The organism is Lactobacillus sp. RTP31084st1_F9_RTP31084_210423, assembly GCF_040919545.1.
GTDB classification, from domain to species: Bacteria; Bacillota; Bacilli; order Lactobacillales; family Lactobacillaceae; genus Lactobacillus; species Lactobacillus paragasseri.
In genome coordinates this window covers 1-57,671 of the sequence record NZ_JBCOVH010000001.1, presented here as the reverse complement: position 1 = coordinate 57,671, position 57,671 = coordinate 1, and the positions used below count along the sequence as shown (strand labels likewise).

Below are 57,671 nucleotides of genomic sequence, written 5' to 3'. Positions count from 1 at the left end.
CACGTAATTAAGATGATTAAGCACCCTGCTAAAGGTACTCTCAAAGAACACAAGAAGCAAATTGATAACCAAATTTATCAATCAATGTCTGAAGACCAAAGCGTTATGAGAAGTGTAATTGCTACTGTTCTTAAACGTGCTGATGTTTCTATCAAAGACAAAGACTTAAAGAACGTTCTTTCCCAATACGTTTCATCAGATAGCCTTTCGAAATAAAACTTTTATCCACTAAAAAATACCGAGATCAATTTTTACGATCTCGGTATTTTTTTATTCTAGTTTTGGTGCTTGATCTAAAGCCTCATCATTTTTAGGACGGTAAAATCTACGATTATCTTGTGACTTAATTGTTTCAGTGAATTCCCCTGGTTTAGTTTGCTGCAAAGCATTAGTAATTGCATAAACTGTAGCATCTAAATCATCGATCTTATGCAAAACTTCAGCTTCTAAAACTACTGGTCTGTGAGCGGCTCCATATTCTGGCAATCCATGATGTGATAAAACTAAATGTCTCAAAAGCATTAAGTCCTCACTATGTTCATCAATTTTTAGTTCATGTGCTGCTAGCATAATTTGTTCATCAATTAAAACTAGGTGACCAATCAAATTTCCTTCAGTAGTGTATTTAGTAGCAACAGGACCAGATAATTCAATCACCTTTCCCATATCATGCAAAATACACCCAGCATAAAGGAGCGAACGATTAATTTGTGGATAAGTATTAGCAATTCCTTCGGCATCCCTTAACATTGAAACAGTATGAAATGCTAATCCATTTCTAACAGCATGATGGTTAGACTTACCTGCTGGATATGAAAAGAATTGCTTATTCCACTTTTTAAGCAAGTAACGCACAATTCGATTCCAAGTTGGATTCAAAATTTCAAAAACACGTTTATTAATTTCTTCTTCAAGATCTTTTTGCTTAATTGGAGCAGAATGAACAAATTGATTTAAGTCATACCCTTCATTTGGTCCTACTACTCTTAGGTCATAGATTCTTATCTGCGGACGATCCTGATACTCTTCTCTTTTTCCGCTCAATTCAACAATAGTGCCTGGACTAAAAGTATCAGCATCTTGCTGACTAGCATTCCAAAGGTTTCCCCTAATTGTGCCGCTTGAATCGCTAAATTGTAAAACTAAATATTGTTTACCATTCTTACTGGTGCGAAGACTTGAATCTTTTAATAGCAAAACCAAATCCATATCTTCGCCATCATTATAATCAAGTAACCTTTTTATCATGATTATTCCTTTTCTATCATTATTGGCTTCATCTCAAGACTAGTTACTAAATCTTGACGTGCTGTAAAAATCAAAACTTGCGTCTTCTTAGCCAATTCTTTTAATAATTCAACAATATAATTCGTTCTTTGGGCATCAAAGTTTACAAAGGCATCATCAATTAGAATTGGTAACGCGATCTTATCAGCAACTTGTTCAACGAAGGCTAATTTCAAAGCGAAGTACAATTGCTCACTAGTTCCACGCGAAAGATATTCAACTTCAATTTTTTTGCCGTCTGCCCGCTTAACTTTAAGTTTTTTATCTAACTCAATGTCTATATATCTACCACCAGTTAGTAACTTAAAGTACTTTTTAGCATCTTCAAGCATCTTAGGAAAACGCTCATTTGAAGCTAAGTCTAACCCTCGTGCAATCCAGTTACTAGTCAACAGATTTGCTAGATATTCTTTAACATTTTCATTTAACGATGATTCAAGATCAGCTAGCTTTTGCTTTTCTGCAAAATACTTATCTGAGTTTGCTAAAACATTCATTTGATTCTCAAGCTTAGCATTTTCAGCATGTAAATTGTTAATTTGATCTTGCTTATGAGTAATTTGTTCTTCTAATTGAGCTTTATTTTCTGTCAATGCATCTGGATCTTGAGCGATCTTTTCTAACTGAGCTAGATCAGCTTGGAGATCATTTTGCAATGCTGCGATTTTCATCTTCAACTGTTCTTGCTCTTCTGCTTTTTTCTTCAAATCTGTAAATTCAGCAAAGTTAGTAACTTTATTTGCTGCAAACAGCTTAGAAAGCTCAATCTTATTTTTAGCCAGTTGATTCTTTTTATCTTGTAACTGAATTGTTAAATCATTTAAGTGTTGCTTAGCTAAATTACTTTGATCAAGTATTTTTTGCAGTGAATTTAATTGACTCACAATCTCAGAAAAAGTTTGAATTTTTTTCTGAGTAAGAGGATATAACTTTTGAACAAAAGCTTGAACCTTTTCATTTAAAGATTTTTGCTCTTGATCTAATTGGATTAGCAATTGCTTCTTAGACTCAATTTGAACTACTTCATTCCATAAGCTATTTAAATCAACTGTATTTGGATTAAGACCATACTTTTCAATAAATACTTGTTCTCTTTGACCAGCTTGAACATTCTTTTGTCTTGTCCAAACAAATAAACCAAGGCCACCTAAAGCAATCATCACTCCTAAAAAGCGAACAAATAAGTTACTGATTGCAATTGCGCTAAAAATTCCCGCAACTAACAAGATTAATGACACAATCGCTGGTAAATTATTAGCTTCTTGTTTTTGGCTATTTAAAGCTTGATAATCAGACTTTATTTGCCCTCTTGCTTCACTAGACAACTTACTTAATTTAACAGCTTCTGGTTGAAATTGGTCATAAGACTGTAAATCTTTCTTAGCTGCTTCAATTTGTCTTTGCAAGTCTTTGCTTTCACTCTCCCAATGAAGAACTTCTGCCTTATGATCAACCAAAGCTTGAATTTTCTCTTTATTAGATAGTTCACTACTTGTCTCAATTTCTTGTAGTTGCCTATTCAAATTATCAACATCATTAGTTAAGTCCGCAATTTTACTCCGAATAGCCTGAGCTTTTTCGTAACCTTCTTTAGAAAAAGAGAGCGGTTTTAATTCGCGTTTTAGTTCTTGATATTGTTTAAAATTGGTTAATTTTTGCATCAAAAGACTAATTTTTTGTTCTTGTTCATTTAGCTTAACTAACTCAGTCTGAACTTTTTTTAAATTTTCTTTTTCTACAATTAGTTTCTTTTCAAGTTCACGATAATCTTTAAATTCATTATCTGTTTGAGCCAAAACTTCTTTTTGCTCTTGAATCTGATTAATTAACTGGTTAACTACAGGTTTACGACCGCTCTTTTTAAAAAGCTTTTGCGCATTATTTGAAAATTCATCCCTTAAATCGAGCAATTTATGACTTTGCGAAGCTCCTAAAAAATAAATCTGTTCCATCAACTCTGCTTGAGATAGACCAGTTACTTCACGCATCATATCTTGGTTGAAAATAAAGCTATCAGTGTAAAAACTACCATCAATATTTTGAATTCGATCAAAAAATACGCTTTCTGGTACGACTTCATCATTTAAGTTGACAGTCAAAACACCCTTTTTAGGATCGCCTTTAGCATATAAGCGACTTAAAACAAAAACATCATTTTTATCTTCAAAGGTCAAACTACCACCCATCGGACTTACATGATCTAGGGGGTGATAATTCTCAAAGAAGGGTGATTTATTATTTCTCAAGTGAAAGCCAAATAAAACCTGCTTAACAAAAGCAACTGTCGTACTTTTACCCGCTTCATTTGCACCTAAAAAGATTGTTAAATCTTTGTTCAAATTAAAAGTTACATCATTTAATTTTCCAAAGTGAATAATTTTAATTTGGGTTAGTTTCATCATCCATATCCTTTAACTTTTGTCCCAATTTAACTTGTGCTAATTCTTTTACTTCGTCAATAAATTCTGGCTGTTTCAACAGATCAGCAACATAATCGCTCTTTTTGCTTAAATCATTAGCTAAAGAATAAATCTTATCTAGTTCGAAAGTTTCATTCTCTGCTTGATCAAAAGCTTCTTTATCAGCCGTCTTAAGTTGAAGTTTTTCATTATTGGTCAAATAAACTTTCACAAGTCGCGAATCAAATTTTAAAGAATTAGCAAGCTGAAGCCAATAATCACTATCATTAATTAATTCTAGCTCTTGTTCGCTTAAGTATTGGGCACCTTGAATTGTCAGGCCAAATAAAGTTTGCTGCGTATTCTTTTTAGTTAAAACTTCAATTATTTGCTTTGTTAAGTCTGTTTGAGAAATTGCTTGATCTAAATTCAAAGTCACCATTTGCCAGATAATTGGGGCTGTTTCAACAAAATCAAGGTTTATTTCTTGGGTGGATTCATCTACTGTACCGATATAAACACCCTTAGCTCCCTGCTCATTAATGTGTCTACCTTGTAAATTACCACTATAAACGATTAGCGGCTTCTCACTCAAAGTCTGACGCAAATGAATATGCCCCAAGGCAAAGTAATTATAATTTAGGTCTTTAATTTCTGCAGTTGTAAATGGAGCGTAGACATTTTGATAAGCTGCTGTTGTTTTAGCCCCAGCATGCATCAAACCAATAGTAAAATTGTCGCCCCTTTTTGGAAATTCGCTAATTTTGTCAACTTCTATATGGTTATGTTGATAAGAAAAGCCAGCGACTGTATAAGGAAAATCAGACTTAGTCTTAAAGTCTGCGGTTTCTACCTGTTCATCAGAACCTAAAAGCTTAAAATACGGCGTTTGTGGCAAAATCATTTCGTCTGGATTTAAATAATCGTGATTTCCTAAAATCATTACAACTTGTATTTCTTGATCAGTAAGTCTTTTTACTTCACGATTAAAGAATAACTGGCTTTGCGGACTTGGATGAACTGAATCAAAAGTATCACCCGCAATTAAAACTAAATCTACCTTTTGATCTAGTGCTGTATCTATTGCTTTAGTAAACGACTTTTGGGTTGATTGCTTAATATTATTAAACTCATTAGATGGCAAAAAAGATAGTCCTTGAAAAGGACTATCTAAATGCGCATCGGCTAAATGCATAAATTTCATATTAACTATTTTGCCTTTAAATCATCGTATAAATCACCAATTGGCTTAGTTATAGCTTGTTGAACATCATTAATCATTTGGAAGAGCGCTTGTTCCTTAGTAATCATGTCCTTTAATTCGTCGTTATTACGAACTTCTTCATTAATCTTTTGGTATTCTTTCTTAACATCGTCAGAAAGTGGTTGACCTGAATTTTGAGCAGCCAAGATTTGTTGTTGAAGCTTATCCATTCTTTGGTATAAGTCTAAACTTTCTGGCTTGTTCTTCAAGTTTTCAAGAGATTTCTTTAAATCCTTAAATTGTTCAGTTTCTTGTAAGTCCTTTGCCATTTGGTTGGCATTATCATAAATATTAACCATTTTTATAATTAAATCTCCTTTATTTTTACTGACCTAAAAGTCCTTTAAGATTATTATACCATTCGTTAAACTTAGACCCAGTATCATTGATTCCTTTTTGTACTTGTTTTCCAATATTACCAAGCCAGTCCGAATTTGCACCTGTATCTTGAGAAATTTGTTGAGCGCTCTTTTCTTTAAATTGCGTTTGCGAAGTATATGGAAGCAGGCGTTCTAACTCAGACTTATAAAGGTGCGTAATTCCTGTTTCAGAAATCCCTTCCATATAGTGATTTTGATCCGTCTTATCAAAACCAACCCAAGTTGACAAAACAACATCTGGAGTATAACCAACAATCCATTGATCCTTAGTACCAAAACCATAACTATCTGGCACTTCTGTAGATCCAGTTTTACCGGCTACTCTAAAGTTTGCTGGCTGTGCTGATCTACCAGTACCAGAAGTGAAAACACCTAAGAGCATAGAAGTCATCTCTTTAGCTGTATTAGTAGAAATAATTCGATGACTGCCAGGATTCTTATTTTGAGCAATTACATTTCCGCTAGCATCTGTAATTTTAGTAATGCAGTAAGACTGATTTGGTAAGTTTCCTTCATTAGCAAAAGCACTGTAAGCTCTCGCCATCTGCATTGGAGAAACTCCTGTCGACAAACCACCTAAAGCTAAGGCCAAGTTTTGGTCGCTCTTATTAACATGAATGCCGAAGTTTTCAACAGATTGAACACCCTTGCTGACACCAATTTTGTCTAATAGCCAAACAGCTGGAACATTTTTACTTTGTGCTAAAGCCTCATACATTGGGATCTTATTTGAGTATTGATTATCAACGTTCTTTGGCTCATAACCATTTTTGCCAAATTTTTGTAATTTATTAGAAAGCTCCGAATCGTAGTGATAGCCGCTTTGAAGGGCTGGCGAGTAAACGGCCAGTGGCTTCATCGTTGAACCAGGCTGACGCTTCATCTGCGTGGCACGATTATAGCCTCGAAAGACATGTTGACCTCTTCCGCCAACTATTGCCCGAACGGCTCCCGTCTTTGGATCCATCGCAACGCTTGCTCCCTGAACTTTAGTTCCATCGCTTGCATTTGATGGGAAATTCCAGCTTTCTTCAAAGCTATCTTGCAAAGCACTCTGATAACCTGTATCAAGAGTAGTGTAAATCTTTAAGCCCTTGTTCATTACATCTTCTTCTTTTAAACCATAACGATCAATTGCTTCATCCACAACTGCGTCAAAGAAGTAAGGATAGCGATAACCATCTTCTTGAGAAAATGTATCTTCTAAAGTTAATGTCGTCTTTTTGGCATTATCAGCTTGAGTTTCTGAGATCTTCCCTGTATCAGCCATCAAGCCCAGAACCACATTGCGCCGTGAAATTGCATTATCCATATGGTCAATTGGATTATAATAGCTTGGACTTCTCAGCATCCCGGCAATGGTAGCTGCTTCACCTACAGTTACATCACTTGCATTTTTACCAAAATACCGCCTTGCAGCATCTTGAACTCCCCAAACACCATTACCAAAATAAGCGTTGTTTAAGTACATCGTTAGAATATCTTTTTTAGAGTAAACACGATTAATTTCAATTGCAAAAAAGAGCTCTTCTAACTTTCTAGAAAAAGTCTGCTTTTGTGTTAATAAAGCATTCTTAGCTAATTGCTGCGTTAGTGTTGAACCACCACCAACAATACCATGGTGAATTACACTGCTTATGGCTGCTCTAGCCATTCCCTTAACACTGAAGCCAGGATTTTTATAAAAAGTTCGGTCTTCTGTCGCAATAACGGCATCCTGAATATTAGGTGAAATCTGACTTAATTCTACAAAAGAACCTTTTTGCGAATAAAGTGACCCCGCCTTTTGATTTTTATTGTCATAAATAGTAGTTGTAGTAGAAAGAGCTGCCTTCATGTTAGAGATGTTTGAAGTTTTTACCTTAACGGTATAATAAGTACAAACGAACAAACAACACGACAGCAATATTAAAATTAACCAACGCCAAATTTGAAAGCGGTGGTTGAAGTTTTTAATCGCTAAATGTACGCGATGCCAAAACTCATGATTTTGGGAATGCATAAAATTAAAACTCCCTTTTCGTCAATAAACCTAATATGACGATTTTAGCATATCTTTATTTGAAAAATAGTATTTTAAAAGTTAAAAATTAGATAAGGTGGAAAAGATGACCTCATACCATTATTTTCTTACATATCCTGCAAATTTAGGACCAATAAGTGTTGACGAATTAATGCGCAAATTATTAATTCCAAGAAAATGGCGTCATTTTTTACGTACTGAAAATCAGATTTTAATTAATGGACATTACTTACCACTTAATTTCTTAGTAAAAGCTGGTGATAAGATTGATATTTATCTAGATCATGTCGAAAGTGAACAACAAACTTACACCGCTAGTGGAAGTTTACCTGAAGTTGTATATGAAGATTCAGACATTCTAATAATTGATAAACCCGCCGGGCAAAAAACACACCCGAATTTAAATGAAAAAGACACTGCATTAAATGATTGTGCTACTTATCTAGGCTACAGTCCCTTTATTGTTCACCGCCTTGATATGCTTACAAATGGCTTATTATTAGTGGCTAAAAATCCTGCCGTTGTTCCCATCTTAAACCGGCAATTAACTAATAAAACCTTGCACCGAGAATACTTAGCATGGGTTTCTAAATCAAATCAGTTAAAACAAAGTGGAACAATTTCTTTGCCCATTGGACATGATCCTAATGATCAAAGAAAAAGAATGGTACGATCCGATGGTCAAAAGGCTATTACTCATTATGAAATAGTTAAAGAATGTGAAAATAAGGCACTGGTAAAACTTACTCTAGAAACGGGACGCACACACCAAATTAGAGTTCATTTAGCAGCACTTAACGCCCCTATTATTGGTGATCCTCTGTACAATCCTAATTATCAAAAAGGAGAGAGTTTACAACTAACTGCTTATCAACTTACTTTTATGAGGCCTTTTAAATTTGAAAGTAAAACTGTTAAATTGAAACAAAAATAAAAGAGATACGCAAAATGCATATCTCTTTTTTCATGTGCCTCAAACAGGAGTCGAACCTGCACTCACTTACGTGAACAGCGACCTGAACGCTGCGCGTCTGCCAATTCCGCCATTGAGGCAACCTCTAGAACATATCTATCATACCAAAAAGTTGGCAAAATTGAAAAGTCAAATAATTTAAAAATAATCTAAGTTGCATTTGCGAACTATTGTTCGTATAATATTAATTAATCAGAACAAATGTTCAACTAGAAGGTAATTATTATGTATGACTATCGCTACGAACCGCATCGCTTAATTTTTATGATTGACAATAAGAGTTTTTTTGCCTCTTGTGAGGCGCTTCGTTTAGGTCTTAATCCGATGGAAGCTTGTTTAGCCGTTGTATCTAGACAGCCTGACAGTTGCTGGGGATCTGGCTTAATTATGGCGGCTTCTCCTTTAGCTAAGAAAAAATATGGTTTGCATAATGTCATGCGCGTTCGCCAGTTGCCACCTAAATGGAAAGCTCCCGATTTAAAGCTAGTTGAACCACATATGAATCTTTATATTAAGCGCAGTATCCAAGTCCTAGATATTTTTAGAAAATATGCAGCTAATGAAGATATCCACATGTATTCTATCGATGAAGGGATAATCGACATGACTGATTCCTGGAGGCTCTTTGGTAATGATCCCTATTATGTTGCCCGTAGAATTCAAAAAGATATCCATGATACTTTAGGCCTTTACACTACTTGCGGGATCGGTGAAAATCCCCTTTTGGCCAAACTAGCAATGGATAATTCTGCTAAACACAAGAAATCAATGCTTGCTTTTTGGCATTATCTTGATGTCCCCGATACTATCTGGAAAATAGAAAAATTAGAAGACGTTTGGGGAATTAATACTCGCACTGCTAATCGTTTAAGAAAAATCGGAATTAACAATATGTATGATTTAGCTCACTCCAAACCCTATCTTCTAAAAAAAGAATTTGGGATTATTGGCGAGCAGTTATTGGCAGAAAGTTGGGGCGTCGATCGTAGCATCATCAGACAAAAATACCATCCCAAAAGTAAAAGCTATGGTAACTCTCAAGTTTTAACGCGGGATTATTTCAATCAACGTGAAATAGAACTGGTTATTAGAGAAATTGGTGAACAAGTTGCCGCTCGTATCCGCGCCCATAATTTACGAGCTGGCAAAGTTAGTCTATATATTGGCTTTTCTTTATTTCAATTGGCGGAAACTACTAAGCGCGGTGGTTTTGGCGTTCAACGTAAAATTACCCCAACTAATGTAAACCATGACTTAGTAAAGGAACTGATCGCCCTATTTCGTGAAAACTGGCATAGAGAAAGTGTTCGAACTATTAGTGTTAGCTATACTGACTTATCACCTGATGGTACTCAACAATTAAATATGCTTGAAGACTTTGATCTGCAAATTAAAAGATATAAATTAGACCACATTGTTGACCAAATACGAAAAGAACATGGTTTTACTTCGCTAGTCAAAGCTTCTAGCCTCCTTAAAGGCGCGACTGCTATTGAACGCAGTAATCTAGTTGGCGGTCATAATGGTGGTAACGCCTATGAATAATGCAAATTTTGATAAAGAGATCCAAAATTTCTTCAAAAACTATCACGACCGCGGGATGCAAAAATGGGGTGGTTTTTTCTTAAGCGATCATACTGTTCAAATAAATAAAGATAATCAGAAAGCTAATACTACTTATAAAAAAGAAACAGAAATGGACTTGCAAGAAATAAGTAGAACATTATTGAAAGCTTTTAGCAACCATTATAAAATTCGACTGCAACTTAAAAATCGTAACTATAATAACGAATTTAGAAAAGATATTACTGGTTTTGTTAATGGTTATCATAATAGTCAGATAATTATTTCAGGTTACGCAGTTGAAATTGAGGATATCAATCATGTTGACATATTAAGACCAAATAAAAATGGAATATGAGCTTAACAGCGTTCATATCCCATTTTTATTTATAATTGCTTATTAGTTTTTCTGCTTGTTTGAGAATTGGTAATTCTCGATTAGTAATTAATTGTCCTAATTTGGCATTAGTTTGCTTTTCATACGCATCAACTGCTTCATCATAAGTTAGTTTTAGAGTTGATAAATGAAAATCATCAATTTCTGCTTGCGTTAGATGTTTTTTACCAAAAGAATTTATTTTACATAGAAAATAATTATTAATATTGTGTCGATGAATCAAATTATAGTAGTCACTTACTACGCCGATTTTACAAAGAATATCAACATTTGCGCCCAGTTCTTCTTTTAGTTCTCTTTTAAGCGCTGTAGTTAGATCTTCACCTGCTTCAACTCCGCCACCAGATGTTTCAATAAAGGTACCTTTACCGAAATCATCGTCTCTTTGTACTTTTACAAAATAGAAATTCTGTTCATCATCAACCACAATCGCACGAACTATTTGCCGATCATGATCGATATAGGTTTTCGGCCATTGCGTGTCTTGCAATTCGAGATTTAGTTCTGGCATGTTTTTCTCCTAATAGTTTATTTTTCAATTTTAATCTTAATTGGCCAAGACAATTTAAAATTCTTGATACTCTTTTTCAAAATTGCCATCGCTTCTGCAAAATTATAAATAGTTGCAGAAGTTTTAAATATTTTTATTTTGATATTCAAACTTTTTCATACTTTTTCCTTTTCAAACTCATTCTTACAATCCAAATCCTTCACCCATATAATGATGAAGCAGATAATCAGAAGCCTTCTTCAATGTTAAGTAATTAATATTATTAGAAAACAACATAATCATTTCCTTAGTTTTGTAGTCAGCTACAAAGCAAGAATTATAACCAGGGATACTACCTTCTGCACGAATAACATCCCTTTTAAAGTAAACTCCACCATAGTAAGCTACTGCTTGATGCTTAGCTTGCTGAGCATACTCGTTAATCATCTTAGGATCTTTCAACACTTCGTTATACACAAACTTCCAATAATCATTAGGTGATATAAACAAGTTTCCAGCTCCAAAATCAGATGATGTAGTCACAACTACCTTATGCCAATCGACATTGCTGCTCATTGGTTGAGGAACCTCATTTTGCTTAACTTCAGAATAATCCTTAATTTGACGTAATTTTAACTGCTTAGCAAAATCCTTTTTAATATAGTCGTTATAGCTTACGCCACTTTCTTTACTAATAATCGCTGCTAACAATTCATAATCCACATCTTGATAATCCCAAGTGTGTAAATGATCATTCTGCATGTATTTGAGCATATAAGCAATCTGCTCTTCTTGATTTTTAAGCGGTTCAGATGGCCGCGCATTATTAATTAATCCACTTGTATGATTCATTAGTTCACGAATTGTTATGTCGCTGCTACCTGAAACTTGTGGATAATATTTAGATAAAGGCGTATTCCAATTTAGCTGACCTTTTTGTTGCAAATTATAAATCGCAGTTCCTGTCATAATCTTTTGAAGAGAAGCAGTTGGAAATAGCTGATTCGCATTCACTATGTCATTTTTGCTAGATATTTCATTATTTTGAATGACAATTGGCTTACCATCTTTTCCGCTAACAAGCATCACTCCATTGATATGATTTGATTTCATATAATCTTTAAGCTGCTTTTGTGAATTTTTTAATCCAGGATCTATCCTGCTTCCCGAAGGCACAATAAATAAAAATACTGAAAACATACAGAGCGCCAAAAAGATATAGACAATAATTTTTTTATGATGCATAACTATTCCTTTCATTTACCGCGCAAAGTACAATGATGATATTTTTTGCAGAATTTCCTTTTATCACTTTTCTTTAATTGTATGCCTAATCTATCAGTCTACTCAAGCAACCAGCATAAATAAAAAATGTACTAATCCGATCATTTATGGAAAAGTACACTTTAACTTACATTATTTCATTATTCATTTGATGCCATAAGTTCAGCTTGTTCAACAACTGTATTAACCGCTGCTGGAGCAATATCAGGTGGATAACCATATTTTCTAAGAAGATGTTTTACAGCTACACGCATTTTTGCTTGAATATTGCGTCTCTTTTCCCAGTCAACACCTGCTTCTTCTTTGACTAGTTTAACTAATTCTTGAGCAATCAAATGCAATTTTTCTTCACCAAGTACTTCAACGGCTTTTTTATGATCAGCTAGTGCATCATAAAAGGCGATTTCTTCCGGACTAAGACCTAAATCTTTTCCCTTTTCCTGCTCAGCATTTATCTTTTTAGCCATTTCAATAAGCTTACGAATAACTATTTCACTGGTAATACCCCGCTTATTATATTCGTCAATGGCTTTTTTCAGCATATCTTCAAATTTTCCAGATGTCACTTTATTAGTTTTCATCATTGCTTTAATTTTACCTTTAAGCAATTTTTCTAATAGAGTAATTGCCACATCTTTCTCTGGCATATTATTAATTTTTTGTAAAAACTCATCTGAAATTAAGTCAATATTTTGTCTCTTAATCCCTAGCTCGTTATATATATTAACATTCGGCTCAGAAATAATAGATTGATCTAATAATTGCTGCATTTCATATTTTACATCTACATGCTTTCCTGGCCGAGATGACGTAACAGGTTCTTTTAGCTTTTGAATAAATACCTTTACTGTCTTAAAAAATGCAATTTCTTCCCCATAAGCCTGCGCCTCAGGCAAAGTTGAAGTTAAAGCATAAGCTTTCTGAAGCTCTGTTACAACATCTAGAAACTTTCTCTGCGTATCTTCATCTTCATGTAAAATTTCATTAGCTATTCGTCTAGTAACTTTTAATCGAGTAGCTCCATCTTCCGAATCAAAATCAGAATAGTCAATTCCGTACAAAAAGTCATTAGTAATAATATCGTACTTTTCTCTTAAAAGAGCTAAAGCCCGATTCATATTAATCCCAACTTGACCTTGATCATCTGTAGAATAGATGTTTAATGCAGATTTTAAATTTTCAGCAATACCAATATAATCGACAATTAAAGCACTATCTTTGTCTTTGAATACTCGGTTAACACGCGCTATTGCTTGGATTAGATTATGTCCCTTCATCGGTTTATCGATATACATTGTGTTCATAGAAGGTACATCAAATCCTGTTAACCACATATCAACTACAATAACGATTTGTAATTCGTCACTGTCATCCTTCATACGTTTTTGAAGGATTCTACGATCTGCTTTACTAGTTTGAAACTTCGCCATCTCTGGACCATCAGCAGCCGACGATGTCATAACAACTTTGATTTTTCCTTTATTAAGATCATCGCTTTCCCATTCAGGACGAAGTTTAATAATTTCATCATACAAACGTACAGCATTACGACGAGACATTTCAACAATCATCGCTTTACCAAATGCTTCCTTTTGTCTGGATTCAAAATGATAAATAAAATGTTTAGCAATACTTTGCAGGCGTGGTTTAGCACCAGCTAATGCTTCTAACCGTGAAAATTCTCGGTTACGCTGAGCATTCTCCTCAAGATTAGGATCATCATCTAAATTAGCATCTTGAAGAAGCTTTTGATATTTTGCCTGTGCATCCCCTTTTAATTTTAAAGGAAAAACATGACTCTCGTAATAAATCTTAACAGTAGCATGATCATTTACCGCTTGTGTGATGTCATAGACATCAATGTAATTACCGAAAACAGCAACTGTTGACTTATCAGCAGTTGAAATTGGCGTACCCGTAAATCCAATAAATGCGGCATTTGGCAGAGCATCACGCAAATATTTTGCAAATCCATAACGTAAGCCGTTATTTGTAAATTTGGCTTTTAATCCATATTGAGTACGGTGTGCTTCATCGGCAATAACAATAACGTCACTCCTATTTGTCAATACGGGCATATCTGTCTCACCTTTTTCAAAATCAGGAGAAAACTTTTGAATAGTAGAGAATACAATGCCACCAGACTGCTTATCCATAAATTTACGTAATTCATCTCGTGATTCAGCATGTTCAGGATTTTGACGTAAAAATTCATGTGCCGCAGCGAAAGTATCAAATAATTGATCATCCAAATCATTACGGTCATTGATTACTAACATTGTAGGATTATTGAGCTTTCGAGCTACTATACTAGCAAAGAAAACCATTGATAAGCTTTTCCCAGAACCCGTCGTATGCCATACAACACCGATACGTTTATCATTAGGATCTGCAATCGTTCTTTTTGCAGCTCTGACAGCTTTATTTACCATATAGTATTGGTGATATGCAGCCAAAATCTTAACAGTATTATCTCCATCAGTCTCAAAAATAATGAAGTTCTCAATAATATTGAGTAAATCCTTTGGCTTCAGCATATATTTAATCATTGTTTCTATTTGAAGATCATCATCTTCTGAAACATTTTTAGGTGCTCTCCAACGCATAAAACGATCAAATCCCGCAGTTAAAGAACCAGCTCGTGAATTAATACCATCCGAAGTAATCAGAATTTCATTATATTTTAGGTATTCTGGTATTTCAGTCTTATAGGTTTGTAGCTGTCTATAGCCACTCTCAATACCTACATTAGGATTACCAGCATCCTTAAATTCAAATGTAACAACTGGCAAGCCATTAATAAAAATTGTTGCGTCAGGGCGTCTTTCATGAGTACCTTTGAAAGTAAACTGATTAGTAGCAATAAATTCGTTGTTCTCAACATCATCAAAATCAATTGGATATAATACTACAGTTCTACTTTCACCATTTTCATTTATTTTAACTCTAATACCTTCAATTAATAATTTATGGAAATAATGATTATTGATCATCATATCAGGATTATCAGCTAATCTAATCAATTGACGATATGCTTCTCTATAAATTTCATCTGAATATCCTGGATTGAATTCTCGAAGTGCCTTTTTAACATTATCAGTTAAAAGAGCTGCTGAATGATCATTATTTCTCATTGCATCAATTTCAAGATTAGGTGTTGTGGGACTAGGACTTTTATAAACGTTATATCCAACCTGTCTTAAAGTATCTAAAGCTAGGTTTTCAACATCAGATTCTAGTAAATAACCTTTTGACATAAGGTATCACGCTCCTTTCTTTTGAGTGAGATAAATGATAATTTACTTGAGTTAATATCACTAATTTGGAATAAATACAGTAAAGACATTAAATTTAAAATTATGTTACAACAATTAGCGCAAAATATTATTACCGGTAAAACACCTAATACAAAAATCAAAGAAAACTATGGTACTGATATACCCTTTGTTAAAATACCAGACATGCATAACAAAGTATTTATAGATGAAACAATGCAAAGTCTTTCTTTATTAGGGGCTAATTCACAAAAAAGTAAATATTTACCTCCTAATTCAATAATGGTAAGTTGCATTGGAACTCCAGGTCTTGTTTCTTTAACAGGTACTACTGTTCAAACAAATCAACAAATCAATTCATTAATTCTTAAGCCAAAGTATTTGTATTGTACCTTTCTTGAATTGAAATCTTTAAAAGATAAAATTGGAAATCTGGGTAGTGGTGGAACAACAATTAAAAATTTAAACAAATCTGATTTTAGCAATTTAGAAATTACAGTGCCTGACAGAGAGTCAATTTTGGATAAGTTTAATAATATTGCTAGACCAATTTTTGATCAAATCCATACAAATAATATTGAAACAAAAAAACTGATGCAATTAAAAGCAAGCTTACTTAACAAATATTTTTAAGCAACTAAATTATCATTTATTTGGTTATTTAATTCTATTTTCTCTTCAATACGTATAATAGGATTATATTTTTTGTATTGTTCTTTTTCCGTAGGCAAATCAAACTCATAATCCAGAATAGCTTCTTTATCCCCACGTGGCATCTTTGTTCCTTTAGAAGTTGATACAACATAGTTAAAAAAGTGATCACTTTGTAAAGTGCAATACAAATATTTACCTAACAATTTCGGATCATCAGATCTAAAACATAGTACATCACCTGATCTAGTTCCATCTCTATCAGCAAGCCAAATTTTCTTAAAATATGGTCGAATATTTGATATTAAAATATCACCTTTCTGGTAATAATTTACCGTTTTTGATTTTGGCAAATTGCTATCCTCAAATTTTATTCCCCCACGATTGGGAAGCATATTATTTGTACTCACATAGTTATTATATGTAGCTTTTTCCATACCTACTCTTGTCTTAATAAGCTGTGCACAGTCACGTAATTTTACTTTCACACTTCATCACCCTATATACTTTCTATGTGCTATCTTCACATTTTGCTGTTTAACCATTGCGTAATGTAACGTTGTATCTATTCTTTTATGTCCCAATAATTGCTGCAATTGCTCTATTGGCATCCCCTTATCTATCGCAGTTGTCGCTAACGTTCTTCTAAATTTATGCGGATATACTTTTGCAATGCCTACTTTTTGTCCTAAACTCTTAAGCCTAGATTCTACTCCACCAATCGTTAACCTTGTATATTTCTTATACAAAGACACAAACAAGGCCGGTTCATTATCAATTCTACTGTTTAGATATTTTTGCAAATGTAATTTGGCTCTAGCATCAAAGTAAGCGATTCTTTCCTTACTTCCCTTACCAAAAACTATACACTCACGCTCCTGAAAATTAATATCATCACGATTCAATAAAACTAATTCTCCAACACGTATTCCCGTTGATGCTAAAAAATCGATCATAGCTAAATCACGTAGTTGCGTACAATTATCCCGAAGTTTTTCCAGTTCCTCATCAGAATAAGTTTCTTTCACAGTTGTTGATACTTTTACCTTATGAATCCTACGAACTGGACTTTTTAGAATATAATCCTCATCTTCAAGCCAATTAAAGAAGCTAGACATAATTCGTCTAATATTATCAATCGTAACTTTGCTTGATTCGTGAATTATTTGGTAATTAGTCAAATAATCTCTTAGTTCATCCGTCACTATTTCCCTAGCATTTTTGCCAATTGAAGTTAGAGCTTTAATTAATGTAGCTTTGTAGTACTTTATGGATTTTTCAGAGCATCCTTCAGTCCGTTTAGCTGCAAAATACTTTTCTAATAACAATTCATTATCTTCCAAACTATCTTCAACATCATCAGCCGATACAAAGATACCTAACACACTTTTTAGCTTTACCAGTTGCTGATTATTCAAGTACGATATCATTTCTCTAACTACTTTATCTGCTTCTACCTTCTGCATAGTCAATATCTCCCTTTTTAAAGAAATATTACACCATACAAAGATAACTTTGTGGATAAATGATAATTTAGCGGTTTAAAAGTAATGATTAAGTAATGTAACCTTGATCCGTTTTAGGGATTGGTTTTCGTTAAATATTCTATCTTGAAGTGTCACGTATGGAGTTATATTGCTCTGTATCCAATTTTTAGTAGGAATTGGTACTTCTAGTGAACGAAAATCTGTTTTATTAAACTTTTGCTGTGCTGAACCAGATGTAATTGACGAAATTGCACTTTGTCCCCAAAACGACTGGAAATAAACGTATAAATAATCGGTCATAGTATGATATTTTGATTTTATAAAGATTTGATTATTCCCAACAACCATTGGCTTCTTAATAAAAGGAACTCTATGAACGCTTCCTACATCGGCTACATTTGAGATTACTACTTCACCGCCAAACAGATGTGATTTTTTTAAGTAATTGTATGATTCTTTGTTAATGTATCGTTTATTACCGGAGAGATTATTTTTAAAGTCTACATTTCTGATAAACAAGGCATAATTGGGATAATCAAAGTAAGTAACATTATCTTTTAATGCCTTAAAGCTACCATTTGCTACATGATCTGAAACTGTTATTTCCAAATCTTTAATCTTAGATATTTCATATAATTTGTTGTTTATTAGTTTAGATAGATTTAGCAACTGAATTTTAGATAAATTATCATTTATCTGATTATTCAATACTATTTTTTCGTTTATTGTGTTTATCTTCTGAACAATATGTTGTTGTTCTTTTAAAGAAGGTAAGTCAATTTCAACATTTGCCACATTATCTTTAAAAGTAATTTGTGGAAATGTACCTGATCTTGATTCAGCCTCATTTTGAAAATAATCTATCATCGTCGGTGAGGTTAAATATAAATACAAATATTTAGTATCAAGAAGTTTATGATTATTATTTCTCAAAACCATAAGTTTAGTCGAAACTACATATTTTTTTGTATCTATTTTTTCAACTAAAGCAAATCTTTTATTTTTTGGTCTTATTTCAGAGAATAGTATATCATCGTTTTCTATGCTCTTTTTTGCTTGACCTGGTAATTTATTAATATTTGACTTTACTCCTGATATATTTCCATCATAAACATCACTTGTATTAACAAATATTACAGAATATTTTCCCTTAAAATCATATGTATCGGAGATACTTTGCACTAAATCACCTAATTTACATTTCATACCCAAGCTCCTTCAATACATCTTTAATCTGAGCCTGTAATTTATTGCTCTCTTCGAATTGTTCTTTCAATTCACCAGTCAATCGCTTCATCTTAACTTCATATGGTTCGCCATCATCCTCTTGCTTAGCCAGTCCAACATAACGTCCTGGTGTTAATACATAGTCATTCTTGGCAATCTCATCTAACTTAGCAATTTTACAAAAACCAGCAATATCTTTATATTCTTGCCCATTAGTACCACGATAAGCATGATAAGTATCTGCAATTTTCTTTATATCTTCTGAATTAAAGCCACGGTGAGTTCGATCAATCATTTCACCTAAATTACGAGCATCAATAAATAATGTTTCACCTTTACGTGACCGTTCATCTGATGATTCTTTGTTCATATCAATAAACCATAATGAAACAGGAATCGGAGTAGAATAAAACATTTGACCAGGTAACGCCACAATTGCATCAATTTTATCGTTCTCAAGGAGCGCTTTTCGAATTGCATACTCTTCTTTTGTAGATGTAGACAGTGCACCATTGGCAAGAACAAAACCTGCTTTACCATCTGGAGCTAATTTACTAATGATATGCTCAATCCAAGCATAATTGGCATTTCCTTCTGGTGGCACACCATACTTCCAACGAGCGTCTTCCTTTAATTTGTCTCCGCTCCAGCGTTTAACATTAAAAGGTGGATTTGCCAAGATAAAGTCAAATCGCTCACCCTTATGAAGATCATTTAAGAATGTGTCGCCTTGATGTGGTCCTAGGTTATTGTCAATTCCTCTAATAGCTAAATTCATTTTGGCAAGTTTCCATGTAGTTGGATTAGATTCCTCACCATAAACTGACAAGTCTCCAATCTTACCTTGATGCTCTTGTACAAACTTATCTGATTGCACAAACATCCCACCAGAACCACGACATGGGTCATAAATTCTACCCTTATATGGTTCAATCATCTCAACAAGAGTTCTAACAATCGAACGAGGTGTATAGAATTCTCCACCTTTTTTACCTTCGCTTGAAGCAAACTGGTTTAAGAAATATTCATAAACACGACCTAAAACATCTGATTGCTTAGACTTTTGATTTACCAATTTAATATCAGAAATCAAGTCTACTACTTCACCTAAACGTGTTTTATCTAAATCAGGAGATGCATAATTCTTACTTAAAACACCGCGCAGTGCATCATTATGCTTTTCAATCGTGTCCATTGCATTATCAATAATTTCACCAATTTGTGGTGTTTTAGCAGATTGTTGAATCAATTCCCAACGCGCTTCTTTTGGTACCCAGAAGATATTTTCAGAAAGATACATATCAGGATCTTCAGCGTCTTCGGGATAATCAGACTTCAATAATTCAGCATGCCTAGCTTCGAATGAATCCGAAACATATTTTAGAAAAATCAAACCTAATACGACATTACGATACTCAGAAGCGTCCATACTTCCACGCAATGCATCCGCTGTTTTCCAAAGCTTGTCTTCAATACTTAATTCCTTGGATTTTATTGCCAGTATCTTAAACTCAATATATGTTTATCCTATTTCTTCTCAAGAACCGCCACTGCTTCAACATGCCACGAGCTGATGTGATCAATTATACATTCTTGACTAACCGCTTTACTAAGCGATTTATACTATTCGCGCTGAATTAGCACAGTTATTAACTCAGGCTATAAATTCTGAATTATAGTGGAAATTTAAGATGAATTATAGAGATAAGATTTTATTAGTTTGTGGGAATGTATACTGCTTCTTAAAAACTGCCAAGTAATTATGAATCAATAATAACTGCAGTGATTCACAAACTTGACTGATTTTAAAACTACTGGTACCATAATATAGACAAAAACCATTATGCCATTTGTAATGCTGTTTTTGGGCTTGCAAAAAAGAGTCTCACATAGAGTTTCTATGATTGAGGCTCTTTTTTGTTTACTTATATTTTTTGGACTATAGGTTCATAACAAAGACTATAAGCCATAAAAAGTTTCCGACATGCAGTATCACCAATAAAACTATCTATTTCATTCTCTAAAATAAACTTTATAATATTAAGTGCTGTTTCCTTAGAATAATCTTTTATATGGGAGCTAAAATAATTTAACTTCGTATAATTCTTTATATTATCATTCCTAGATAATATTTTTTGCACATTATTAAAGTCCATATTCCGTAATGAATTTCGATATTTCTTAGGCGTATTAGGCAAATGTAAAGATTCGAGAGACGGGAAACTACTTAATCTGTCATTTAATTTAGCTTTATCTTTATCCTTTAATGTTAACTCACCATTTTTTACTTTAAGAATGTACTTTGAAACGGGTAAGCTAGATTTAGGAGCAGTTTTTACAATAAATCTTAACGCGATTTCTAAAGGCATTTCCTCTTTTCCTAGAAAATAGTCTTTTACATAATCAACATAAGTAGGATATTTGTACAAGAACCTACTGTCCCCTAAAGCAACTACTAGATTTTTGCTTTTTAATTCATCAGGCAACTTATTTAAGTCAACAAATGATGTCAATACCTGTTTTAATTTTCCTTGCTTACCTTTCGTATCGATTATCTTTCTAAAAGCACTTTGATACTTACTAATTTCTAAAGGTGAAATTCCCTGATTAATTTTGGAAACGCCTTTATATATTTGTTCAAAATTATCAGTTGATAGTTTCGTATAATGCACTCCATATGGAGTATCTGCCATGGTCTCCTCTATATTTTTATTCCCTTTTTGATAGTCCACTACCCCTATTCTTTTGGCAGCTTTCTCAATAGAAAAAGGCATATTGCTTGCTAAATCTTTTAAAAGCGTTTGTATATTTTGATCTGTTAGCGAATACCCAAGGAAAATTATTGGAGAAATTGTTAATTGACTTAGTATTTTTGCATTTACAATTGCAGACGTTCTTTGAAGTTTTTCATAATCCTTACTAGTAATTATTATTGAATTAGCATCTTCTACCGATCCATGAATTTTATACAGTTCATTTAGGGAATCCGATGGCTCGAAAAGCCCTTTGTTACCAACCTTTATATTAATATTTTTCAGATTCTTTTCAATAAAGGGATCGTAATTTGTCGTTACAACTAATCGAGCTTTCTTTAACATATCAAATAATAATGTAACTTCTGTATCAACCCCATCTCTAGGCTCTAAATTAGAGAATATGGATGCTATTCTTTTTCTAAAAGGAGAAACGCCATTATAGTGTGATTCTTCAGGAGTTAAACCATCAATCTTGAGTTCTTCATCAAAAAAAGCTTGATCATATTTTTGTTCTAATTCATCAGCTAGATGAGTATATGTCTGAAAAGCATTCTGATATTTTTTTGACAACCGGTTATACCTAGAAAAATAGGATTGGTCAGTTTTGGATTCATCCCAAATCTGCCTTAGTAGGCTATCCCATGTAGGTGCATTTTTGAAATAGCGCTGTGTTATCCCAGACCCTATAAATATAATTGGAAATTCATTATTTTTCTGTAGATTGTTTAAAAATTCATTAGACACTATTTTCGTCCTCCTTCCTCCCTAAATGTGCGTTGCACTACATCCCCTCTTGAGCATACTTAGCAGTATCAATTTGTTTAAAGTGCGTTTCAATTAGAGAATCTTTCAAGTTCTTATCAAAGCCAAAGCTGTAGTTAGTAGCGATAAGATAAATAATTCAGATTGGTGCAAAGCTATATACCCGGTGTCCATAAAATATTAGATTTGTTTATGAACATCTGGAAAAACTACCTCATCTTTTCACTAGAGAGCGAGTAAAACAAACTTCAATTCAAAGATGAGGTTTTAATTAAATTATTATTTTCTGGAAGTCCTTCTCTAAACTCTTATTAAACTTTGTCATGACTTCTGCATTTGGGATTGGCACTTTAACGTTTTTTTCAAATGAATTAAAAATTAAGTTCTTTATTCCTGTAGTGTTATTCTCTAAGTTAAAGAAGTATCCACGGTCATATAAAAGGACAAGATAGTTATATACATATAACGCTAATTCAGGAGATTTTAATCTTAAAATCCTACAAAAGTTGGTACATAGCACAGGTACTTTCATTTCGTTTAACAGCTCTTCTGTTATTAAACAAATTCTCCCAGTTGATTGAATTGGACTACCTCCTGAAATTTCAATTATTATGTCATTAATGCGTACTCTTTTTTCCTTAATATGTTTGTCCAAAACATATCTAGTAGGTACATTATCATAATACGCCCTTGAAACATTAGGAATATCTGTCCCCCTAATACATTTTATTCTGTTTTTGTAATTACCCTGCTCACTAGCTTTGCCCCATTCTCCTCCAATCGTTTGATCTAATAGTTGTTCTAAAGAAGTGAGCTCAATTTCAACAGGTATTTCTCCATACAATGAAGATCTTTTCTCTCCAGAAAATACATCAGTATCGGCATTAAATTTCACAAACCACTCAATTATTTTATTACGTTCTAGTTCATTTCTTATATTCCATAACAATCCTCTTTTTCTTTGCTTTGCTTTCTCGACTTCACTACTTAAATTTACTAGATAGTTTGCCAAAATAGAATACTGCATCTCAAAATAAAGTCCTGGCTTTAGCATATAGTCATTGTCAGTAATCGTATTAGTAGAAACAAAGGTAGAGAATTCTTGCACTTCTTTATTGTCAGTTATTGCATCAACTATTCTTTGTTGATCTTGATCAGACAGAACAACTCTAGTATTATCTTTTGCCTTTACTAAACTTCCTAACTTTGAGGCATCCACAAACATAACATTACTGTGCTCTTTACTTTTATCAATAAATATCACTGAAACACTTGTATTAGTAGTTGCAAAAACATTTGTAGGCATTTGGACAACCGCAAATAAAGATTTATTCTCAATTATTCTTTTACGAAGTTCTGATTCTATGGAACCTGTATCTGTTAAAAATCCACTAGGTACAACTATTGCAGCATGCCCGTCATCACTCATTGAACACAAAATGTGTTGTATAAAAAGCAAATAAATAGACATGCTACTTTTCTTCTTTTTAGGAACATTAGGCACACCAGCAAAGAATCTTAAATTCTTATCAGGTAAAGTCAAGATCTCATCTCTCCATTGGGAAAAGTCCAAATTAAATGGAGGATTTGAGACAATATAGTCCATTTTTTCTGTGTGTTTATTATGAAGAATTGTATTGCCTTGTACAATATTATGAATTGAATGACTCAAGCCATTTAAAATCAAATTCATACGAAGCAAGTTAGTTGATTTCTGCGAAATATCTTGACTATAAACAGTTGCTCTATCTGTACCAATTTTACTTGCAAGAGTCATCAACAAAGTTCCTGAACCTGCAGCAGGGTCATAAACTCGAACATTTTCTGGTTTGTCATATCCAACTAAAATGTTAGCAATGATTTTAGCAACAGAATGTGGTGTGTAATATTCGGCATATTTTCCACCACCATCTTTGTTGTAGTCCTTGATCATATATTCAAAGATAGTTGAGAAAAAATCGAAACCAGCATCAAAGATATGCTCATCAAACTTAGTTTCTGACAGTTTGTTAATAATAGCTCGAGCAACAATATTTCGTTGCGATCCATCAATAACATTATCTTGAATAAGGTCACTATCAAATAGCCGCACTTGAGTATTCCCAGCTGTCTCGACCGAGTAGATATCATTATTATCAATGGCAATGTCATTCAACGTGGCATCAAATAAAGTACTAAAATCATCTTCATTTTGACGATTAAATAGGGTTTCAATAAGATCTTCACGTTTAATCACAGCGGATTCATTGCCTAAGTCCATTTGTAATCCCTCATAATCATCATCACTCATTTTCATGAGAGTCTGATAATCATTCTTAGGATCAAATTTTCGTGCTTCGTACAAGAATTTATCGTTAATAAATTTATATAAGAAAGATTGAGTAAGTAGCTTGTATTCGCCAGCTTCTCCACCAAGTCCAGCACTGGTAAAAACGCCCTTCAAGTCATCTACCAATTGCTTTACCTTATTACTATATTCAGTATTATTCATTTGTTTTAATCAACTCCTTGATATTCCTTGTCATATTCCTCAGTCAAAAGACTAGAAACTTCTTTAACTTCTGGCACAGGTATTTTTGTATTCTCTTCTCGACTACTTTGGCGAATAGATTGAATAGCTTCGTTATTAAAATATGCCTTGTTTACAACCATATTTTGGTTTTTAGACACCTCATTATCAATTTTATCCTTTGATTTTTTCATAACCTTATATAAAACAGGTTCTTCAGCTACTGAACTAGGTGCTATACCCTTTTTCTTATATATGACATACTTATATGTTCTAGCAAATTTTTTATCACCATTAAATGCAGTTGCTAAACGTCTATTCTTAGCATTTAAATTGTTAATTCGCTTTATTATTCGATCAAGAGCTGTTGTGTTCAATTTAGTATCTGCCGTCGTCATTTCACCAATATGCTGTTTTTCAAGGACACGAGTAAATTCTTCATAAAGGCTAATCCATTCTGGGTCTTTTTGATCCCAATTATGACCCAAAGCTGATGCAGCTTGTCTCTGCTTTTCAATAAAATCATTTGCTGCCAACTGAAGTTCAACCTCACCAACCTTCTTAAAGCTAAAGTCCATTTTATTCATAGCCATTTTCAGAAGCTGATCACTAGAGTCATCTTTGGCATTAGAAATAAGATTTAAGGTCATGAGCCTATCAGATACAATTTTCAACAGTTTAGGAACTTCAACTGCTTTGATTTTTTCTGTTAAATCAGTGTACGACATCAGCCGACTAATGTTGTAGTATTCTTTAAGTTTTTCAAGAGTATTTTTAAGCTCTAATAAATCTTTCTTTTCTGGTGTTTCACTTACTTGCTGACTAAAGTTCTCTAAATTATCAGTATCATACTGTGACAGAATAATTGTTGCCTGATTCAAGCTATCTTCGATTTCGTGTGCAGGTACGAAGAGGGACCCATATATGTTTTCAGCTTTTTCATCTGTTAAATCAGAGTTGTACTCGCTATTTAATTCTTCAAAATATGCATGGTTAGTCTTATCAAACTCTTTTGAAATATTAGCAAAATCAACAATATAGCCCATACGGAAATCTTTATATGGTCGGTTAACACGGGTCAAAGCTTGCAATAAGTTATGCGCTTTGATCATTCGTCCAAGGTATAATTTTTTTAGCCTTGGAGCATTAAACCCCGTTAATAGCATATTGTAAACAATAAGTAGATCAGTTTTACCCTTTTTGAAATCTTCCATCTCTTCTCCTCTTATTTCTTTATCGTCTTTATCAGAGAGAATGAGTGATGCAGTTAACTTTGTTTTGCCAGACCATTGTCTTTCCTGGAACTCCTTATACATTTCCCTAGCTTGCTCACTAGATTGTGCAACAATCATTCCACCGATGGTCTGGTCTCCAAATATATTCCTCGATTTTACAAAATCATCAAGTATATAATCCAACATTGGGGAAACAAATTTAGGATTGGAGTAAAGGAGCCTTTTATTCAGGCTTCCCTTTTCAACATCACCTGATAAACCATCTAAAATATTTTTTAATTTATGTTTATAGCTGGTTTCAATTTCTTCTCGCATCAAGTGTAGAGTATACCCATCCTGGATAGATTGGTTGTAATAGTACTTATGAATATAGTCTCCAAATATTTCTTTAGTTGTAGCTCTACTAGTTTTCTTGCCCTTGTGATCAATATTAATTAATGGCGTTCCAGTTAATGCAATTTTTATGGACTTTTTGTCGGCATTATATAAGTTAGGCAAATATGATCCCTTTTCATTGTACGAGCGATGAGCTTCATCAATAAAATAAATATTTTGAGTATTCAAATCATACCCAGATTTATTTGTTAAATCAGTATCTTCATTAACTTTTTGAATATTAACTACGGCTATATCTTCGGAAAAGGGCTTGTTCAATTGTCTTTTGTTAGAAATTAGTTTAACTTTCAGTCCACGTTCCTTAAAGGCTTTACTTGCTTGAGTTGCTAAATCTAATCTATCTACAACAAAATAAAACCTTGGAATAATATTTTTCTTCTGAAAAAGATATCGCAAATATCGGATATTAAAGAATGCTAGTGCCGTTTTACCTGAACCTTGTGTATGCCAAATAACCCCTTTTTTTACACCTTCATTAATTTTGTCAGCAACCGCTCGAGTAGCAAAGAATTGTGGGTATCTCATAATATGCTTTTGCAACACTTCGTTACCATTTTTGTCCTTTGTATCAACATAGGTCATCCCAAAGCGTAAGAAAAATTGTAACCGTTGTCTGTCATACATTGAGGTTAAGAACTTATTCATTGGGGTTTCATTTTGACAATTTGTCTTAAATTCAGGGCTATTCTTTAAGACAATCTTATTTGCATCTTTTAATCCTTCATTTATTTGTTGACCTGAAATAGTTCCAATTCTATCCACTAATTCTCCGTACCGTTCCTCATGCATAGAATTAAAGATAGCTTTACCAAGACTTGTAGTAGCATAATATGATCCTTGCAATTGTTGCCCTTCATCGTCAGCATAAGGCATATTATCTGAAAAACAAATTAATTGGGTAATATTGTGGAACTTCCTGAATTTTTGATTTTTAAATCTAACAGTCATCCGATTAAACTCGGATTTCATACCTGTTGTTTTATCTCTAATTGCATTCGGTTGTTTTACTTCAATATAACTAAGCGGAAGCCCATTAATAAACACTGTAATATCAGGTCTAAATTCTTCTTCACCATTTATGCAAGGCACTTCAATAGCTATTTTGAATGAGTTATTACTAAAATTTTCCCAATCAACAAACTTATAATTAGAATTGCTTGTCCCCTGTATTCTGTTAAAAAAGCTGCGACCTAAATCATTATATCCTAGCTCTAATTTGATATCCTTAAATTCTTTTTCAAAATCAGAATTTACTGCTTCTGGATTTAACTTTAGAAACTGCTTTCTAAATTCTGAAACAAAAATGTTAGTTTCTGGATCAATATATTGTTTGTTTTGTTTATATGAAAAATATTTGTAACCCATTTTTACTAAATGCAGTACAGCAGGAAGTTGAACTCGAGTTAATTCGTTATATGTCTTTGCCATGTTTTTACTCCAAATCTAGGATCTTACAATTTCCATAATGTCGCTGATATCACAATCTAATGCTTTACATATCTTAAGCAGTACTTCAGTTGTAACATTGCCATTATTTCCCAATTTTGCAATTGATGCAGAGCTGATACCACTTCTATCACGTAAATCTTTCTTTTTCCATCCACGATCTATTAATAATTTCCACAATTTGTTGTAACTGAAATACATATCTTTTCCTCGTATAAATAATTTTACCATTCAATTATACAGTATTTATTATCTCAATGGGTATTTAATTATGTGTTCTCATAATTTTATAACAAAAGAAAACTGGTACTAAAATCACATTAGCACCAGTTATTTTCACACTTTATTTGCGAATATCTAGCAAAAAGCCTGTCCGTTTACTATCATTTTCAAATTCAATGACATTTACTTTTTCTTTGTCCAAAGATTTTTGTGGCATGTCTTTATCATTTTCGACTAAAATTACTTGACCTTCTTCTTGATGAGAGGCTAGATAGCTCAGTAACCCAGTCTTCAAATGATCTGGTAATCGAGAATTTCCAACTTCATCTAAGCCAAGAAATGGCGTATCTATGATATCAAGCCATGAAGAATATACCGCATTTTCAAACATATATTCTCTAAATGCCAAATTAACAACAGTATTTAAAAATGCTCTATATCCTTTACCATGATTATCCGATTTTTGAATGCCATTGATTTCAATTTCAAAATTTTTGAGGTCAAATCTCACATTTTCTAAATCAGAGTAATCACATTTTTTTAGAATAGAGTGCACAATATGAGCAATTTCTGCAGCAAAATGTTCAGGAAAATGTTCTAATGGATGATACTCAGGATGCTTTTCTTTTTCATTGTCAATTTGATTTATTTCATCGGACCATTCTGAAATTAGTTCTTTATATATTTTTTCTTGATTCTTTAGCAGCAAATAATTCTGATACCTTTCTTGTTGTTCCCTTAAACTTTTCAGCTCCGGCTTCATTTCTTTCTGTAGCTTCTGACTCAAATGACTAAGGCGTTCCTCTTTATCACGTTGCTTTTGTTCAAGACTATGCTTTTTATTTTTTACATCTTTCGTAGATTGTTCCAAGCTTTCTAATTGTTCCATAATACGACTAAGTTCTGCCTGAGCTGCTTTAGTGTGGTTATGGTTTTCTTTCGAATTAATAGTTTGATTGCAAAAGGGGCATTTTCGTTTTCCTTGGATATGTTTTAATTGTTGTTCCCCATTCACAATAAAGCTTAGACGTTTAATATCACCAATATATTCTGAATGCAGATTTTTAAATCTAGCTATATATACTGTCATTTCTTCTATCTGTTGGCTAATCTTAGTTATATCTTGCTGAATGCTGTGGATATTATTGATACGTTCATATATTTGTTCATTTAACTTATCAATTTTGTCAACAATAACTTGAAGCTGATCTTCTACATCCTCGTATTTCTTATCAATAAGTTGAGAATGAATTTCTTTTATTTTTTTACTGGATTCCTGTAACTGCTTGGTAAGTTGCCCTTTAGTTGCTTCATCCTTTGCTTTTTTAGTTTTAGGATCCCTGATACCTTCAGGAATTTCTATTTCGTCCCCTGTAATCATAAAAATCAAAGAAGATAAGAAAGCTGTATATTGTGTTGCATATAAAGGCAGCATTATTGGATTGGCTCGTATTACGTCATTTTCATCCATATACCATAAAGGGGATATTCCTTTCCATGAAAGAATTTGGGTTTGGTAGTTAACATTTTTAGGAACTTGATGTCGCTCCTCTATTCCCATCATTTCTAATAAAACATCATTTAAGTTTTTACCTTTAGTATTACTATTAATCGAATAATATCCTGACGAAATATTTGAAATTGAACTATCAACCTGAACTTTTTTAGCACCTTTTTCCCTAGAGATATTAATATATCCTTCATCATTTTTAAAGTTTACTGTAACTTGTGTGTAGCCATATTCGTCTAAAAATGGAAATTTATTGTGCCTTTTACTATCGTTTTTATTTCCCCAGGACTTATTGAAAACATATAAAATACAGTGCACAATACTCGTTTTTCCTGTGTCGGACCCACCTTCAATAATATTAAGTCCCTCTTGAAATTGGACTTCAGAATCCCGCACTCCTGGTCCTGTTACTTTAACAGAGTTTATATGAAACCTATTGCTCATTATTCACACCTCCCCACATTTTTTGGCTTAACTTACCCTGAAATGTTTTTATTTCACGTATATTGGGCACTTTAATGTTTTTCAAGGCAGCATTATATTCCTTAAAATATAAATCTTCTTTAGGAAAATTATTAACAATTGATTTTCCATCAATGCTTAAAGAATAGAGAAACCCTTTTTTAGCAATTTCACGATAAGTAATTATGCCTTGTAAAACGCCTTTTTTAATAGAATTACTTATTTTTTGCCTACGTAGCCCATATTCTTGCAAGCCGAACTCATTATCACCATGCAAATTGTATTCTGAATTTCCAAAATACTTTCCGTAGGTAGCCTTAAAATCTACTATCGCAATCTGATCAACGTTTAGATCACTAAAATGACTTAATACCAATAGTACCCGTAAAGTTAGCTCCACAGAACTGTTAAAAATATTATTATCATTCATCAACGTCCACCCATGACTTGATGTACCCGTCATTTACTAAAACGTGACATAAGCCCTTTCTTTCAGCATTACCAATAATATCTAGTTTAACTAGTTGAGACCTATTTAATGAAGTACTAGTAATTTTCTTTAAGACCTCTATTAAACGTTTAAATCCATCCGGATAATCATCTAGATATGTTTTCCTTCATAGGCATCCTTCTTAAGAACATCATATTGCTCATCAACATCAGAAAAGATTTCTCTAACTCCACGGATTCTACTTTGTACACTGTTGTAATAATTTCGTTCATCATTAAAATCATTACGAAATCTTTTTTTAGGGCAAGAATCAATATTATCTGTGGTGATCGTCATATTGAGTCTGTCTGAGTAAGCCTGACATAATGCATTCAGATATTTAAATTCTTCATTTCTAATATTTTTGGGCGCAATGCTTTCAGGAAGTGGAACTGTAAGAGAGCTAATATGAAGTTTATTATCCTGTGCATCAAATGAAACATTACTTAATGGAACATTTTTAATAGATTCTAGCTTACGCTTAGGTTTACCAGTATTATCTACCTTAACAACATACAAAAAGATTGCCGCTAAAAATAAACTAATATTTGAGCTTTTAGATTTCTCTAGAAGCTCTTTTTTTATGCTCTCTGACAGATGAACATCACTTTTAATTTCATTTATCAACTCATCTTTTAGCTCATCTAAGCTATCCCCCATCATCAAAAGGTCAAGCACAGCAGAGTCAAAATAATCGTCAATTGTTGACAAAACTTTAGGATTATCAGTACCTGCAGAAATTTGTGTATCAGGGTTCCTCTTCCTATTAAGAAGTTCACTAGCTCTCCCAGAAGATACTTTATATTCTTCGCCTTTGTGTTGTCCCTTCGAGATCTTAAGTCCTAATGGTCCAGCAACCGAACCAAAAAGAGTATCCACTAAAACAGCCGTATTTTTGTGTCTCATATATTTCTTTAATGTAGCGATATAAGCAGCCAAATCCAAAACCACTATGCTCTCACCTCCTCCAAAATAGTTCCGAAAAATTTCCGAGAAATAGGTAACTCTTGGGAGTCGCCAAATTTAGAAAATCTATAGCATAGATGGTGTAGAAAGTTACATAGTTAACTATCACATTACATTTTAACATTTCACAAGAAAAAAATAGTTGATGTTTTCTTTCTACTTGATGGTCGCCATCCAGCTAATGGCTATTCCAGGTCATCACCAAATTAAATACTTTAGCTGCAACCAGCCACTGGAAGGTTTGCTGCAGTCCCGAAACGAATAAGTTTCGGACTGTTTTGCACACTACCAGTGGCTCTTTTTGTCCTTTGCCTTCGTTTCGGGAGACCGGAACGGAGGTTTTTATTAATGAAGACAAATAACAGTGAGTATGAATTAATCGGTGAGGAAGATGGCAAATTGATCGTGAGGGTAAAGCACATGGGAACCCAGGTAACTACAATCACCAAAGCTCAAGGAGATATTGTCTTTGACTTTAACCATGATCAATACAATTCAGATCATCGAAATGAGCGGCATCAAGATAAATTTTTTGCTACTTCATTAGAAGATCCAGACATTAATGCAATCGATACGTTAGCTGATAGGTATTCTATGGAAATCACGTCTGTTTATGGGAAAGATCATTTATTAGATATGTTAATTAAAAAAGAAGACAATCAACTCCGCCAACAATTAGCTAATCAATTACCAGATGCTTTAAAGACTTTAACTACCAAACAACGGTATGCTGTCCTGAGCTACTACTGTCTGAAACTCAGAAAAAGGCAAATCGCCAACAATATGGGTATCAGTAATGTAATGGCTGGTAGACATGTTAAAGCTGGCTTAGCAAAGCTGCACCAATTCTACGGGATCAAAAAGTAATTAAGAAAAAGTGAGCCAGAGACGGTTCACTTTTTTTCTTCTCCTGGCAAATAGATGTGAGGAATGACCCACACAGTTATTTGAAAGGAGATAAAAGATGACGAATAAAGTGTCAATTAAGCTTACCAACCATCCTCAAGATGGCATTGTTAGCATGCGTCGTATCACGATCCGTGAACGACTGTTGCGTTTACTGCTTGGTAAACCACATCACTTGATGATGATTGCACCTGGCAAGGATGTTCAACAGTTACAAATTAACGAAGTAAAGGAGGATTCCTATGAGCAAAATGAATGACCTTGATTTAAGACTCAAGGAGACTGAGAACCAGCTTGATCAAACCAAAGAAGCAATCCTGTCCCTTCATGAATTGCTATCAAGTAATCAGGATGCAGCCCCATGTGATGGACAACCAAAGCGCGATCCAGTTGAAGATAAAGTAACGGTTCGCAAGATGCTAGCAAAGAAGAGTGCCGAAGGCTACACCGCTCAAGTGAAAGTATTGCTTCATAAATTTGGTGCTGAAAAACTATCCGACGTAGACCCTAAGGATTACAAGGACCTTTACTATAGTGCGGAGGGCTTGGGACAATGAGTTCACCAAAGCACCATGCTTTACTATCGGCTTCCAGCGCCAATCGCTGGCTAAGCGCTCCACCGCTGCCACGTTTAGAACAATACTTCCCGCACTCCACTTCAAGTGCAGCCGCCGAAGGAACTGCTGCCCACGCCTTGGGTGAATACAAGATCCATCGATTGCTCGGTGATAAGTTCAAACGTCCTACTTCTGATTACCAATCCGATGAAATGGAAAGCCTAACTGACGATTATGCCAACTACGTTATGGAACAATACAGTAAAGCAAAGAAATATGCGCCTGACGCCACCATCCGCGTGGAACAGAAACTGGACTTCTCTAAATATGTCCCAGAAGGCTTCGGCACTGGTGACTGTGTGATTGTTTCCGATCACCTGCTCCATATCATCGACTTCAAATATGGTAAAGGTGTCCGTGTTGAAGCTAAGAACAACCCACAAATGAAACTCTATGCCATTGGTGCCCTGGAAATGTTCGGTAACTTGTACAACGTTGATGAGATCGAAACTACAATTTTTCAACCACGAATGGCTAACATTAGCACTTGGACAATTAATGCCAAGGAGCTCATGAGCTGGGCTAACACCAAGCTCAAACAAAAAGCCGAACTAGCTTTTGCTGGCAAAGGCACTGTTTGCTATGGCCCCTGGTGCCAATTCTCAGCTTGCAATGCTGTATTGCGTGCCCGATATGATTATCATCATAAGCTCACCCGCTTCCAGCTACGCTCACCCAACTTGCTCACTGATGCGGAAGTTATCGAAGTACTGGAGCACATCGATGATTTGAATCGCTGGGCTCACGAAGTTAAAGACTATGCTACCGACCTAGCCATTAACCACGGTAAGCAGTGGCCTGGCTACAAGATTGTCGAAGGACGGTCCGTTCGACATTACAAGGATGAAGCAGCTGTAGCAAAAATTGCTGAAGAACATGGCTACCATGATATTTACCAAAAGAAGCTATTACCGATTACAAAACTAGAAAAACAGGTCGGTAAGAAGAAATTCACCGAACTGTTTAGTCAAGAAATTGTTAAACCTGCGGGTAAGCCAACTCTGGTGCCAAATTCCGATCAACGTCAGAGTATTAGCAAATCTAACCCACAAGATGAATTTAAGGAGGAAAAATAATATGTCACAACAAACTAAGGTCGTTACCGGTATCAACACTCGTCTCTCTTATGCCAACATCTGGGAACCTAAGTCTATCAATGGTGGTAAGGAAAAGTATTCAGTTAGTCTAATCATCCCCAAGTCCGATCAAAAGACAGTCACTGCCATCGAAAAAGCTATCGATGCTGCCATCCAGGAAGGAATTGGAAAGTTTGGTGGTAAGAAGCCTAATAAGGCCACTCTCAAGCTACCTCTTCGAGATGGGGATGTGGAACGTGATGATGTTGCCTACCAAGATAGTTACTTTATCAATGCTAATTCGATCACGGCACCACAGATTGTGGACAAGCATGTCCAACCAATCCTTGATCGTGATGAAGTTTACAGTGGCTGCTATGCCCGAGTATCGATTAACTTCTATGCTTTTAACACCAACGGTAACCGTGGAATTGCCTGTGGCCTGGGTAACATCCAAAAGATCCGTGATGGAGAACCACTAGGTGGACATGCTAGTGCCAGCGATGACTTCACAGCGATTGATGATAGCAATGACGATGATTTCTTAGCTTAAACCAAAAGATGGGCAGTCGACTTTGACTACCCATTTTTTGTAGAAAGGATTTCTAATGAAACAGCTTTCGATTGATATTGAAACTTATTCCAGCACCAACCTAAATCAGACTGGCGTCTATCGATACGCTGATAGCGATGATTTTGAGCTTTTGCTCTTTGGTTATGCTACCGACTTTGGCCCCGTTAAGGTGGTGGACTTAACCCAGGGTGAAAAGATTCCACCACAGATTATTGAAGCCCTAGATAATCCCAACATTATTAAGAGTGCTTTTAATGCTCAATTTGAACGGGTCTGTCTGTCACGCTTTGTTGGTCACCGCTTAAAGCCAACTGGTTGGCATTGTTCTCGCGTTTGGTCTGCCACTCTCGGCTTGCCATTATCACTACGAGATGTTGGAAGCGTGTTAGGGTTACCACGGCAAAAGATCACTGCTGGTAAAGAGCTTGTGCGCTACTTCTGTACACCTTGCAAACCTACGAAGGCCAATCAAAATCGCACTCGTAACTTCCCCTACCATGCTCCTGATAAATGGCAACAGTTTAAGCAATACAATCAGCGTGACGTCGAGGTTGAAATGGAAATCACCCAGAAGCTCGAATGCTTCCCCGTCCCACAGAATGAATGGGAAAACTACTGGATGGACCAAGACATTAACGATCGCGGTATCCGGATTGACCAACAACTGGTTAACAATGCGATCAAATGTCAAAACGTCTTCCATGACCAGTACTTACAAACTGCTAAAGAATTAACAGGTCTAGCAAATCCTAACTCTCCATTACAGCTAAAAGACTGGCTCCAGCAGCAAGGTATTAAAACTAATTCACTATCCAAAGCATCAGTAGCACAGCTATTACAAACCACTACCGGCACGGTCCATCAAGTATTAGCTCTCCGCCAGTTGTTATCTAAATCAAGTGTCAAAAAGTATCAGGCTATGCAGAAAGCTATGTGCCAAGATGGTCGTGTCCATGGTCTTTTACAATTTTATGGTGCTAACCGGACAGGTCGGTGGGCTGGTCGCCTTGTACAAGTACAAAATCTTCCCCGTAATTCAATGCCAGACCTCGAAGAAGCTCGCGAATTAGTTAAGCAAGGCAACGTACCAGCACTTGCAATGCTTTATGATTCAGTGCCAGACGTCTTATCACAATTGATTCGCACTGCTTTTATCCCTAGCAAAAATCATCATTTCTACGTGGCTGACTTCTCAGCGGTTGAAGCACGGGTGATTGCTTGGCTATCTAATGAAAAATGGCGACAAGAATCCTTTGCCAAGAATGAAGATATCTATTGTGCATCCGCGAGTCAGATGTTTGGTGTCCCGGTCGTCAAACATGGCATCAATGGTGAACTCCGTCAAAAGGGTAAAATTGCCGAACTCGCCCTGGGCTATGGCGGTTCCATTGGTGCCCTCAAAGCCATGGGTGCCACTAAGCTTGGCTTAACTGATGATGAATTACCGCCACTGGTTCAAATGTGGCGTAATGCTAGTCCTCACATTGTGCAGTTTTGGTGGGACGTTGATAAAGCAGCTAAAGAATGCATTAAAACGCACCTCCCGCAAACTACCCACGGAATGAAATTTATTTATCGCAGTGGTTGCATGTTTCTTCGTTTACGATCGGGACGTTATCTTTGCTACCCCAAACCAAAGATCGGCACCAATCGCTTTGGTTCTGAATCGATTACCTTCATGGGAATCAACACCGTGAAAAAATGGGATCGAATTGAAACCTATGGGGCCAAGTTGGTAGAAAACATTGTCCAAGCAACTAGTCGTGACCTGCTAGCTGAAGCAATGCGGCGGTTAGAAGCTACTGAGAATACGGTGGTAATGCATATTCACGATGAAGCCGTAATTGACGCCCCTTCCAATCGGTCACTTGACACCATGGTTCAGCTCATGACCGAAGTTCCAGACTGGGCCAATGGCTTAATCCTCAACGCTGCTGGTTTTGTTAGCGACTTTTACAAAAAAGATTAATTTTAATGGTTTACTTTCTGCCCTCATCTGGCTTATTGGTGAGGGCTTTTTTAGTTCTCTAATTTAATGAAAGGATCTGAATCTATGTCAGAAGCAACCATAGCAATTACCAAGCTGCGCCAAGATAAACTGAATCCACACTACCGACCAATGATCTTTGTCATTGCGCCGTTTACAGAAGTAGTAAAGAGCGATGCCGAAAGTATCAGGACAGTGCGCTCCAACTGCCGTTTTGTCTATCAACATGGTGGCATCCCCGTTTGTCCACAGCTTTACCTACCTCAATTTATTAACCTGCACCATTCGCGAGAATTTCAAGTAGCCGCCTTTATTAACATTGTGCTACTAACTAAATGCGCCGAAGCCTGGTCATTTGGTAAGCCAACACATGATATGCGCTACTTCATCCGCTTAGCCAAACGTAAAAATAAAAATATCCGCTACTTTAATAACGAAATGGAGGCCAACTAAAGATGCATTTTACTTTATCGACGGCAGTTAATTCCGGTCAGGCTAGCAACACTATCTATCCTCATCAACGAACTATCACTAACGCACAGGAATTAGAACAGGCTGTCCACTATGACCATGTCTGTGGTCAATTTAAAAATAACCAACGCACCATTGCCAACTTCATTAAAGCCGACTGCCTAATTATGGATTGTGATAATGATCATTCTGATGATCCGACTACTTGGATCAAGCCCGCAAACATTGCTAACTATTTCGATGATGTTTCCTACGCCATTACCTTGTCACGCAACAACATGAAAGCCAAGCATCATAAAGTACCCCGGCCTAAGTTTCATGTCTACTTTCCGATTACTGAGATTACGGATGCTAAAACCTATGCTGAACTAAAACACGAAATTCAAGAATACTTTCCCTATTTTGATGATAATGCGCTTGATGCGGCCCGTTTTGTCTTTGGTGTGCCTAGTACTAAAGCCATCTGGCATGAAGGATCACAAACCGTAGACAAATTTATGATGGTGCAACGTTACTTTGCTCAGCAAAACATCGGATCAATCCATGAAGGCAAACGTAATGCTACCCTTTCGCATTTTGCCGGTCGCATCATTATGCGTCTTGGCAATACTGCTGAAGCTCGTCAGGCATTTCAGGAAGAAGCTGCTAAATGTGATCCACCACTAAGCAAGCAGGAATTAAAAAACATCTGGCATAGTGCCACCAAATTTGGTCAACGCATGGCTAATCAAAAAGATTATATTCCGCCCGAAAAATACAATCAGCCCAATGATGACTTACAGCCAGCTGACTACTCGGACACTGGGGAATCTTATGTCTTTGTAAACAACTGTAAAGAGCGGGTCTGCTACACCAATCAATCAGGTTTTATGTGGTTCGACGGTAAGGTCTGGCAAGAATCGGAACCTTTAGCTCTCGGCGAAGTCCAACGTTTTACCGATAAACAATTAACTGATGCTCAGCTTCGTGTCACTAATAGTTATAAGAAGATTCAGCAAAATGGTGTGACATCCGCTTTGCAAGCAATGGGTAAAACTAAAGCTAGTCGGACTTTTAACGATGAACAACAGGCAGCGTTCAAGAATTACGAAAATGCTAAAGCTTACGAAGCCTTCATTCTCAAGGAACGCAGCACCCGTGGTATTAACGGGATCTTAACTAATTCTCGACCAAAGCTCGTCAAAGAGATTAATGATTTTGATGCTGATCCGTTTTTGTTGAACACGCCCAACGGAGCTTTCAATTTAAAGAAAGGGATGCACGGTCAACAGGAAATTCAAGCTGATGAATTAATCACTAAATCCACATCCTGTGTTCCTGGTAATCAAGGAGCTTCACTCTGGCAAGAAGCACTCACTACATTCTTTTGTGGTGACCAAGCGTTGATTAATTACGTCCAAGAAATTGTGGGACTGGTGGCGATCGGTCAGGTGTACCTGGAAGCTCTGATTATTGCTTACGGCAGCGGGAGGAATGGTAAGTCAACCTTCTGGAACACCATTGCTAATGTACTCGGCACTTATACCGGTCACCTCTCAGCTGATGCCTTGACCACTGGTGTCCGGCGAAACGTCAAACCAGAGATGGCCGAAGTCAAAGGCAAGCGGCTAATCATCTCCGCTGAACTAGAAGAAGGTAAGCGACTGAACACTTCCATCGTCAAGCAACTCTGTTCAACAGATGAAATCTATGCCGAAAAGAAATACATGAAGCCCTTTTCCTTTACGCCCAGTCACACCATCGTGCTGTATACCAACTACCCTGCCCCACGTAGGTGGCAACGATGAAGGAATCTGGCGGCGATTAATTGTGATTCCCTTTAAAGCCAAGATTGCCAAACGCAATGATATTAAGAATTACGCCCAGCGCCTAACTGAAAAGGCTGGTCCGGCTGTCCTGCAGTGGATCATTGAAGGCGCACAGCGAACCATTCAGCAAAATTACCGATTAACTACTCCGGCGGCAGTCGAAAAAGCGGTCAATGCTTACCATGCTGACAATGATTGGCTCGGACATTTTCTTAATGAGAATTGTGAACTTGACCCCAGTTATGAGCAAAAGTCCGGTGACCTCTATCAAAAGTACCGTGAATACTGCCAAGGTATCGGTGAATATATCCGCAGCACAACTGACTTTTACACGGCCCTCAAAAATGCTGGCTTTCAACGTCAACACAAACAAAACGGTCGTTTCATCAAGGGACTGCGATTAAAAGTTGAGGCTGATGAATTCCTCAGTTGACTGTCATCGACTGTCACACTTTAAAACTCTAAAAGCTTGATACATCAGTGTTTACCAACCCTAATGACAGTCGTGACACTCTTTTACATTACTTGTATATAGGAATAAAAATAGAAAAAAAGAGTATAGAGAAGAGTAGTAAAACAACTGTCACGACCGTCATTAACCCTGACGAATCACCGATATATCAACGTTTAGGAAGGATTTTACAAATGTTAGAAAAACAAATCGAAACTGCTTTTGTCAAAGCTACCCACCAACGTGGAGGTCTTTGCCTAAAGTTCATCTCGCCATCTATGGCCGGAGTACCTGATCGATTGGTCCTCCTGCCTGATGGTCACATGGGCTTTGTAGAGATGAAAGCTCCTGGTAAACGCCCCCGACCACTCCAAGTGCAAAGGCTAAGCCAATTAAAACAACTTGGCTACCAGGTCTTTGTTTGTGACCAATTTGGACAGATTGGAGGAATGCTAGATGCAATACAAACCGCATGAATATCAACAATATGCAACTCGGTTTATTTTGGACCATCCCGTAGCAGCCATCTTGCTTGATATGGGACTAGGTAAAAGCGTCATTACCCTAACTGCTATTAAACAACTTATTCAGCAGGGGAAAGTTCAACGGGTATTAGTTGTCGCTCCACTGCGCGTGGCTAAACAAACCTGGCCAGAAGAAATTGAAAAATGGGACCACTTAAAAGGCCTTAACTATTCAGTCGTCACTGGTTCTAAGCTTCAAAGGATCAAAGCACTGCAGCAAGATGTCGACATTTATATCATTAATCGGGAAAACTTGAAATGGCTAATTGAATCCTCTGGTAATTCCTTTGACTACGACATGTTGGTGATCGATGAACTCTCTAGTTTTAAGTCTTACCGCTCACAACGCTTCAAAGCCCTCAAACGAGTGCGACCACTGATTAAGCGCGTGGTTGGCTTAACAGGCACACCGTCGTCTAATGGCTTGATGGATTTGTGGGCAGAGTTCCGCGTACTAGACATGGGCCAACGACTCGGCCGTTTCATCTCATCTTACCGAATGAACTACTTTGACCCTGACAAGCGAAACATGTATCAAGTGTTTACCTACAAACCTAAGCCCGGTGCTGAACAAAGTATCTACCGCGCCATTGATGACATCACCATTTCTATGAAGTCTAAGGATTACTTGAGTCTGCCACCGTTAACTATGAACACCGTTCCGGTAAAAATGAGTAATAGTGAGCAGGCAATCTATGATGAGCTTAATGCCCAGCTAGTAGTTTCAGCCCAGGGTAAACAAATCGATGCCCTCAACGCAGCCAGTCTATCGAATAAACTTTGCCAGATGGCAAATGGTTGTGTCTACGACGACCAGCAGCAGATTATTCAAATTCACCAGCGAAAACTTGATGCCCTTGAAGATTTGGTTGAAGCTGCTAATGGTAAACCTGTCTTGGTAGCTTACTGGTTCAAACATGATCTAATCCAGATTAAAAGTCGTTTCAAGGTTCGTGAGATCAAAACACCCCGTGACATTCAGGACTGGAATGCCGGTAAGATTCCTTTAGCTTTGATCCATCCCGCTTCTGCTGGTCATGGTCTTAACCTGCAGGCTGGTGGTGCTACCTTAATCTGGTATGGATTAACTTGGAGTCTGGAACTCTACCAGCAAACTAACGCTCGGCTCTGGCGGCAAGGGCAACGTCAACCAGTAGTTATCCACCACATCATCACTGAAGGCACCATTGACGAAAACATTCTGGCGGCCCTGAAACGCAAAGACAAAACCCAGTTAGCTTTAATTAACGCAGTGAAAGCCAACCTGAAAGGAAGTGTTATGGCATGAGTATCATGTGGAACTACTTAGACAAACGGCGAGCGACCGTCGCAGCCTTGAAAGATTACGATGGTATGAAGTTCATCATTGACTCTTACCAAGACGACCTGAAGCTAGCCAAGGAACAAATGATTGGTGTCAGTTCGCCACGCTACGGTTTCGTACCTGGCAGCAGTAAAAAAGATAACCCAACTGAGCATCGCCTGCTGCATGGCATCGATGAGACAACCAAGCTGAATGAACGCTACCAACAAGCCCAACTTTACTTCAAGTGGTTCGAGCCAGCCTGGCAAGAGTTATCTGAAGACGAGCGCTTTGTTTTAGATGTCTGCTATCGCACTCCAAACCAGTCAATGAACGAGGGACTAACCATCGTGATGGACAAGTACTTCATTGCGAAAACCACTGCTTACAATCGAAAGAACAAAGCACTCGATCACCTCACGCTCTTACTTTATGGATCCCATCATTAGAAAGGTAAAACGCAGAACAAACAATCGGCTTATCTATGTTACGATGGTAGTGTAGAAAATTAGGATAAAGGCATTTGCTTTATAACATTGAAGCCTAGCGGTGCAAAACTGCTGGGCTTTTCTTATACCCTCAGAAAGGAGGAGTGTCATGCCCTACTCACCCAAGAAACCCTGTCGTTACCCTGGCTGCCCGCGACTAACCCACAACACTTATTGTGACGTCCATGCTAAGCAAGTCAGTTCTCACTACAATCGTTACCAACGACCAAAACGTAGTCGTCCGCGCTATCATCGTGGCTGGCCAAAGATCCGTCAACGCTACTTGCTCCACCATCCCTTCTGTGAGATGTGCCTGAGCCAAGGAAGGTATACCCAAGCCACCGAGGTCCATCACGTTCTGCCTCTGGAACACGGCGGCACCAACGAGTTCAAGAACCTGATGGCATTATGTAAGCCATGCCACTCCCGCATCACCGCCCAGATGGATGATCGCTGGCATAAAAAGCCACGTCGATATCATTACTAAACCACGGAGGGGGCCATCAAATCCTAAAAAATTTTTCGCGCGGGAGCGGGCCTGGGCCTTCGTGTACAAAAAATCGAAATCAAACGGGGTATTAACCCCTGCCGGAAGGAGGGAGAGATTTGGCTAAAGATGGTACGAATCGTGGCGGATTCCGGGTCGGCGCTGGGCGAAAATCTAAATCACTGCACGATAAGCTCGAAGCTGGTCAAAAAGCAACTGTTATCGATTTGCCTGAACCAGCTAATCTGGAAGGACACGTGATGCCGCCAGTCAAGAAATACCTCAAGGCCAAACAGAAGAATGGTTTAGAATTTGACGCCGCTGATATTTTTAAAGAAACCTGGGAATGGTTGGTCGAACGTGGTTGTGAAAAGCTAGTTAACACTCAGCTGATTGAACAATATGCCGTTAGCGTTAGCCGGTGGATCCAGTGCGAAGAATGTATCTCTAAGTTTGGTTTTCTCGCTCGCCACCCTACCACTGGTAATGCAATTGCTTCACCATATGTTTCCATGAGTCGTGACTACATGAAGCAATCGAGCCAATTATGGTTTCAGATTTTTCAAGTGGTTAAAGAAAACAATGCCACGACTTATCAAGGATCAACACCACAAGATGATGTCATGGAACGACTCTTAAGAAGTCGGAAAGGAATGAACTAATGAAATTTGTTAAGAAGAAAATAACGGACCTCATCCCCGCGGATTACAATCCACGAAAAGACTTAAAGCCAGGTGATCCTGACTACGAAAAGCTAAAACACTCAATGAAAGAATTCGGCTACGTTGATCCAATCATCTGGAACCAGCAAACTGGTCGCGTGGTTGGCGGACACCAGCGGTTAAAGATTCTCCAGGATGAAGGGATCAAAGAAGCCGAGTGTGTTGTCGTTAATTTAAATGAAGACAAAGAAAAAGCTCTCAACGTTGCCCTCAATAAAATCAGCGGTGATTGGGATAAAGACAAGTTGGCCTTGCTAATGACTGACTTACAAGCCAGCGACTTGGATGTTTCCTTAACTGGCTTTGACGAGAATGAGATCTCAGACCTTCTTAGCACCGCTGACGATACGCATGATGATGATTTTGACGTTGATAGCGAATTGGATAAACCGACCTTTTCAAAGCCTGGTGACTTATGGCACTTAGGTAAACACACTTTATTATGTGGTGACGCTACTAAAACAGAAAGCTACCAGAAATTACTGGGTGATCATAAGGTCAACCTAGTATTAACCGATCCTCCATACAATGTCGATTACTCTAGCAAAGCTGGCAAGATCAAGAATGATCATCAAGCCGATGACAAGTTCTACCAGTTTCTGCTTGCTGCTTTTCAAAATATGAATCAAGCAATAGCTAACGATGCCAGCATCTATGTATTTCACGCCGATACGGAAGGCCTTAACTTCCGCCGTGCTTTCCAAGATGCTGGTTTTTATTTATCCGGTTGCTGTATCTGGAAGAAGCAATCATTAGTACTTGGTCGCTCTCCCTATCAGTGGCAACATGAACCCGTACTCTATGGATGGAAGAAAGATGGCAAACACGAATGGTACACCGGGCGAAAGGAATCCACCATCTGGGAATTTGATCGCCCAAAGCAGAGTAAGGAACACCCAACGATGAAACCAATCCCACTACTAGCCTATCCAATCATGAATTCCACCATGTCCAACTGTACCGTTCTCGATCCATTCGGTGGTTCCGGTTCAACTCTGATTGCATGCGAGCAAACTAATCGGATTTGTTACATGATGGAACTCGATCCTAAATATTGCGATGTGATTGTGCAACGTTATATTGAACAGGTTGGTTCAAGCAAAAACGTTAGTGTGGAAAGAAATGGTAAAACTATTCTTTACAGCAAAGTAAAGAAGCCGGCTTAAATCGTCGAAGTTCCTTGCTATCTGTACCCTTTAGAGTGATGTATACAGTGATCAAACAAGGAGGTACAGAAGATGGAAATTAAATTTAATGTACACGGCCAGCAACGAAAAGAATTGGTGACGAAGCTGGCTGACTATACTCATCGAAAGGCCGAATATCAATACACACCTACCTACGCTTATCAGATTGGCAAGTACACTGTTAACAAAGATGGAGTCCTAACATCCCCGGATGAGATCCCGGCCAATTTACTCGATTATCTTGAACAGCAAGGCTTCCACCCTACTGAAATAATCAAGTTGAACCTAGCCTACCAGCGAGATAAGTTTACAGATCAGGCTCTTGATAACCTGCGCCACCTAACCTGGGCTAAGGGGCAGTTAATTAAGGATGCTTGCCAGCTGGAAGCCCTCCCCTTAAACGTCGATGAAAAACAGGTATCCTTCGATTGGTTTAAAGAAGTGAAACTTGACGATGCTTTGGCTTATCAACAATTTGTCGACAAGCTGGTCCAATATGCCATCAGCCACCAGCGAATCATGTCAGAACCACACGAAGAGAGTAATGAAAAATATGCTTTCCGCTGTTTCCTGCTACGCCTAGGATTTATCGGTCCCAAGTTTAAAGACCAACGGAAAGTATTGTTACGCAACTTAACTGGATCAGCTGCTTTTAAGAACCAGGGGGACTAATCATGAATCGAATTAAGGACGAATTAGCTAAACGTAACCGAATCCGCCAGCAGGTCTTAAAAATCCGCAACACTGGTGAAGCCAATATGTTTGATGTGGAAAATTTCAAAAGACTGGCATACTACTATAACTGCCATGACTTAATCGATTACTTGAATACTGACCGCGCCGGATACGTAAATTTGATATTAACTGGCAAGTTTAATTAATCATCAATCAAGCATTGAGTTAACACTCAGTGCTTTTTTAGTACAATTGAAAGGATGTGATGCCCTCTTGCGAAAACTAAAAGATTACAAGCCAACTAGGTTCATGGCCAAGGACTCTACTTATAACAAAGACGCAGCTGATTTTGCAGTTTCATTTATCGAATGCCTATGCCATACCAAGGGAACCTGGGCGGGTAAGCCTTTTGACCTCATTGACTGGCAGGAAAAAATTATTCGCGACATTTTTGGCATCTTAAAACCTGATGGGTATCGTCAATTCAATACTGCTTACGTCGAAATTCCAAAAAAGCAAGGCAAATCAGAACTGGCGGCGGCTGTTGCTCTACTGCTTTGCTGCGCTGATGGTGAAGAACGTGCAGAAGTTTATGGTTGTGCTGCTGATCGCCAGCAGGCCGCCATTGTTTTTGACGTCGCCGCTGATATGGTGCGGATGAACCCAGCCTTAAAAAAGCGTTGTAAGATCCTCGCTTCCCAAAAACGGCTGATCTACGAGCCAACTAATAGTTTTTATCAAGTCCTATCTGCTGATGCTTATTCCAAGCACGGTTTCAACGTGTCAGGAGTAATTTTTGATGAATTACACACTCAACCCAATCGTAAACTCTACGACGTCATGACTAAGGGTTCCGGCGATGCTCGAACGCAGCCGCTCTACTTTTTAATCACGACTGCCGGTAATGATGAACACTCTATCTGTTACCAGGTTCATCAAAAAGCAATCGACATCATGAAGGGCCGTAAACATGACCCCCGTTTTTATCCGGTTATTTACGGTGCCGGGCGTGATGAAGATTGGTCGAGTCCTGAAGTTTGGAAGAAAGCTAATCCCTCCCTGGGTATTACCGTCAAGATGGAGAAGGTTAAGGATGCTTATAATTCAGCTAAGGAGAATCCGGCTGAAGAGAACACCTTCCGACAACTACGGTTAAATCAGTGGGTGAAGCAAGATGTTCGATGGATGCCGATGGACAAATGGGATGCTTGTGCCTTTCCTGTTGATCCCGATGAATTACGTGGCCGCGATTGCTATGGTGGTCTTGACCTGTCATCAACTACTGATATTACGGCTTTTGTACTGGTGTTTCCTCCTAGAGATGATTCAGAAGGTTACACCCTGCTACCTTACTTCTGGATTCCCGAGGATAACGTTGATTTGCGGGTTCGCCGTGATCATGTCCCCTACGATATTTGGAAGCAGCAGGGATATCTACAAACCACGGAAGGTAATGTCGTCCACTATGGCTTCATTGAACACTTTATTGATGATCTGGGAAAGAAATATCACATTCGTGAAATTGCCTTCGATCGGTGGGGAGCTGTCGAAATGGTTCAAAATCTTGAAGGTATGGGATTCACCGTGGTCCCATTTGGCCAGGGATTTAAGGACATGACGCCTCCAACTAAAGAACTAATGCGATTAACTCTGGAAAAGAAGATCGCTCATGGCGGTCATCCGGTCTTGCGTTGGATGATGGATAATATCTATATCCGCACTGACCCAGCTGGGAATATTAAACCTGACAAAGCTAAGTCAACTGAAAAAATTGATGGTGTAGTGGCCACCATTATGGGACTGGATCGTGCTATCCGAAATGAGGATAATGGTGACTCTGTTTATGATGGTCGAGGTCTATTAATGTTGTAATTACGAAAAACTGAAAGGAGTTGATGCCATGAGTCTATTTAATAAATTGTTCCATACTAATAAAGCTTCACCCCAAAATACCCTATCCAGCACCATGTCATTTTTCTTCGGCAGTTCGATGGCTGGCCAAAATGTGACCGAACGCACCGCAATGCAGAATACAGTAGTTTATGCTTGTGTGCGAGTCTTGGCTGAAGGATTAGCTGAACTGCCACTCCGCATTTATCAATACACCAACGATGGTGGTAAACAGCGAGCAATTAACCACCCGCTTTATTTTTTGCTTCATGATGCGCCAAATCCAGAAATGACCAGTTTTATCTTTCGTGAAACCATGATGAACCATTTATTGCTGTGGGGTAACGCCTATGCACAAATCATTCGAAACGGTCAAGGCGAGATCACTGGGCTCTATCCTTTGATGCCTGATCGAATGGACGTTAACCGTGCTGCCAACGGTGAAATCTACTACACCTATACTCGCAACTACGATGATTACCAGGCAAAAAATAAATCGAAGCAAGTAATTCTCTTGTCCGATGAAGTCCTTCATATCGCAGGGTTAGGATTTGATGGCTTGATCGGCTACAGCCCTATTGCTATGGCTAAGAATGCGATTGGATTATCCATGGCTGCCGAACAATATGGAGCCACTTTCTTCAAAAATGATGCCACGCCTGGTGGTGTTCTCGAGCACCCTAATGTAGTTAAAGACCCTGAACGGCTTCGGAAAAGTTGGCAGTCACAATTTTCGGGATCTAATAATCACAGCATTGCTGTCTTGGAAGAAGGAATGACTTTTCACCAGCTTTCCATTCCACCCGACCAAGCGCAATTTCTTGATACTCGAAAATTCCAACTCGACGAAATTGCCAGAATTTTTCGTGTACCACCGCATATGGTTGGTGACCTAGATCGTTCGACTTTCTCAAATATCGAGCAACAATCACTAGAATTTGTAAAGTACACCCTGAACCCTTGGTGTATTCGCTGGGAACAAGCTATGAATCAACAGCTACTGTCCGCTGATGATCAACGAAAATATTTCGTTAAGTTCAACGTTGATGGCCTTCTGCGCGGTGACTACGAAAGTCGCATGAACGGCTATGCCATTGGGCGCCAAAATGGCTGGTTGTCCGCAAACGATATTCGGGAACTTGAAGATCTAAACCGCATCCCTACTAATGAAGGCGGTGACGAATACTTGGTAAATGGCAATATGCTGCCACTTAACCAAGCCGGTAATTTCTATAACACGCAAACAACCAAAGAAAGTGAGGAACCAAAAGAATGAAACGTTTCTGGAACTGGAAACAAAATGGTGATCAGCGGCAACTAGCTATCTCTGGGGTAATTGCTCCTGATAGCTGGGTGCATGACGATGTTTCACCACAGGTATTCCAAGACGAACTTAATGAAAGTCAGGATCCAATCGATCTCTGGCTGAACTCCCCTGGTGGTGATTGTACCGCTGCCAGTCAAATTTATACCATGCTGATGAATTACCCGAATGAAGTCAATGTCAAAATCTCAGGTATTGCGGCATCTGCTGCTTCGGTAATTGCGATGGCTGGAACTACTGTTTCAATGGCTCCTGCGGCTATGCTAATGATCCACAATCCACTGACTATTGTCGGCGGTCAAGAAAGAGATCTCGACCACGCTGCGCAAATGCTAGCTGAAACCAAGGAGTCGATCATCAATGCCTATGAGCTGAAAACCAACCTGCCCCGTGAAAAGATTTCAACAATGATGGATAACGAAACTTGGATGAACGTCAATAAAGCTATCGAATTAGGCTTTGCTGATGCCATGCTGGGTGACAATAAGAATGTCACAGATTGTTACTCGTATTCCGATAAGCAATCTGACCTGGTGTTATTGAATAAACTCAAGCCTAAAGCAAAATCTACTATTTCTGTAAAGTCGCTGCAAAAGCGGCTTTCTTTGTTATCACACTAATTTAGGAGGAACTTACCAATGAACAAGATTACTGAATTACAAGAAAAGCGTGCCCGTATTTGGAAGCAAGCAAAGTATTTCCTGGACACTAAACAAAAAGAAGTTGATGTACTTTCTGCTGAGGACAACGCTACCTACGAAAAGATGGAACAAGACGTCGTCAACTTGGGTAAGGAAATCGATCGGCTCCATAAGCAAGCCCAAATTGAAGCAGAACTCAATCAGCCCACAACTAAAGCCCTTACTAATACCCCGACTGCTGGAGAATTACCAAAGGGTCAGGATGCTTATGCGCAGAACTTTTGGCAAATGATGCGTGGTCATGCGGTCGTTGATGCACTAAAAGAAGGTACGGATCCAGATGGTGGCTTCCTAGTGCCAAATGAGTTTGAAAATCAACTGATTCAAAAGCTTCAAGAAGCCAACGTCCTGCGAACCATCAGCCATGTCATTCAAACCAATAGCGGTGAACATAAGATTCCGGTTGTCGCGAGCGAAGGAACAGCTGCTTGGCTCGAGGAAGAAGCAGCCTACACAGAATCTAATACTCAATTTAGTCAAGTATCCCTCAGTGCTCACAAATTGGGGACTCTGATCAAGGTATCGGAAGAACTACTGAATGACTCCGCCTTCGACTTGATGTCCTATTTATCTGATGAATTTGGTCGTCGACTTGGTAATGCTGAAGAACAAGCCTTCCTAACGGGTACCGGCACTGGCCAACCAACTGGTATCTTAACCGACACTAATGGTGCGTCTGCGGGATCCACAGCTGCTAAGGCCGATACATTGACTTTTGATGATTTGATCGAACTTTTCTATTCCTTAAGAGCACCATACCGTCAAAATGCTGTTTTCTTAATGAATGATGATACCGTGAAAACCATTCGCAAAATGAAGGATAACAATGGTCAATATATCTGGCAGCCTTCTGTTCAAGCTGGCCAACCAGATCGAATCCTCAATTGCCCAGTTTATACTAGTCCGTTCATGCCATCCATGGCCGCATCTAATAAACCAGTGCTCTTTGGTGATTTCAATTACTATTGGATTGCTGATCGTCAAGGTCGAACCTTTAAACGACTTAATGAACTTTATGCTGTAACTGGTCAAGTCGGTTTCTTGGGCTCGCAACGAGTAGATGGCAAAGTCATCCTCCCAGAAGCCATTAAAACTCTTGCCATGGCTGCTAAGTAGAAAGGACTGATGAAATGTGGCTGCTATTACTTTGGCCGAAGCAAAAGCCTACCTAAGAGTTGATAACACTGTTGAAGATGACCTCATCACAAAGTTGATTGGATCGGCGACTGCTACCGTCGAAAATGTCCTTCGTCAGCCTCTATCAGCATTTGATTCTCTCCCTGATGATATTCATACCGCGATTCTCTATACCGTAGCTTACCTTTACGAATATCGGGAAACGGCTGATTTTGATGCCATGATCAAGTTTCTTCGGGCTATCTTGTCCCCTTACCGGAAGGAGGAATTTTAATGCAACAGCAAAATAAACGGGTCAGTAAGATTGCTGATATTGGTGAACTAGATCGCCGCATTACGCTGATGAAAAAGAAATATGTCGGCGAAAATCCTAATACCGGAATGTCGATGTACAAGGATGTTCGCTTAGGCGATGTGTGGGCAAAAGTTTCTGCCCTACACGGTCAGGAATACTACACAGCGGTCACGGTGAAATTGGAAAAACAACTGTCATTCATCATCCGATACCGTGATGATGTTGACGAAGAAACCAACATTTGGTTTGAAGGTCGTGGCTACAATATTGGCTTTATTGATGACGTTAAGTACAACCATGAGTATCTGGAAATTAAGGCTGAATATTCGAGAGGAGTTGATGATCCGAATGAAGACAACTAGTTTAACAGTAATTAATTCATGCTTTGGTGCAATTGGGGCTTTCCTCGGCTGGTTCTTAGGCGGACTGGATGGTTTTCTATATGTTCTACTCATTTTCATGGTAGTGGACTATATCACCGGAGTACTTTGTGCCATTAACGAACATAAACTCTCCAGTGAAATTGGCTTTCGTGGGCTTACGCGCAAAGTGCTAATTCTATTATTGGTCGGTATTGCACATTGCCTTGATATTTACCTATTAAAGAATGGTTCAGCGATCCGTACTGCTACAATTTTCTTCTATATCTCTAATGAGGGCATTTCATTACTAGAAAATACCAGTCGCTTAGGTCTACCTGTGCCCGATAAGTTAAAGAGTGTCCTCCAACAATTACATGATAAGGATGGTGATCATCAATGATTTCTGGAATTGATGTTTCTGAATGGCAAGGCCATGTGGATTTCAATGCAGTCAAAGCAAGTGGTGTTAAATTCGTTCTAATCCGAGCTGGTTATGGTCGGTCAGCAAGCCAAGAAGACCGTTACTTTGCAGAACATTATACCCAAGCCAAAGCAGCTGGTTTACAAGTGGGTGCCTACTGGTATTCCTATGCCGTTTCTCCCGCTGATGCAGCCAATGAAGCCCGGGCCTGTTTAACCGTCCTTGGTAATCGTCATTTTGATTTTCCAATCTACTTTGACTTAGAAGAAAAGTGGCAGTTTGCCAATGGTCGTAACTTCTGTGATAGCTTAGTGAAAAGCTTTTGTAGTGTTTTGGAACAAAACGGTTGCTATGCCGGACTGTATATTTCGCGATCACCACTGCAAAATTACATTTCACCTTCCGTCGCTCAACGCTATGCCGTCTGGGTGGCTGAATATGGTCCGTGTTGTAACTACAATGGTAATTACGGAATCTGGCAACATTCCTCTACTGGTTCTGTTCCAGGTGTCAATGGCAACTGTGATCTAGATTATGCCTACATTGACTACGCAGCTGTCATTAACAAAAAGCAGCCAGTTACCAGGAAGAACCCTGATGAGCTAGCTATTGAAGTCTTAAATGGTCAATGGGGTAATGGTACCGATCGTCAACAGCTCTTAACCGCTGCTGGTTATGACTATGCGGTGGTCCAAGAAAAGGTTAACCGTCTCTTGAACCGTAAGTCAGTTGACCAAATTGCACGCGAAGTTATCCGAGGATCCTGGGGAAATGGTAATGAACGAATCAACCGCTTGAAGCAAGCCGGCTATGACCCCACCCAAATTCAAAAACGAGTTAATCAATTATTGTAACTTTTGCCTGTGGACTCCGGTCTGCAGGCTTTTTTCTTTTACCATGGTTTACTTTTCTGCTTGTTCTGGCTTATCAGTGGAGGTAATTAAATATGGTAAAGAAAGTACAACCAGTAACCCATCAACCACTAATAACAACAAATAAGAATATTAGTTCCGAGCAATTATTGAACGATTTACACTATCAACAATCCAAACAGATTATTCAAAGTCTGCTCAACAAGGGGTTAATCTCGACCACTGAATTTGAAGACATTGATACCTTAAATAAACAAACATTTCCGTCATTATTGGGGCCCGGAAGCGTTGATACATCAAAGTTCTAGAGCTAACATACCACACTGACGAAAGGAGGGTTACCATGTCGACCATTACTAAAATTCAAAGCTACCAACGTGATGTTAAACAACTCCGGGTGGCAGCCTACTGTCGGGTTTCAACGGACAACATTGAACAGTTGGAAAGTCTTGAAAATCAACGTATTCATTACCAAGAATACATCAGTAATCATTCAGACTGGCAATTAGCTAAGGTCTATTACGATGAAGGAATCTCAGGCACCCAACTAACGAAGCGTGATGCTTTAAAAGAACTACTGGCAGACTGTCATAATCACCGAATTGACCTCGTGGTTACAAAGTCAGTCAGCCGCTTATCACGGAATACTACCGACTGTTTACAAATAGTTCGAGAACTGCAGCAGTTGAACATTCCAATTATCTTTGAAAAGGAACACATTAATACTGGAGCAATGGCTAGCGAATTATTTCTATCGATTCTCAGCAGTATCGCTCAGGATGAATCTCATTCCACTGCAGGAAATTTACGCTGGGCAATTAGGCAACGTTTCGCTAGTGGCAAATTTCGAGTATCTTCAGCCCCCTACGGATATTCAATTGAAGATGGCAACTTAGTCATCAATCGGGCTGAAGCCAGGATTGTGCGAGAAATCTTTCAACAATTTTCAAAGGGAATGTCAGCTAGTCAAATTGCTAAAGGATTGAGTCATAAACACATACCAACAAAGCGTGGTGGACAATGGCGAAGTAACACCGTGATTAACATCTTACGAAACATTAATTACACCGGTGATATGCTCTGTCAAAAGACTTATCGTGATGATCAATATCACCGTCATTTTAACCAAGGTGAACTCACCCAGTACTTAATTGAGGACCATCATCCTAGTTTGGTTAACCACGAAACTTTTAACCGGATTCAAGCTTTGCTTAAAGATGCGGCTCAAAAACGCCATATCGAAACTGATAGCCATAAGTATCAACATCACTACCTATTTTCTGGAAAAATCATCTGTGGTAATTGTGGAACTACTTTTAAACGGCAAACACGCCCAAATAAAATCTGCTGGGCTTGTCAAAGGCATCTAAAATCGGCTAAACAATGCCCAATTAAGGCAGTTCCCGAAGCAAGTCTAGAAGTGGCTTTCTGTAATATGATGAATAAACTCGTTTACAGCAGGAAGTTCTTATTACAACCACTGTTAGAAAACTTGCAAGTGCAGGTTAACAGTGACACCCACGGTCGACTAAATTCTTTAACCGAACGGATCAAAGCAAATAACCATAAAGCTGAAACGTTAACCGAACTGATGCAATCAGGACTGATAGATAAGTCTATCTACGTAAACCAAACGGCTCAGCTCGAACAGGATACCTACCAGTGCCGTGAAAAGGCCAAGGAGCTCCACAGTAGAAATACTGATTCGGCTAACAGTTTTGAAGATGTACGATCCTTACTACATTGGTGCCAACAAGATCAAGAACTATCAGGATTTGATAAAACTCCGTTTCAGGATTTTGTTCAACAGATTGTAGTACATAGTTCAATCGTAGTTTTTAAGCTAAAATGCGGGCTGAAGTTAACAGAGAAGTTAACCAAGGCTGTCACTATTAACAACCACTTCTATCGCAATATCATCAGGCAGCGTTTCAACGAGCCCATCAAGCAAGCCGAATATTTATACAGCATTATCGAAAGTGAAGGTGATTTAATTGGGTAAAGTACGCATTATTCCTGCCCATCAGCAAAAAGGAAACAGTGTCCATCATCAACGTAGTCCGCAACCTTTTGAAAAGCTCCGGGTAGCTGCTTATTGCCGTGTTTCAACCGACTATGATGAGCAGGCTAGCTCCTACGAAACTCAGGTAGCTCACTACAAAGAGCTAATTCAAAAGGAACCCACCTGGGAATTTGCAGGTATCTATGCTGATGATGGAATCTCCGGAACCAACACCAAGAAACGGGAACAATTCAATAAAATGATTGCAGCCTGTAAAGCCGGTAAAATAGACTTAATTGTCACCAAGTCAATTAGCCGATTTGCTCGAAATACTATTGATTGCCTGAAGTATATCAGAGACTTAAAAGCCATCAATGTTGCAATCTTCTTTGAAAAAGAAAATATCAATACCATGGATGCCAAAGGTGAAGTTCTGATTACCATCATGGCTTCCCTTGCTCAACAAGAAAGTGAATCCTTATCGCAAAACGTCAAAATGGGGATTCAATACCGTTACCAACAAGGTAAAGTGTTTGTCAATCATAATCACTTCCTCGGTTACACCAAAGATGCTCAGGGAAATCTAGTAATTGAACCAGAGGAAGCCAAGGTCATTAAACGGATCTTCTATAGCTACCTAAACGGAATGACTATGAAACAAATCGCCGATTCGCTCAAAGCTGATGGTATCTTGACCGGTGGCAAAACAAAAAATTGGCGCTCTAGCAGCGTGGCCAAAATCCTAAAGAATGAAAAATACATGGGTGATGCCCTTTTACAGAAGACTTACACCGTTGATTTTCTTAATAAAAAACGGGTGAAGAATGAAGGCATCATGCCACAATACTACGTGGAGAATGATCACCCGGCGATTATTCCCAAGTCTGTTTTCATGCAAGTACAGCAGATCATTAAACAACGACGTAACGGAATCACCACTAAAAACGGTAAGCATAGACGTCTGAACGGCAAATATTGCTTCTCTCAAAAATTATTCTGTGGTAAATGCGGTGATATTCTCCAACGGAACATGTGGTATCGACCAGAAAAAGTAGCAGTCTGGCGCTGCGCCAGTCGGATAAGGAGAAGTAAAATTGGTCGCCGCTGCATGATTCGTAATGTTAAAGAACCCCTTCTAAAAGAAGCCACTGTTGAAGCTTTCAATCAGTTAATCGAAGGCCACGAGTTAGCCAGTAAACAGATAAAAGCAAACATCATGAAAGTCATCAAAAGCTCCAAAGGACCAACACTTGACCAGCTCGATAAGCAACTAGAAGAAGTGCAGATGAAATTAATTCAAGCTGCTAACCAGCATCAAGACTGCGACGCACTAACCCAGCAAATCATGGACCTGCGGAAGCAAAAAGAAAAAGTCCAAAGTCGTGAAACTGATCAACAAGCCAAACTACACAACCTTGATGAAATCAACAAATTAGTCGAATTGCACAAGTATGGCTTAGTTGACTTTGATGAACAATTGGTTCGTCGTTTAGTAGAAAAAATCACCATCTTCCAACGCTACATGGAATTCACGTTCAAAGATGGTGAAGTAATTAGAGTTAATATGTGAAATTTATGGTGTACGGCACTCAGCTATTTTGGCTGGGTGCTGTTTTTTAGTTTATTAATTTTGGCAGATTGAATTAAATTATCTTGAATCAGTCGCCAAGTGTTTCTGGAAATTAGTGTGCGCGTAACCATGAACGCATCAGCTAATTCACTAGCAGTGGCTTGTCCGTGTTGTTCCAGATAGATTAATTTTCCCACTCACGCATTGAGAAACCAGTTGTGGTCAGCCCTTGCATTAACATCTGGTATGCTTGTTTCTGAATAGCCTGTAGGGTTGCTAAGCTCTCAAACAGGATCTTAGTTTGCCGATGATTTAGCATATAATATCATCCTATTCTTTGCGCTGCCGCTTAGTCATTCCAAAGAGCCCTAACAAACTACTCATGGCTAATAGTAATAAGCCACTCAGCGTCATGTGTTGTTGATCAGTTTCACCAGTTTGAGGCAACCGTTGATCCACAAAATTAGTAGCCGCTGCTTGACCAGCCTGAACCGGCTTTGTTGGCGTCGCTGGTTGACTTGGGTTAACTGGTTTTGCTGGCGTCGCTGGTTGACTTGGGTTAACTGGTTTTGCTGGCGTCGTTGGTTGAATTGGATTAACTGGTTTTGTTGGCGCATCCTTGGTATAAACCACCGTGAAATCAAGATCACTGGAGTCACCACTCACAGTTTGTGCCCCAATTTCAGCTTGATCTGGCGTATAACCCTTAATAACTGGGCTAGTCACTGCCGCAAAGCTTTGATCAGCTGACCAAGACCCATAGGTCTTTTCACCTGTCACCGCATCAGTTGAAACTTGACGCGTAAATTCAACCGGCTTGGCCACATAATCATCATGAGCTGTCGTACCATCTTTGTAGACGTAATGGATAGTTTCATTAATCGTCTTGCTTTCAGTTGTAATAGTTGGCGCATTCTTGGCATAAACCACCGTGAAGTCAAGATCGCTAGAATTAGTGTAGACAGTTTGAACTGCAACGCTTGTCAAATCAGAGTTTGGGGCATCATTACTGATTACCTTATAGCCATCAACTTCTGGATTAACTACATCTGCGAAATCGGTACTGTCTCCTTTTGTCCATCCAGCTTCTGTTGGCACACCATTATCATCCAACGTTGCAGTCTTTGCTTTAGTTGAGTAATACGTTGTTGTTGTGTTATCAACTGGATTAGTTACTGACACAAATGTAATTGGATCTGCCGTATATCCTATTGCTACTTCTTTACCATCTTGGTCAATATACTTAATGGTTTCACTAACTGTTTTGCTTGTTTGTGTGTACGCTGGTGCATAGACATAAATAACCGTCCCATTATCTCCAGCTTTTGTTAGAGTACCCGTCGCTGGCAAACTTTTTGCTCCAGTGGCAGTACCATCATCCATTCTTACAAACTTATAATTGGGAATTTCTAATTGTCCTGTAGTATAAGTACCATTAACATTAGCGCCATTTGGATAAGTAACCTCACCTTGAGCAATTTGATTACCTTTTGTATCAACATACTTAACATTAACTGTCGCTGCTTGCTTAAAATCAAAACTCATTATTTCAAATTGCTGTAAATTCTTAGCACCACCAGTTGATGCACTGACAATCATTGCCATTGCTTGATTAGAATTCGAGACAGTCGTAGTCCAAGTTAATATCTTACCGCTTGTTTGGGTATACTTGATTGTTAATGTTCTTGTATCTCCATCATAATCAACTGTAAAATCATGAAATTGGCCGTTTACGTCAGACTTACTTAACGCTTGGGAAGTTCCATCAACATCTTTAGCCCACCATCTTTATCAGACTGTGGAGCTTGATAACCATTTGACCATGTATCAAGCTTGAATCCCAGAGCATTTTGCAAGCCACCAATACCCAAGTTGCCACCAGCATTACCAATATCTGTGGTATTACCGTTATGAAAAGCAAAGCCAATACCGTCAGCTCCATTAGGATTGGATCCTAAATTAACCTTACCAGTTAAAGTAAAACTAGTATTCATATCAATTTTACTCTTGAGAGAGAAATTTCCAACTTTATTATATTCATCTGGTGTAATAGTCACAATACCAGTATTTTGATCATAAGTGGCTGATCCGTTTAATGAAAAGTAAGCAAGAAAATTATCCTTAGTAACATGTGTTAGAACTTCTTTATCAGTCGCCAAAGCCTTACTTGTACGTAATTGTTGCAATAATGTGTTGTAAGATATCTTAGTTACAGTTTGGCGTGTTTTAGCACTAGTCGTTTCAGCCTTCACTGCACTGCTACTACTTGCACTAGTCGTTTCAGCCTTCACTGCACTGCTACTACTTGCACTAGTCGTTTCGGCCTTTGCTGCACTGCTACTACTTGCACTAGTCGTTTCGGCCTTT

General features: G+C 37.7%; 54 protein-coding genes, 1 tRNA gene and 3 pseudogenes (1 of these 58 running past the window's edge). 33 read left to right on the top strand and 25 right to left on the bottom strand.

Translation table 11 applies throughout. From position 1 onward, the window contains the following. Window positions 1–216, top strand: the end of a protein-coding gene (locus AB5359_RS00290; RefSeq protein ID WP_003648324.1) for a peptidylprolyl isomerase PrsA. 681 nt of this gene lie to the left of the window's left edge; 216 of the gene's 897 nt are visible here — the last part of the coding sequence; its start codon lies beyond the left edge, outside the window; it ends in the stop codon at window positions 214–216. A gap of 54 nt (window positions 217–270) precedes the next feature. On the opposite strand, the gene AB5359_RS00285 is transcribed toward AB5359_RS00290, so the two are convergent. Genes AB5359_RS00285 through AB5359_RS00265 form a run of 5 tightly spaced genes read right to left on the bottom strand, consistent with a single transcriptional unit; the run spans window position 271 to window position 7,332 of the window. After that, window positions 271–1,248 carry a 3'-5' exoribonuclease YhaM family protein gene (locus tag AB5359_RS00285; protein ID WP_003646883.1) on the bottom strand — a complete coding sequence of 326 codons (978 nt, stop codon included), beginning with the start codon at window positions 1,246–1,248 and terminating at the stop codon, window positions 271–273. Between the two features lie 2 nt (window positions 1,249–1,250). Beyond that, window positions 1,251–3,686, bottom strand: a complete 2,436-nt coding sequence (locus AB5359_RS00280) for an AAA family ATPase (protein WP_065425551.1) — start codon at window positions 3,684–3,686, stop codon at window positions 1,251–1,253. After that, window positions 3,667–4,890, bottom strand: a complete 1,224-nt coding sequence (locus AB5359_RS00275; RefSeq protein ID WP_048687262.1) for a DNA repair exonuclease — start codon at window positions 4,888–4,890, stop codon at window positions 3,667–3,669. Before AB5359_RS00275 ends, AB5359_RS00280 begins: the two co-directional genes overlap by 20 nt. Window positions 4,891–4,895: 5 nt before the next feature. Then, window positions 4,896–5,249 (bottom strand): YlbF family regulator, encoded by a 354-nt coding sequence (locus AB5359_RS00270; RefSeq protein WP_048687264.1) that lies wholly within the window; start codon window positions 5,247–5,249, stop codon window positions 4,896–4,898. A 25-nt stretch (window positions 5,250–5,274) separates the two neighbouring features. Further along, window positions 5,275–7,332, bottom strand: a complete 2,058-nt coding sequence (locus AB5359_RS00265) for a PBP1A family penicillin-binding protein (RefSeq protein ID WP_048687266.1) — start codon at window positions 7,330–7,332, stop codon at window positions 5,275–5,277. A gap of 106 nt (window positions 7,333–7,438) precedes the next feature. Here AB5359_RS00265 and AB5359_RS00260 point away from each other — a divergent pair, with 106 nt between their 5' ends. After that, entirely contained in the window at window positions 7,439–8,287 is an 849-nt protein-coding gene (locus AB5359_RS00260; protein WP_048687268.1) for an RluA family pseudouridine synthase, read from the top strand. A 35-nt stretch (window positions 8,288–8,322) separates the two neighbouring features. Here the strand turns inward: AB5359_RS00260 and AB5359_RS00255 are convergent. Next, window positions 8,323–8,406: transfer RNA gene (locus tag AB5359_RS00255), tRNA-Leu, on the bottom strand. Window positions 8,407–8,551: 145 nt separating this feature from the next. Here AB5359_RS00255 and AB5359_RS00250 point away from each other — a divergent pair. Next, window positions 8,552–9,871 carry a Y-family DNA polymerase gene (locus tag AB5359_RS00250; protein WP_048687270.1) on the top strand — a complete coding sequence of 440 codons (1,320 nt, stop codon included), beginning with the start codon at window positions 8,552–8,554 and terminating at the stop codon, window positions 9,869–9,871. Next, window positions 9,864–10,247: a hypothetical protein gene (locus tag AB5359_RS00245; RefSeq protein WP_039155883.1), complete on the top strand. Its 384-nt coding sequence runs from the start codon at window positions 9,864–9,866 to the stop codon at window positions 10,245–10,247. Before AB5359_RS00250 ends, AB5359_RS00245 begins: the two co-directional genes overlap by 8 nt. 25 nt (window positions 10,248–10,272) lie before the next feature. On the opposite strand, the gene AB5359_RS00240 is transcribed toward AB5359_RS00245, so the two are convergent. From AB5359_RS00240 to AB5359_RS00230, 3 genes are all read right to left on the bottom strand, one after another. Then, window positions 10,273–10,797 (bottom strand): NUDIX domain-containing protein, encoded by a 525-nt coding sequence (locus tag AB5359_RS00240; RefSeq protein WP_024273084.1) that lies wholly within the window; start codon window positions 10,795–10,797, stop codon window positions 10,273–10,275. A 183-nt stretch (window positions 10,798–10,980) separates the two neighbouring features. Further along, entirely contained in the window at window positions 10,981–12,021 is a 1,041-nt protein-coding gene (locus AB5359_RS00235) for a serine hydrolase (RefSeq protein ID WP_048687274.1), read from the bottom strand. 179 nt (window positions 12,022–12,200) lie between these two features. Next, window positions 12,201–15,317 (bottom strand): type I restriction endonuclease subunit R, encoded by a 3,117-nt coding sequence (locus tag AB5359_RS00230; RefSeq protein ID WP_126327911.1) that lies wholly within the window; start codon window positions 15,315–15,317, stop codon window positions 12,201–12,203. Window positions 15,318–15,419: 102 nt separating this feature from the next. Between AB5359_RS00230 and AB5359_RS00225 the strand changes: the two genes are divergently transcribed. Then, window positions 15,420–15,968, top strand: a complete 549-nt coding sequence (locus tag AB5359_RS00225; RefSeq protein WP_368279919.1) for a restriction endonuclease subunit S — start codon at window positions 15,420–15,422, stop codon at window positions 15,966–15,968. Here the strand turns inward: AB5359_RS00225 and AB5359_RS00220 are convergent. The 12 genes from AB5359_RS00220 to AB5359_RS00165 form a co-directional block, all read right to left on the bottom strand. Further along, window positions 15,965–16,474: a restriction endonuclease subunit S gene (locus tag AB5359_RS00220; RefSeq protein ID WP_368287182.1), complete on the bottom strand. Its 510-nt coding sequence runs from the start codon at window positions 16,472–16,474 to the stop codon at window positions 15,965–15,967. The genes AB5359_RS00225 and AB5359_RS00220 overlap by 4 nt on opposite strands. A 6-nt stretch (window positions 16,475–16,480) precedes the next feature. Then, window positions 16,481–17,452 carry a site-specific tyrosine recombinase/integron integrase gene (gene xerA / locus AB5359_RS00215; protein ID WP_048687278.1) on the bottom strand — a complete coding sequence of 324 codons (972 nt, stop codon included), beginning with the start codon at window positions 17,450–17,452 and terminating at the stop codon, window positions 16,481–16,483. Window positions 17,453–17,527: 75 nt separating this feature from the next. Beyond that, window positions 17,528–18,679: a restriction endonuclease subunit S gene (locus AB5359_RS00210; protein WP_368287181.1), complete on the bottom strand. Its 1,152-nt coding sequence runs from the start codon at window positions 18,677–18,679 to the stop codon at window positions 17,528–17,530. Beyond that, window positions 18,669–20,201 carry a type I restriction-modification system subunit M gene (locus AB5359_RS00205; protein WP_368279987.1) on the bottom strand — a complete coding sequence of 511 codons (1,533 nt, stop codon included), beginning with the start codon at window positions 20,199–20,201 and terminating at the stop codon, window positions 18,669–18,671. The genes AB5359_RS00210 and AB5359_RS00205 overlap by 11 nt, the downstream gene beginning before the upstream one ends. A 424-nt stretch (window positions 20,202–20,625) precedes the next feature. Then, complete coding sequence (locus tag AB5359_RS00200; protein WP_319494378.1) at window positions 20,626–22,200, bottom strand: SIR2 family protein; 1,575 nt, start codon at window positions 22,198–22,200, stop codon at window positions 20,626–20,628. A 289-nt stretch (window positions 22,201–22,489) separates the two neighbouring features. Then, entirely contained in the window at window positions 22,490–24,709 is a 2,220-nt protein-coding gene (locus tag AB5359_RS00195; protein ID WP_368279916.1) for an N-6 DNA methylase, read from the bottom strand. A gap of 5 nt (window positions 24,710–24,714) precedes the next feature. Further along, window positions 24,715–27,786, bottom strand: coding sequence for a DEAD/DEAH box helicase family protein (locus tag AB5359_RS00190; RefSeq protein WP_368279915.1), 3,072 nt, complete (start codon window positions 27,784–27,786; stop codon window positions 24,715–24,717). Between the two features lie 15 nt (window positions 27,787–27,801). Further along, the gene (locus tag AB5359_RS00185; RefSeq protein ID WP_186462205.1) at window positions 27,802–28,005 is read right to left on the bottom strand and encodes a helix-turn-helix transcriptional regulator; all 204 of its coding nucleotides are present in this window, start codon (window positions 28,003–28,005) and stop codon (window positions 27,802–27,804) included. Window positions 28,006–28,147: 142 nt separating this feature from the next. Beyond that, entirely contained in the window at window positions 28,148–29,980 is a 1,833-nt protein-coding gene (locus tag AB5359_RS00180) for an AAA family ATPase (protein WP_368279914.1), read from the bottom strand. Next, the gene (locus AB5359_RS00175) at window positions 29,970–30,428 is read right to left on the bottom strand and encodes an ABC-three component system middle component 2 (protein ID WP_186462272.1); all 459 of its coding nucleotides are present in this window, start codon (window positions 30,426–30,428) and stop codon (window positions 29,970–29,972) included. Before AB5359_RS00175 ends, AB5359_RS00180 begins: the two co-directional genes overlap by 11 nt. After that, a complete protein-coding gene (locus AB5359_RS00170; protein WP_368279986.1) occupies window positions 30,421–30,552 on the bottom strand; it encodes an ABC-three component system protein in 132 nt (43 codons plus the stop codon). The genes AB5359_RS00175 and AB5359_RS00170 overlap by 8 nt, the downstream gene beginning before the upstream one ends. A gap of 47 nt (window positions 30,553–30,599) precedes the next feature. Continuing rightward, the gene (locus AB5359_RS00165) at window positions 30,600–31,439 is read right to left on the bottom strand and encodes an ABC-three component system protein (protein WP_368279912.1); all 840 of its coding nucleotides are present in this window, start codon (window positions 31,437–31,439) and stop codon (window positions 30,600–30,602) included. A 363-nt stretch (window positions 31,440–31,802) separates the two neighbouring features. Between AB5359_RS00165 and AB5359_RS00160 the strand changes: the two genes are divergently transcribed. The 28 genes from AB5359_RS00160 to AB5359_RS00025 all read left to right on the top strand — a co-directional run bounded on the left by AB5359_RS00160 (window position 31,803) and on the right by AB5359_RS00025 (window position 55,304). Then, window positions 31,803–32,321, top strand: a complete 519-nt coding sequence (locus tag AB5359_RS00160; RefSeq protein ID WP_186462270.1) for a sigma-70 family RNA polymerase sigma factor — start codon at window positions 31,803–31,805, stop codon at window positions 32,319–32,321. 97 nt (window positions 32,322–32,418) lie between these two features. After that, the gene (locus tag AB5359_RS00155) at window positions 32,419–32,619 is read left to right on the top strand and encodes a hypothetical protein (protein WP_186462269.1); all 201 of its coding nucleotides are present in this window, start codon (window positions 32,419–32,421) and stop codon (window positions 32,617–32,619) included. Continuing rightward, window positions 32,603–32,917 (top strand): hypothetical protein, encoded by a 315-nt coding sequence (locus AB5359_RS00150; protein ID WP_186462268.1) that lies wholly within the window; start codon window positions 32,603–32,605, stop codon window positions 32,915–32,917. The genes AB5359_RS00155 and AB5359_RS00150 overlap by 17 nt, the downstream gene beginning before the upstream one ends. Further along, window positions 32,914–34,053 carry a DUF2800 domain-containing protein gene (locus AB5359_RS00145; RefSeq protein WP_186462267.1) on the top strand — a complete coding sequence of 380 codons (1,140 nt, stop codon included), beginning with the start codon at window positions 32,914–32,916 and terminating at the stop codon, window positions 34,051–34,053. Before AB5359_RS00150 ends, AB5359_RS00145 begins: the two co-directional genes overlap by 4 nt. Continuing rightward, on the top strand, window positions 34,031–34,606 hold the full coding sequence (locus AB5359_RS00140; protein WP_102280730.1) for a DUF2815 family protein: 576 nt from the start codon (window positions 34,031–34,033) through the stop codon (window positions 34,604–34,606). Before AB5359_RS00145 ends, AB5359_RS00140 begins: the two co-directional genes overlap by 23 nt. A gap of 55 nt (window positions 34,607–34,661) precedes the next feature. Then, window positions 34,662–36,596 (top strand): DNA polymerase, encoded by a 1,935-nt coding sequence (locus AB5359_RS00135; RefSeq protein WP_095182554.1) that lies wholly within the window; start codon window positions 34,662–34,664, stop codon window positions 36,594–36,596. A gap of 84 nt (window positions 36,597–36,680) precedes the next feature. After that, a complete protein-coding gene (locus AB5359_RS00130; protein WP_225356887.1) occupies window positions 36,681–37,067 on the top strand; it encodes a hypothetical protein in 387 nt (128 codons plus the stop codon). Between the two features lie 2 nt (window positions 37,068–37,069). Further along, a complete protein-coding gene (locus AB5359_RS00125; RefSeq protein ID WP_368279911.1) occupies window positions 37,070–38,872 on the top strand; it encodes a phage/plasmid primase, P4 family in 1,803 nt (600 codons plus the stop codon). 22 nt (window positions 38,873–38,894) lie between these two features. Next, window positions 38,895–39,326: a primase-like DNA-binding domain-containing protein gene (locus AB5359_RS00120; RefSeq protein WP_368279910.1), complete on the top strand. Its 432-nt coding sequence runs from the start codon at window positions 38,895–38,897 to the stop codon at window positions 39,324–39,326. Window positions 39,327–39,538: 212 nt separating this feature from the next. Next, window positions 39,539–39,820, top strand: coding sequence for a VRR-NUC domain-containing protein (locus AB5359_RS00115; protein ID WP_035160419.1), 282 nt, complete (start codon window positions 39,539–39,541; stop codon window positions 39,818–39,820). Next, window positions 39,801–41,156: a DEAD/DEAH box helicase gene (locus tag AB5359_RS00110; RefSeq protein ID WP_013923822.1), complete on the top strand. Its 1,356-nt coding sequence runs from the start codon at window positions 39,801–39,803 to the stop codon at window positions 41,154–41,156. The genes AB5359_RS00115 and AB5359_RS00110 overlap by 20 nt, the downstream gene beginning before the upstream one ends. Continuing rightward, a complete protein-coding gene (locus AB5359_RS00105; protein ID WP_003671979.1) occupies window positions 41,153–41,620 on the top strand; it encodes a hypothetical protein in 468 nt (155 codons plus the stop codon). The genes AB5359_RS00110 and AB5359_RS00105 overlap by 4 nt, the downstream gene beginning before the upstream one ends. 148 nt (window positions 41,621–41,768) lie before the next feature. Further along, window positions 41,769–42,146 (top strand): HNH endonuclease, encoded by a 378-nt coding sequence (locus AB5359_RS00100; RefSeq protein ID WP_003671980.1) that lies wholly within the window; start codon window positions 41,769–41,771, stop codon window positions 42,144–42,146. Between the two features lie 119 nt (window positions 42,147–42,265). Next, complete coding sequence (locus AB5359_RS00095) at window positions 42,266–42,808, top strand: P27 family phage terminase small subunit (RefSeq protein ID WP_007124180.1); 543 nt, start codon at window positions 42,266–42,268, stop codon at window positions 42,806–42,808. Continuing rightward, a complete protein-coding gene (locus tag AB5359_RS00090; protein ID WP_007124179.1) occupies window positions 42,808–44,034 on the top strand; it encodes a site-specific DNA-methyltransferase in 1,227 nt (408 codons plus the stop codon). Before AB5359_RS00095 ends, AB5359_RS00090 begins: the two co-directional genes overlap by 1 nt. Before the next feature lie 72 nt (window positions 44,035–44,106). Then, the gene (locus AB5359_RS00085) at window positions 44,107–44,727 is read left to right on the top strand and encodes a hypothetical protein (protein ID WP_007124178.1); all 621 of its coding nucleotides are present in this window, start codon (window positions 44,107–44,109) and stop codon (window positions 44,725–44,727) included. Window positions 44,728–44,729: 2 nt separating this feature from the next. Next, window positions 44,730–44,936, top strand: coding sequence for a DUF5049 domain-containing protein (locus tag AB5359_RS00080; protein WP_368279909.1), 207 nt, complete (start codon window positions 44,730–44,732; stop codon window positions 44,934–44,936). A 67-nt stretch (window positions 44,937–45,003) separates the two neighbouring features. Next, window positions 45,004–46,602, top strand: coding sequence for a terminase large subunit (locus tag AB5359_RS00075; protein ID WP_040458871.1), 1,599 nt, complete (start codon window positions 45,004–45,006; stop codon window positions 46,600–46,602). A gap of 28 nt (window positions 46,603–46,630) precedes the next feature. After that, the gene (locus AB5359_RS00070) at window positions 46,631–47,896 is read left to right on the top strand and encodes a phage portal protein (RefSeq protein ID WP_186433499.1); all 1,266 of its coding nucleotides are present in this window, start codon (window positions 46,631–46,633) and stop codon (window positions 47,894–47,896) included. Then, a complete protein-coding gene (locus AB5359_RS00065; protein ID WP_003671987.1) occupies window positions 47,893–48,564 on the top strand; it encodes a head maturation protease, ClpP-related in 672 nt (223 codons plus the stop codon). The genes AB5359_RS00070 and AB5359_RS00065 overlap by 4 nt, the downstream gene beginning before the upstream one ends. 18 nt (window positions 48,565–48,582) lie before the next feature. Beyond that, window positions 48,583–49,761 carry a phage major capsid protein gene (locus tag AB5359_RS00060; RefSeq protein ID WP_007124174.1) on the top strand — a complete coding sequence of 393 codons (1,179 nt, stop codon included), beginning with the start codon at window positions 48,583–48,585 and terminating at the stop codon, window positions 49,759–49,761. Window positions 49,762–49,777: 16 nt separating this feature from the next. After that, the gene (locus tag AB5359_RS00055; protein WP_007124173.1) at window positions 49,778–50,056 is read left to right on the top strand and encodes a head-tail connector protein; all 279 of its coding nucleotides are present in this window, start codon (window positions 49,778–49,780) and stop codon (window positions 50,054–50,056) included. Continuing rightward, window positions 50,056–50,439, top strand: a complete 384-nt coding sequence (locus tag AB5359_RS00050) for a phage head closure protein (protein ID WP_003671993.1) — start codon at window positions 50,056–50,058, stop codon at window positions 50,437–50,439. Before AB5359_RS00055 ends, AB5359_RS00050 begins: the two co-directional genes overlap by 1 nt. After that, the gene (locus AB5359_RS00045; RefSeq protein ID WP_003671994.1) at window positions 50,426–50,839 is read left to right on the top strand and encodes a holin family protein; all 414 of its coding nucleotides are present in this window, start codon (window positions 50,426–50,428) and stop codon (window positions 50,837–50,839) included. The genes AB5359_RS00050 and AB5359_RS00045 overlap by 14 nt, the downstream gene beginning before the upstream one ends. After that, window positions 50,836–51,714, top strand: coding sequence for a GH25 family lysozyme (locus AB5359_RS00040; RefSeq protein ID WP_007124172.1), 879 nt, complete (start codon window positions 50,836–50,838; stop codon window positions 51,712–51,714). Before AB5359_RS00045 ends, AB5359_RS00040 begins: the two co-directional genes overlap by 4 nt. A gap of 92 nt (window positions 51,715–51,806) precedes the next feature. Continuing rightward, complete coding sequence (locus tag AB5359_RS00035; protein ID WP_007124171.1) at window positions 51,807–52,040, top strand: SHOCT domain-containing protein; 234 nt, start codon at window positions 51,807–51,809, stop codon at window positions 52,038–52,040. Window positions 52,041–52,075: 35 nt separating this feature from the next. After that, the gene (locus tag AB5359_RS00030; RefSeq protein WP_007124170.1) at window positions 52,076–53,734 is read left to right on the top strand and encodes a recombinase family protein; all 1,659 of its coding nucleotides are present in this window, start codon (window positions 52,076–52,078) and stop codon (window positions 53,732–53,734) included. Next, window positions 53,727–55,304, top strand: coding sequence for a recombinase family protein (locus AB5359_RS00025; protein WP_007124169.1), 1,578 nt, complete (start codon window positions 53,727–53,729; stop codon window positions 55,302–55,304). Before AB5359_RS00030 ends, AB5359_RS00025 begins: the two co-directional genes overlap by 8 nt. 65 nt (window positions 55,305–55,369) lie before the next feature. Here AB5359_RS00025 and AB5359_RS00020 read toward each other — a convergent pair. From AB5359_RS00020 to AB5359_RS00005, 4 genes and pseudogenes are all read right to left on the bottom strand, one after another. After that, window positions 55,370–55,623: pseudogene (locus tag AB5359_RS00020) on the bottom strand (MarR family transcriptional regulator); the annotation flags it as partial. Between the two features lie 11 nt (window positions 55,624–55,634). Continuing rightward, window positions 55,635–56,903 (bottom strand): MucBP domain-containing protein, encoded by a 1,269-nt coding sequence (locus AB5359_RS00015; protein WP_368279985.1) that lies wholly within the window; start codon window positions 56,901–56,903, stop codon window positions 55,635–55,637. Next, a pseudogene (locus tag AB5359_RS00010) lies at window positions 56,901–56,981 on the bottom strand (hypothetical protein); the annotation flags it as partial. The gene AB5359_RS00015 and the pseudogene AB5359_RS00010, both read right to left, overlap by 3 nt. 68 nt (window positions 56,982–57,049) lie before the next feature. After that, window positions 57,050–57,671, bottom strand: a pseudogene (locus tag AB5359_RS00005) (adhesin); the annotation flags it as partial.

Bases quoted from the DNA above. Each gene is read 5' to 3' on its own strand.
- AB5359_RS00140 (WP_102280730.1), top strand. From the start codon at position 34,031: ATGAATTTAAGGAGGAAAAATAATATGTCACAACAAACTAAGGTCGTT.
- AB5359_RS00030 (WP_007124170.1), top strand. From the start codon at position 52,076: ATGTCGACCATTACTAAAATTCAAAGCTACCAACGTGATGTTAAACAA.
- AB5359_RS00070 (WP_186433499.1), top strand. From the start codon at position 46,631: ATGAGTCTATTTAATAAATTGTTCCATACTAATAAAGCTTCACCCCAA.
- AB5359_RS00045 (WP_003671994.1), top strand. From the start codon at position 50,426: ATGAAGACAACTAGTTTAACAGTAATTAATTCATGCTTTGGTGCAATT.
- AB5359_RS00235 (WP_048687274.1), bottom strand. From the start codon at position 12,021: ATGCATCATAAAAAAATTATTGTCTATATCTTTTTGGCGCTCTGTATG.
- AB5359_RS00065 (WP_003671987.1), top strand. From the start codon at position 47,893: ATGAAACGTTTCTGGAACTGGAAACAAAATGGTGATCAGCGGCAACTA.
- AB5359_RS00110 (WP_013923822.1), top strand. From the start codon at position 39,801: ATGCAATACAAACCGCATGAATATCAACAATATGCAACTCGGTTTATT.
- AB5359_RS00260 (WP_048687268.1), top strand. From the start codon at position 7,439: ATGACCTCATACCATTATTTTCTTACATATCCTGCAAATTTAGGACCA.
- AB5359_RS00250 (WP_048687270.1), top strand. From the start codon at position 8,552: ATGTATGACTATCGCTACGAACCGCATCGCTTAATTTTTATGATTGAC.
- AB5359_RS00280 (WP_065425551.1), bottom strand. From the start codon at position 3,686: ATGAAACTAACCCAAATTAAAATTATTCACTTTGGAAAATTAAATGAT.
- AB5359_RS00085 (WP_007124178.1), top strand. From the start codon at position 44,107: ATGGAAATTAAATTTAATGTACACGGCCAGCAACGAAAAGAATTGGTG.
- AB5359_RS00265 (WP_048687266.1), bottom strand. From the start codon at position 7,332: ATGCATTCCCAAAATCATGAGTTTTGGCATCGCGTACATTTAGCGATT.
- AB5359_RS00060 (WP_007124174.1), top strand. From the start codon at position 48,583: ATGAACAAGATTACTGAATTACAAGAAAAGCGTGCCCGTATTTGGAAG.
- AB5359_RS00050 (WP_003671993.1), top strand. From the start codon at position 50,056: ATGCAACAGCAAAATAAACGGGTCAGTAAGATTGCTGATATTGGTGAA.
- AB5359_RS00190 (WP_368279915.1), bottom strand. From the start codon at position 27,786: ATGGCAAAGACATATAACGAATTAACTCGAGTTCAACTTCCTGCTGTA.
- AB5359_RS00105 (WP_003671979.1), top strand. From the start codon at position 41,153: ATGAGTATCATGTGGAACTACTTAGACAAACGGCGAGCGACCGTCGCA.
- AB5359_RS00240 (WP_024273084.1), bottom strand. From the start codon at position 10,797: ATGCCAGAACTAAATCTCGAATTGCAAGACACGCAATGGCCGAAAACC.
- AB5359_RS00080 (WP_368279909.1), top strand. From the start codon at position 44,730: ATGAATCGAATTAAGGACGAATTAGCTAAACGTAACCGAATCCGCCAG.
- AB5359_RS00195 (WP_368279916.1), bottom strand. From the start codon at position 24,709: ATGAATAATACTGAATATAGTAATAAGGTAAAGCAATTGGTAGATGAC.
- AB5359_RS00285 (WP_003646883.1), bottom strand. From the start codon at position 1,248: ATGATAAAAAGGTTACTTGATTATAATGATGGCGAAGATATGGATTTG.
- AB5359_RS00115 (WP_035160419.1), top strand. From the start codon at position 39,539: ATGTTAGAAAAACAAATCGAAACTGCTTTTGTCAAAGCTACCCACCAA.
- AB5359_RS00270 (WP_048687264.1), bottom strand. From the start codon at position 5,249: ATGGTTAATATTTATGATAATGCCAACCAAATGGCAAAGGACTTACAA.
- AB5359_RS00125 (WP_368279911.1), top strand. From the start codon at position 37,070: ATGCATTTTACTTTATCGACGGCAGTTAATTCCGGTCAGGCTAGCAAC.
- AB5359_RS00040 (WP_007124172.1), top strand. From the start codon at position 50,836: ATGATTTCTGGAATTGATGTTTCTGAATGGCAAGGCCATGTGGATTTC.
- xerA (WP_048687278.1), bottom strand. From the start codon at position 17,452: ATGCAGAAGGTAGAAGCAGATAAAGTAGTTAGAGAAATGATATCGTAC.
- AB5359_RS00180 (WP_368279914.1), bottom strand. From the start codon at position 29,980: ATGAGCAATAGGTTTCATATAAACTCTGTTAAAGTAACAGGACCAGGA.
- AB5359_RS00245 (WP_039155883.1), top strand. From the start codon at position 9,864: ATGAATAATGCAAATTTTGATAAAGAGATCCAAAATTTCTTCAAAAAC.
- AB5359_RS00090 (WP_007124179.1), top strand. From the start codon at position 42,808: ATGAAATTTGTTAAGAAGAAAATAACGGACCTCATCCCCGCGGATTAC.
- AB5359_RS00210 (WP_368287181.1), bottom strand. From the start codon at position 18,679: ATGAAATGTAAATTAGGTGATTTAGTGCAAAGTATCTCCGATACATAT.
- AB5359_RS00100 (WP_003671980.1), top strand. From the start codon at position 41,769: ATGCCCTACTCACCCAAGAAACCCTGTCGTTACCCTGGCTGCCCGCGA.
- AB5359_RS00130 (WP_225356887.1), top strand. From the start codon at position 36,681: ATGTCAGAAGCAACCATAGCAATTACCAAGCTGCGCCAAGATAAACTG.
- AB5359_RS00145 (WP_186462267.1), top strand. From the start codon at position 32,914: ATGAGTTCACCAAAGCACCATGCTTTACTATCGGCTTCCAGCGCCAAT.
- AB5359_RS00150 (WP_186462268.1), top strand. From the start codon at position 32,603: ATGAGCAAAATGAATGACCTTGATTTAAGACTCAAGGAGACTGAGAAC.
- AB5359_RS00135 (WP_095182554.1), top strand. From the start codon at position 34,662: ATGAAACAGCTTTCGATTGATATTGAAACTTATTCCAGCACCAACCTA.
- AB5359_RS00015 (WP_368279985.1), bottom strand. From the start codon at position 56,903: ATGATTGTCAGTGCATCAACTGGTGGTGCTAAGAATTTACAGCAATTT.
- AB5359_RS00155 (WP_186462269.1), top strand. From the start codon at position 32,419: ATGACGAATAAAGTGTCAATTAAGCTTACCAACCATCCTCAAGATGGC.
- AB5359_RS00185 (WP_186462205.1), bottom strand. From the start codon at position 28,005: ATGTATTTCAGTTACAACAAATTGTGGAAATTATTAATAGATCGTGGA.
- AB5359_RS00225 (WP_368279919.1), top strand. From the start codon at position 15,420: ATGTTACAACAATTAGCGCAAAATATTATTACCGGTAAAACACCTAAT.
- AB5359_RS00160 (WP_186462270.1), top strand. From the start codon at position 31,803: ATGAAGACAAATAACAGTGAGTATGAATTAATCGGTGAGGAAGATGGC.
- AB5359_RS00175 (WP_186462272.1), bottom strand. From the start codon at position 30,428: ATGAATGATAATAATATTTTTAACAGTTCTGTGGAGCTAACTTTACGG.
- AB5359_RS00230 (WP_126327911.1), bottom strand. From the start codon at position 15,317: ATGTCAAAAGGTTATTTACTAGAATCTGATGTTGAAAACCTAGCTTTA.
- AB5359_RS00035 (WP_007124171.1), top strand. From the start codon at position 51,807: ATGGTAAAGAAAGTACAACCAGTAACCCATCAACCACTAATAACAACA.
- AB5359_RS00275 (WP_048687262.1), bottom strand. From the start codon at position 4,890: ATGAAATTTATGCATTTAGCCGATGCGCATTTAGATAGTCCTTTTCAA.